General features: G+C 57.5%; 57 protein-coding genes and 1 tRNA gene (1 of these 58 only partly in view). 9 read left to right on the forward strand and 49 right to left on the reverse strand.

From position 1 onward, the window contains the following. Positions 1 to 88 precede the first annotated feature (88 nt). From gspK to LQT98_RS11460, 14 genes are all read right to left on the reverse strand, one after another. The gene (gene gspK, locus LQT98_RS11395) at positions 89 to 1,036 is read right to left on the reverse strand and encodes a type II secretion system minor pseudopilin GspK (RefSeq protein WP_231462433.1); all 948 of its coding nucleotides are present in this window, start codon (positions 1,034 to 1,036) and stop codon (positions 89 to 91) included. A 29-nt stretch (positions 1,037 to 1,065) separates the two neighbouring features. Beyond that, positions 1,066 to 1,638 (reverse strand): type II secretion system protein GspJ, encoded by a 573-nt coding sequence (locus LQT98_RS11400; protein ID WP_231462434.1) that lies wholly within the window; start codon positions 1,636 to 1,638, stop codon positions 1,066 to 1,068. Next, positions 1,638 to 2,018 (reverse strand): type II secretion system minor pseudopilin GspI, encoded by a 381-nt coding sequence (gene gspI / locus LQT98_RS11405; protein WP_231462435.1) that lies wholly within the window; start codon positions 2,016 to 2,018, stop codon positions 1,638 to 1,640. The genes LQT98_RS11400 and gspI overlap by 1 nt, the downstream gene beginning before the upstream one ends. Continuing rightward, positions 2,015 to 2,491 carry a type II secretion system protein gene (locus tag LQT98_RS11410; protein WP_231462436.1) on the reverse strand — a complete coding sequence of 159 codons (477 nt, stop codon included), beginning with the start codon at positions 2,489 to 2,491 and terminating at the stop codon, positions 2,015 to 2,017. Before LQT98_RS11410 ends, gspI begins: the two co-directional genes overlap by 4 nt. 13 nt (positions 2,492 to 2,504) lie before the next feature. Then, positions 2,505 to 2,948, reverse strand: a complete 444-nt coding sequence (gene gspG / locus LQT98_RS11415; protein WP_082150993.1) for a type II secretion system major pseudopilin GspG — start codon at positions 2,946 to 2,948, stop codon at positions 2,505 to 2,507. 28 nt (positions 2,949 to 2,976) lie between these two features. Next, entirely contained in the window at positions 2,977 to 3,237 is a 261-nt protein-coding gene (locus tag LQT98_RS11420) for a hypothetical protein (protein WP_048409557.1), read from the reverse strand. Positions 3,238 to 3,261: 24 nt separating this feature from the next. Next, on the reverse strand, positions 3,262 to 4,473 hold the full coding sequence (gene gspF / locus LQT98_RS11425) for a type II secretion system inner membrane protein GspF (protein ID WP_048409556.1): 1,212 nt from the start codon (positions 4,471 to 4,473) through the stop codon (positions 3,262 to 3,264). Continuing rightward, complete coding sequence (gene gspE, locus LQT98_RS11430; protein WP_231462437.1) at positions 4,473 to 5,933, reverse strand: type II secretion system ATPase GspE; 1,461 nt, start codon at positions 5,931 to 5,933, stop codon at positions 4,473 to 4,475. The genes gspF and gspE overlap by 1 nt, the downstream gene beginning before the upstream one ends. After that, the gene (gene gspD, locus LQT98_RS11435) at positions 5,930 to 8,077 is read right to left on the reverse strand and encodes a type II secretion system secretin GspD (RefSeq protein ID WP_231462438.1); all 2,148 of its coding nucleotides are present in this window, start codon (positions 8,075 to 8,077) and stop codon (positions 5,930 to 5,932) included. Before gspD ends, gspE begins: the two co-directional genes overlap by 4 nt. A gap of 13 nt (positions 8,078 to 8,090) precedes the next feature. Beyond that, a complete protein-coding gene (locus LQT98_RS11440; protein WP_231462439.1) occupies positions 8,091 to 8,720 on the reverse strand; it encodes a hypothetical protein in 630 nt (209 codons plus the stop codon). A 612-nt stretch (positions 8,721 to 9,332) separates the two neighbouring features. Then, positions 9,333 to 9,650: a hypothetical protein gene (locus tag LQT98_RS11445; RefSeq protein ID WP_231462440.1), complete on the reverse strand. Its 318-nt coding sequence runs from the start codon at positions 9,648 to 9,650 to the stop codon at positions 9,333 to 9,335. A 915-nt stretch (positions 9,651 to 10,565) separates the two neighbouring features. Further along, positions 10,566 to 12,347, reverse strand: a complete 1,782-nt coding sequence (locus LQT98_RS11450) for an acyl-CoA dehydrogenase C-terminal domain-containing protein (protein ID WP_231462441.1) — start codon at positions 12,345 to 12,347, stop codon at positions 10,566 to 10,568. Positions 12,348 to 12,568: 221 nt separating this feature from the next. Then, a complete protein-coding gene (locus LQT98_RS11455; protein WP_231462442.1) occupies positions 12,569 to 13,501 on the reverse strand; it encodes an electron transfer flavoprotein subunit alpha/FixB family protein in 933 nt (310 codons plus the stop codon). A 3-nt stretch (positions 13,502 to 13,504) separates the two neighbouring features. Next, the gene (locus LQT98_RS11460; RefSeq protein WP_231462443.1) at positions 13,505 to 14,254 is read right to left on the reverse strand and encodes an electron transfer flavoprotein subunit beta/FixA family protein; all 750 of its coding nucleotides are present in this window, start codon (positions 14,252 to 14,254) and stop codon (positions 13,505 to 13,507) included. Positions 14,255 to 14,574: 320 nt separating this feature from the next. Here LQT98_RS11460 and LQT98_RS11465 point away from each other — a divergent pair, with 320 nt between their 5' ends. After that, positions 14,575 to 14,991: a MaoC family dehydratase gene (locus tag LQT98_RS11465; RefSeq protein ID WP_231462445.1), complete on the forward strand. Its 417-nt coding sequence runs from the start codon at positions 14,575 to 14,577 to the stop codon at positions 14,989 to 14,991. Positions 14,992 to 14,994: 3 nt separating this feature from the next. Here LQT98_RS11465 and queG read toward each other — a convergent pair whose 3' ends face one another. Further along, the gene (queG, locus tag LQT98_RS11470; protein ID WP_331282544.1) at positions 14,995 to 16,077 is read right to left on the reverse strand and encodes a tRNA epoxyqueuosine(34) reductase QueG; all 1,083 of its coding nucleotides are present in this window, start codon (positions 16,075 to 16,077) and stop codon (positions 14,995 to 14,997) included. Here queG and tsaE point away from each other — a divergent pair. Together tsaE and LQT98_RS11480 are read left to right on the forward strand one after the other, a co-directional pair. Continuing rightward, positions 16,076 to 16,561, forward strand: coding sequence for a tRNA (adenosine(37)-N6)-threonylcarbamoyltransferase complex ATPase subunit type 1 TsaE (tsaE, locus tag LQT98_RS11475; RefSeq protein ID WP_369799204.1), 486 nt, complete (start codon positions 16,076 to 16,078; stop codon positions 16,559 to 16,561). The two genes, queG and tsaE, sit on opposite strands and share 2 nt — an antisense overlap. Continuing rightward, positions 16,522 to 17,763: an N-acetylmuramoyl-L-alanine amidase gene (locus LQT98_RS11480; RefSeq protein ID WP_048409545.1), complete on the forward strand. Its 1,242-nt coding sequence runs from the start codon at positions 16,522 to 16,524 to the stop codon at positions 17,761 to 17,763. Before tsaE ends, LQT98_RS11480 begins: the two co-directional genes overlap by 40 nt. A gap of 61 nt (positions 17,764 to 17,824) precedes the next feature. Here LQT98_RS11480 and yacG read toward each other — a convergent pair whose 3' ends face one another. The 7 genes from yacG to LQT98_RS11515 all read right to left on the reverse strand — a co-directional run bounded on the left by yacG (position 17,825) and on the right by LQT98_RS11515 (position 24,705). Beyond that, positions 17,825 to 18,013 carry a DNA gyrase inhibitor YacG gene (gene yacG / locus LQT98_RS11485; RefSeq protein ID WP_048409544.1) on the reverse strand — a complete coding sequence of 63 codons (189 nt, stop codon included), beginning with the start codon at positions 18,011 to 18,013 and terminating at the stop codon, positions 17,825 to 17,827. 38 nt (positions 18,014 to 18,051) lie between these two features. Next, positions 18,052 to 18,810 (reverse strand): cell division protein ZapD, encoded by a 759-nt coding sequence (gene zapD, locus LQT98_RS11490; protein ID WP_048409543.1) that lies wholly within the window; start codon positions 18,808 to 18,810, stop codon positions 18,052 to 18,054. Positions 18,811 to 18,848: 38 nt separating this feature from the next. After that, positions 18,849 to 19,460: a dephospho-CoA kinase gene (gene coaE / locus LQT98_RS11495; protein WP_231462446.1), complete on the reverse strand. Its 612-nt coding sequence runs from the start codon at positions 19,458 to 19,460 to the stop codon at positions 18,849 to 18,851. Further along, positions 19,450 to 20,319 carry a prepilin peptidase gene (locus LQT98_RS11500; protein ID WP_231462447.1) on the reverse strand — a complete coding sequence of 290 codons (870 nt, stop codon included), beginning with the start codon at positions 20,317 to 20,319 and terminating at the stop codon, positions 19,450 to 19,452. Before LQT98_RS11500 ends, coaE begins: the two co-directional genes overlap by 11 nt. Next, positions 20,316 to 21,539: a type II secretion system F family protein gene (locus LQT98_RS11505; RefSeq protein WP_048409540.1), complete on the reverse strand. Its 1,224-nt coding sequence runs from the start codon at positions 21,537 to 21,539 to the stop codon at positions 20,316 to 20,318. The genes LQT98_RS11500 and LQT98_RS11505 overlap by 4 nt, the downstream gene beginning before the upstream one ends. Positions 21,540 to 21,610: 71 nt before the next feature. Further along, positions 21,611 to 23,317 (reverse strand): type IV-A pilus assembly ATPase PilB, encoded by a 1,707-nt coding sequence (gene pilB / locus LQT98_RS11510; RefSeq protein ID WP_048409539.1) that lies wholly within the window; start codon positions 23,315 to 23,317, stop codon positions 21,611 to 21,613. A gap of 221 nt (positions 23,318 to 23,538) precedes the next feature. Then, the gene (locus LQT98_RS11515) at positions 23,539 to 24,705 is read right to left on the reverse strand and encodes a porin (protein ID WP_048409538.1); all 1,167 of its coding nucleotides are present in this window, start codon (positions 24,703 to 24,705) and stop codon (positions 23,539 to 23,541) included. 187 nt (positions 24,706 to 24,892) lie between these two features. Here LQT98_RS11515 and LQT98_RS11520 point away from each other — a divergent pair, with 187 nt between their 5' ends. Beyond that, positions 24,893 to 26,455 carry a cryptochrome/photolyase family protein gene (locus LQT98_RS11520; protein ID WP_331282545.1) on the forward strand — a complete coding sequence of 521 codons (1,563 nt, stop codon included), beginning with the start codon at positions 24,893 to 24,895 and terminating at the stop codon, positions 26,453 to 26,455. 53 nt (positions 26,456 to 26,508) lie between these two features. Here LQT98_RS11520 and LQT98_RS11525 read toward each other — a convergent pair whose 3' ends face one another. Further along, positions 26,509 to 26,886 carry a ComEA family DNA-binding protein gene (locus tag LQT98_RS11525; protein WP_048409536.1) on the reverse strand — a complete coding sequence of 126 codons (378 nt, stop codon included), beginning with the start codon at positions 26,884 to 26,886 and terminating at the stop codon, positions 26,509 to 26,511. 36 nt (positions 26,887 to 26,922) lie between these two features. Further along, positions 26,923 to 27,744: a cytochrome C assembly family protein gene (locus tag LQT98_RS11530; RefSeq protein ID WP_048409535.1), complete on the reverse strand. Its 822-nt coding sequence runs from the start codon at positions 27,742 to 27,744 to the stop codon at positions 26,923 to 26,925. Positions 27,745 to 27,851: 107 nt separating this feature from the next. Here LQT98_RS11530 and ffh point away from each other — a divergent pair, with 107 nt between their 5' ends. The 3 genes from ffh (at position 27,852) to purB (ending at position 31,587) form a co-directional block, all read left to right on the forward strand. Beyond that, positions 27,852 to 29,207, forward strand: coding sequence for a signal recognition particle protein (ffh, locus tag LQT98_RS11535; RefSeq protein WP_048409534.1), 1,356 nt, complete (start codon positions 27,852 to 27,854; stop codon positions 29,205 to 29,207). 49 nt (positions 29,208 to 29,256) lie between these two features. Continuing rightward, positions 29,257 to 30,153, forward strand: coding sequence for an ATP-grasp domain-containing protein (locus tag LQT98_RS11540; RefSeq protein WP_048409533.1), 897 nt, complete (start codon positions 29,257 to 29,259; stop codon positions 30,151 to 30,153). 63 nt (positions 30,154 to 30,216) lie between these two features. Then, positions 30,217 to 31,587, forward strand: a complete 1,371-nt coding sequence (purB, locus tag LQT98_RS11545) for an adenylosuccinate lyase (RefSeq protein WP_048409532.1) — start codon at positions 30,217 to 30,219, stop codon at positions 31,585 to 31,587. A gap of 143 nt (positions 31,588 to 31,730) precedes the next feature. On the opposite strand, the gene LQT98_RS11550 is transcribed toward purB, so the two are convergent. From LQT98_RS11550 to LQT98_RS11575, 6 genes are all read right to left on the reverse strand, one after another. Further along, positions 31,731 to 31,807: transfer RNA gene (locus LQT98_RS11550), tRNA-Met, on the reverse strand. Between the two features lie 64 nt (positions 31,808 to 31,871). After that, positions 31,872 to 32,693 carry an undecaprenyl-diphosphate phosphatase gene (locus LQT98_RS11555; RefSeq protein ID WP_048409676.1) on the reverse strand — a complete coding sequence of 274 codons (822 nt, stop codon included), beginning with the start codon at positions 32,691 to 32,693 and terminating at the stop codon, positions 31,872 to 31,874. 79 nt (positions 32,694 to 32,772) lie between these two features. Continuing rightward, positions 32,773 to 33,384: a thiol:disulfide interchange protein DsbA/DsbL gene (locus LQT98_RS11560; protein ID WP_231462448.1), complete on the reverse strand. Its 612-nt coding sequence runs from the start codon at positions 33,382 to 33,384 to the stop codon at positions 32,773 to 32,775. A gap of 27 nt (positions 33,385 to 33,411) precedes the next feature. Beyond that, complete coding sequence (locus tag LQT98_RS11565; RefSeq protein ID WP_231462449.1) at positions 33,412 to 34,053, reverse strand: SPOR domain-containing protein; 642 nt, start codon at positions 34,051 to 34,053, stop codon at positions 33,412 to 33,414. 148 nt (positions 34,054 to 34,201) lie between these two features. Then, a complete protein-coding gene (locus tag LQT98_RS11570; RefSeq protein WP_231462450.1) occupies positions 34,202 to 35,710 on the reverse strand; it encodes a YifB family Mg chelatase-like AAA ATPase in 1,509 nt (502 codons plus the stop codon). Between the two features lie 5 nt (positions 35,711 to 35,715). Then, positions 35,716 to 36,003, reverse strand: coding sequence for an accessory factor UbiK family protein (locus LQT98_RS11575; protein WP_048409528.1), 288 nt, complete (start codon positions 36,001 to 36,003; stop codon positions 35,716 to 35,718). 300 nt (positions 36,004 to 36,303) lie between these two features. On the opposite strand from LQT98_RS11575, the gene glnK reads away from it, so the two are divergent. Both glnK and LQT98_RS11585 read left to right on the forward strand, forming a co-directional pair. Continuing rightward, on the forward strand, positions 36,304 to 36,642 hold the full coding sequence (gene glnK / locus LQT98_RS11580; RefSeq protein ID WP_231462451.1) for a P-II family nitrogen regulator: 339 nt from the start codon (positions 36,304 to 36,306) through the stop codon (positions 36,640 to 36,642). A 27-nt stretch (positions 36,643 to 36,669) separates the two neighbouring features. Beyond that, positions 36,670 to 37,986 carry an ammonium transporter gene (locus tag LQT98_RS11585; RefSeq protein WP_378124046.1) on the forward strand — a complete coding sequence of 439 codons (1,317 nt, stop codon included), beginning with the start codon at positions 36,670 to 36,672 and terminating at the stop codon, positions 37,984 to 37,986. Positions 37,987 to 38,356: 370 nt separating this feature from the next. Here LQT98_RS11585 and LQT98_RS11590 read toward each other — a convergent pair whose 3' ends face one another. From LQT98_RS11590 to LQT98_RS11680, 19 genes are all read right to left on the reverse strand, one after another. Beyond that, positions 38,357 to 38,797, reverse strand: coding sequence for a ClpXP protease specificity-enhancing factor (locus LQT98_RS11590; protein WP_048409525.1), 441 nt, complete (start codon positions 38,795 to 38,797; stop codon positions 38,357 to 38,359). Between the two features lie 9 nt (positions 38,798 to 38,806). Further along, on the reverse strand, positions 38,807 to 39,409 hold the full coding sequence (locus LQT98_RS11595) for a glutathione S-transferase N-terminal domain-containing protein (protein WP_048409524.1): 603 nt from the start codon (positions 39,407 to 39,409) through the stop codon (positions 38,807 to 38,809). 150 nt (positions 39,410 to 39,559) lie between these two features. Continuing rightward, complete coding sequence (locus LQT98_RS11600) at positions 39,560 to 40,324, reverse strand: cytochrome c1 (RefSeq protein ID WP_048409523.1); 765 nt, start codon at positions 40,322 to 40,324, stop codon at positions 39,560 to 39,562. Positions 40,325 to 40,340: 16 nt separating this feature from the next. Next, the gene (locus tag LQT98_RS11605) at positions 40,341 to 41,678 is read right to left on the reverse strand and encodes a cytochrome b (protein WP_048409522.1); all 1,338 of its coding nucleotides are present in this window, start codon (positions 41,676 to 41,678) and stop codon (positions 40,341 to 40,343) included. A gap of 14 nt (positions 41,679 to 41,692) precedes the next feature. Beyond that, positions 41,693 to 42,277 (reverse strand): ubiquinol-cytochrome c reductase iron-sulfur subunit, encoded by a 585-nt coding sequence (petA, locus tag LQT98_RS11610; RefSeq protein WP_048409521.1) that lies wholly within the window; start codon positions 42,275 to 42,277, stop codon positions 41,693 to 41,695. Positions 42,278 to 42,391: 114 nt separating this feature from the next. Next, positions 42,392 to 43,138 carry a Nif3-like dinuclear metal center hexameric protein gene (locus tag LQT98_RS11615; protein ID WP_231462452.1) on the reverse strand — a complete coding sequence of 249 codons (747 nt, stop codon included), beginning with the start codon at positions 43,136 to 43,138 and terminating at the stop codon, positions 42,392 to 42,394. Positions 43,139 to 43,259: 121 nt separating this feature from the next. Next, the gene (gene groL, locus LQT98_RS11620) at positions 43,260 to 44,900 is read right to left on the reverse strand and encodes a chaperonin GroEL (RefSeq protein ID WP_048409519.1); all 1,641 of its coding nucleotides are present in this window, start codon (positions 44,898 to 44,900) and stop codon (positions 43,260 to 43,262) included. A 49-nt stretch (positions 44,901 to 44,949) separates the two neighbouring features. After that, positions 44,950 to 45,237 (reverse strand): co-chaperone GroES, encoded by a 288-nt coding sequence (groES, locus tag LQT98_RS11625; protein ID WP_048409518.1) that lies wholly within the window; start codon positions 45,235 to 45,237, stop codon positions 44,950 to 44,952. 153 nt (positions 45,238 to 45,390) lie between these two features. Next, positions 45,391 to 46,494, reverse strand: coding sequence for an MraY family glycosyltransferase (locus LQT98_RS11630; protein WP_231462453.1), 1,104 nt, complete (start codon positions 46,492 to 46,494; stop codon positions 45,391 to 45,393). A 275-nt stretch (positions 46,495 to 46,769) separates the two neighbouring features. Then, entirely contained in the window at positions 46,770 to 47,447 is a 678-nt protein-coding gene (locus LQT98_RS11635; protein ID WP_231462454.1) for a sugar transferase, read from the reverse strand. Between the two features lie 2 nt (positions 47,448 to 47,449). After that, positions 47,450 to 48,637, reverse strand: coding sequence for a UDP-N-acetylglucosamine 4,6-dehydratase (locus LQT98_RS11640; protein WP_231462456.1), 1,188 nt, complete (start codon positions 48,635 to 48,637; stop codon positions 47,450 to 47,452). Positions 48,638 to 48,662: 25 nt separating this feature from the next. Continuing rightward, positions 48,663 to 49,607, reverse strand: coding sequence for a UDP-glucose 4-epimerase family protein (locus LQT98_RS11645; protein ID WP_231462457.1), 945 nt, complete (start codon positions 49,605 to 49,607; stop codon positions 48,663 to 48,665). Beyond that, complete coding sequence (locus LQT98_RS11650) at positions 49,604 to 50,752, reverse strand: glycosyltransferase family 4 protein (RefSeq protein ID WP_231462458.1); 1,149 nt, start codon at positions 50,750 to 50,752, stop codon at positions 49,604 to 49,606. Before LQT98_RS11650 ends, LQT98_RS11645 begins: the two co-directional genes overlap by 4 nt. Beyond that, complete coding sequence (asnB, locus tag LQT98_RS11655) at positions 50,749 to 52,689, reverse strand: asparagine synthase (glutamine-hydrolyzing) (protein WP_231462459.1); 1,941 nt, start codon at positions 52,687 to 52,689, stop codon at positions 50,749 to 50,751. Before asnB ends, LQT98_RS11650 begins: the two co-directional genes overlap by 4 nt. Before the next feature lie 12 nt (positions 52,690 to 52,701). Next, complete coding sequence (locus LQT98_RS11660) at positions 52,702 to 53,445, reverse strand: glycosyltransferase family 2 protein (protein WP_231462460.1); 744 nt, start codon at positions 53,443 to 53,445, stop codon at positions 52,702 to 52,704. Next, a complete protein-coding gene (locus LQT98_RS11665; RefSeq protein ID WP_081555716.1) occupies positions 53,438 to 54,079 on the reverse strand; it encodes an HAD family hydrolase in 642 nt (213 codons plus the stop codon). The genes LQT98_RS11660 and LQT98_RS11665 overlap by 8 nt, the downstream gene beginning before the upstream one ends. Continuing rightward, the gene (locus LQT98_RS11670) at positions 54,063 to 54,698 is read right to left on the reverse strand and encodes a PI-PLC domain-containing protein (RefSeq protein ID WP_231462461.1); all 636 of its coding nucleotides are present in this window, start codon (positions 54,696 to 54,698) and stop codon (positions 54,063 to 54,065) included. The genes LQT98_RS11665 and LQT98_RS11670 overlap by 17 nt, the downstream gene beginning before the upstream one ends. After that, positions 54,658 to 55,854 carry an O-antigen ligase family protein gene (locus LQT98_RS11675; RefSeq protein WP_231462462.1) on the reverse strand — a complete coding sequence of 399 codons (1,197 nt, stop codon included), beginning with the start codon at positions 55,852 to 55,854 and terminating at the stop codon, positions 54,658 to 54,660. Before LQT98_RS11675 ends, LQT98_RS11670 begins: the two co-directional genes overlap by 41 nt. Continuing rightward, positions 55,851 to 56,658, reverse strand: the 3' portion of a protein-coding gene (locus tag LQT98_RS11680; protein ID WP_231462464.1) for a hypothetical protein. It continues 383 nt past the right edge of the window; 808 of the gene's 1,191 nt are visible here — the last part of the coding sequence; its start codon lies off the right edge, out of view; it ends in the stop codon at positions 55,851 to 55,853. Before LQT98_RS11680 ends, LQT98_RS11675 begins: the two co-directional genes overlap by 4 nt.

Genomic DNA, 56,658 nt, shown 5'->3' on the forward strand with positions numbered 1-56,658 from the left:
GCCCTGGGCGCTGACTTCGCCACGCGCGCCCAGCAAGGCCCAGGGCAGGCCCGGTTCGCTATCGGGCCAGCCAGCCCGCAAATACAATCTAAGCGTTGTCATTCTGGTTTCCATTTCCCCTGGCCGGCTGCGGCCGCCCGGCGCCGTCTTGCCGCCACAGCGCCTTCACCACGTTCATATTGCTGTAGATCAGCGCCCGCATGTCCAGGCGCGCGCGTTCCAGCCGCGCCGAGCTGTCCAGCATGAAATAATTCGAGGCCGCCGCGATATCGGTGTCGGCGATGATGCCGGGCGCCGGCAGCCGCGCCTTGAAATCATTGGCGTCCTTGTAGTAATTGACCTTGCGCTGGTTGAGCAGCACCAGCAGATTGCCGTCGCCGACCCCCGGCAACAGCGTTTTCATCACCGCCGGCGTGGCGGTGTTGATATTGATCTGACTGACCTCCGCCGGCAGCGCCGCAACATGCGGCAGCAGCTTGTCCAACACCTCCGGGGTATAGCCCGGCACCCAGCGCAGCATTTCCACTCGCAGCAGCGGATGGCCCGGCGCCGCCGCGCCCGGCTCCGGCAGCCGGCTTTCGCCTGCGGGCTGGCTGGCCTCGTCCTGGTCCTTGCCGCCGCGCAACTGCTTGACCAGCGGATCGGACAAACGGGTAGGCAGGCCCAGCGTGGTCAGCAGCCGCTTGTAGAACACCAGCTGCCGCGCATTGGGCTGGCCGTTCTGCACCAGCGAATTCAGATTGAAGCGCCCTTGCAGATCGCTCAACTGCCCGGCCACGGTCACGCCCTGGGCCTCGGTCTGCGGCAGCGGCTGCGCCCACAGCTGGGACAAGGCCACCACGCCGTTGCCGGCCGCGCCGTTGTTGAAGCGCAGGATTTCCATCGCCCAGCCCAGACCGGCGTCGGCCACCAGCCTCAGCTGGGCGCGATTGCGGTCGTTGTCGAGCTGATGCCACCACAGGCCTTGCTGCCACAACACCAGCGAGGCCGCGGTGGTGGCCAGCGCCACGATCAGCAAGGCCATGATCACCGCCATGCCTTGTTGCTTCCCGCGCGGCCCCGACTTCATGGCAATGCCCATATCCGTTTCGCCCATTCATTGCCCGGCATGCGGATGCGCATTTCCAGCGCGCGCGGGCTGCGCGAGGGACTAGCCTCGCGCGGCGGCCAGTTGTCCAGCCAATTGCCGTCGTCTAGCAGCACGCGCCAACGCACCGCGGCATCCTTGCCCAGCAGCGTGTACGCGGTCGGCGCCGCGCCCTGGGCGTCGCCGGCGGCCCAACTGAGCCCTTGCGCGCCGGCGCGGTAGCTGATGCGCTCCTCGCCGCCGGGATAGCGAGCGGAAAAATTCTGCAAGGTCAGCGTCTGGCCGTCGCCATCGCTTTGCAACAGCAGCTGGCTGGCGCCGAGGCTGGGCCCCTGGCCTTGCGTCGGCGCCGGCACCTGGCCGCTCAGATCGCCTTCCAGCCGCCGGAACGCGCGCGCCGCGTCCACCCATTGCTGGCTGGTCTGCATCAGGCGTTCGCGCGAAATCAGCAAGGAGCCGAAGGCCTTGTAGCCGAGCACCGACAGGATGGCGAGCAAGCTCATCGCCACCAGGATCTCGATCAAGGTCATCCCGTCCTGCCGGCCGCGCATCACGAGCCGCCTCCGGCGTTCATGCGCAGATAACCGGTCATCTCGGCCAGCACGTAACGGCTGTCGCTCTGGGCCAGCACCCGCACCACCACTTTGCGGAAATTGGGGTTCGGAGTCTGGCTGATCACACGCTGCCAACGCCAGCGCGCACCGTCGTCTTCCAGCTCTCCCGCCTGCTCGCCCACTTCCGGCCATTCCCGGCGCGCCTGCATCAGCGCGATCATGTTCTGCGCTTCCCAGGCCGCCTGCATCCGGCGCTTCATGCCTTCGCCATTGTCGGCGGCCAGGCCGGTGGCGCGCAGCAGCGCGCCCAAGGCCACGGCGATGATGGCCAGCGCCACCAGCACCTCAAACAGCGTAAACCCGCGCACGCATCTCATTGGCCTTCGTCCACCTGGCTGCGCCCCAGCGGCGACAGTGTCACCGCCAGCCGGCGGGTGTCGGTCTTGATTTCCAGCGCCAGCGCGTTGGCGCGGCCGTCCTGCCACAGCGGCAGCGGCCGACCCACCGGCCAGGGCTGGCCGTCCAGCAGCAGGGCCCCGCCATGGATGCCTTCCGGCCACAAGCGGTCGGCCAACAGTTCGTCGTTGGCGCCGCCCCAGTCGCCGTTGTCGCCGCGACGGCGAAAGCCGTAGCCCTTGGCGTCGGCCACCAACGCCAGCGGATCGCCCATTTCGGCGGCGTCCGCCGCCTGTTCCAGCACCCGTGCCAGCCGATAGGCCTCGTCCGAGGCCTGGCGATGGGTGTCCGGCCGCATGCTCAGCGTCACCGTGGTGGCCAGCACCCCGATGATCAGCATCACCACCATCACTTCTATCAGGGTGAAGCCGCGCGCCGGCACGGAGGAAGTCATCGGCGAGCCAACCTTACTTGACTACGTCCCAGTTGCCGATATCGGCGTCCACGCCCTCGCCGCCCGGCTCGCCGTCGGCGCCGAAGCTCCAGATGTCGATCTCGCCGTGGGTGCCCGGATTCGCGTACTGGTAGGGATTGCCCCACGGGTCCTTGGGCAGGCGCTCCAGATAACCGCCCGGTTTCCAGTTTTTCGGTTCCGGCGCCGAGCTCGGTTTCTGCACCAGCGCCTGCAGGCCCTGGTCGCTGCTGGGATAGCGGCCGTTGTCCAGGCGGTACAGCTTCAGGGCCTGGCTCAAGGCGCCCAAGTCCTGCTTGGCGGCGACGGCGCGCGCCTCGTCCGGGCGGCTCATCACCTTGGGCACCACCAGTGCCGCCAGCACGCCGAGGATCACGATCACGACCATGATTTCGATCAGGGTGAAGCCGCGTTGGGCCGCTTGGGAAAGGTGTCGCATATCTGCTCCTACTGCCATATGTTCAGGGTTAAAACAGCGAGGGGCCGTCGCCGGACAGCGCCCACACGCCGGACGGGCCGGCATTGGCCGGCTTCAATTGGCCGAGCTTTCTCAGCTCCGCCGCCGCCCAGCTCATATCGTACTGCCAGGTGTAAAACAATTCGGTGCCTTCCAGCTCGCGCTGATGCGCGTGCCAGATATGCTTGGCCACCGTCAGCCGCTCCGCCTTGCCGCCGTGCGCGGCCAACGCTTCCAACACCCATTGCTGCAAAACCGCCTTGTGAGACATTGCCGTGCTTCTTTCCGCAAAAAATCAATGCACCATCTGGTTCATGTCGATGATGGGCATCATGATGGCCAGCACGATCAACAAGACCATGCCGCCCATGAACAGGATCAGCAGCGGCTCCATCAGCGTGGTGAAGGTGGCGAGCTTGCGCTCGACTTCCTGCTCCTGCTGCTGGGCGGCGCGGTCCAGCATATGGGCCAGCGTGCCGCTGGATTCGCCGCTGCCGATCAGATGAATCAGCACCGGCGGGAATTGGCGGGTGGCGTGCAGCGCGCGCGACAACGCCACGCCTTCGCGCACCTTGGCCATCGCCTCGCTGACCGCGTCCTGCATCGGCAGCAGCGTCATCAGCCCGCGCGCCGTTTCCAGCGCGGTCAGCAGCGGCACGCCGCTGCCCACCAGGATGGACAGGGTACTGGCCATGCGCGCGGTGTTGAGCGCGCGCAGCAGCCGGCCGAACACCGGCAGTTTCAGCAGCCGGGCATGGAAGCGCCGCTTCAGCGCCGGCGCGCGCAGAGCACGCACGGTCAGGAACAGCGCGGCGACGATGCCGACCAGCAGCGCGACGCCCCACTGGCGCAGAAAATCGCTGGCGGCCACCAGCGCCCGGGTCAGGAAGGGCAAGGTCTGCTTGGTCTGGGCGAACACGCTGACCACCTGCGGCACCACATAGCTCATCAGGCCGGCCACCACCAGGATGGCCACCACGGTAACCACCGCCGGATAGGCCATCGCCAGCATCACTTTCTGCTGGGTGTTCTGGCGCTTGTCCAGGTATTCGGCCAAGCGCGCCATCACGGTGTCGAGATGGCCGGACTGTTCGCCAGCCTGGACCAGGGAACGATACAGCGGAAAAAACACGCCGGGCGCGGCGGCCAGCGCCTGGGCGAAGCTCTTGCCTTCCAGGATGTCGCTGCGCAAGGCAGCCAGCACGGTGCGGCTGCGCGGATGCTCGCACTGCTCGGTCACCGCGGTCAGCGCCTTTTCCAGCGGCAGGCCGGCGTTGAGCAAGGTGGACAGCTGTTCGGTGATCATCACCAGCTCCGCGCGCGGCAGGCCGCGGCGCAAGGCGATGCTGCCGGCGTCGCCGCTCTTGGCGTTGACGCTTTCCACCTCCACCGGCAGCAGGCCGCGCTCACGCAGCTGGCTGCGCGCGGCGCGCGCGGAATCGGCCTCGAGCAGGCCTTTCTGCTCCTTGCCGGCGGGATTGAGCGCGGTGAAACGGAAGGCGGCCATCAGTTTCTCGTCACCCGCATGATTTCTTCCAGCGAGGTCTCGCCGGCCTTGACCCAGCGCAGGCCGTCGTCGCGCAGCGAGCGCATGCCATGGCGGGCGGCGTGATCGCGCATTTTCTGTTCCGAGGCGCGGTCGTGGATCAGGCGCTGCAGCGCATCGTCGACCAGCAGCAGCTCATAGACGCCGTAGCGCCCCTTGTAGCCGGAATGGCCGCAGACCGGGCAGCCCACCGGCCGGTAATGCGGGGTATCCGCCGCGCCTTCCAACGGCACCGGATGCGGCGCCTTGCACTGCGGGCACAGCCGGCGCACCAGGCGCTGCGCCATCACCCCCAGCAGGCTGGACGCCAGCAGGAAGGGTTCGACGCCCATGTCCACCAAGCGCGTCACCGCCGAGGCGGCGTCGTTGGTGTGCAGCGTGGCCAGCACCAGGTGGCCGGTCAGCGAGGCCTGCACCGCGATCTGCGCGGTTTCCAGGTCGCGGATCTCGCCTATCATCACCACATCAGGATCCTGACGCAGAATCGCGCGCAGCGCCTTGGCGAAACTCATGTCGATGCGCGGATTGACCTGGGTCTGACCCACGCCGTCCAGGTGATACTCCACCGGGTCTTCCACCGTCATGATATTGGTGTGCTGGGCGTCCAGGCGGGACAGCGCCGCGTACAAGGTGGTGGTCTTGCCCGAGCCGGTGGGGCCGGTGACCAGCAGAATGCCGTGCGGCTGGCGGATCACCTTGTCCACCGCCTGCAGAGTGTCCGCCGCCATGCCCAGCGTGGCCAGGTCGAGACGGGCGTTTTCCTTGTCCAGCAGGCGCAGCACCACGCGCTCGCCGTGGCTGGTGGGCAGGGTGGACACCCGCACATCCACCGGGCGGCCGCCCAGGCGCAGCGAGATGCGGCCGTCCTGCGGAATGCGTTTTTCCGCGATGTCGAGATTGGCCATGATCTTGATCCGCGACACCATGGCCGCGTGCAAGGCGCGATGCGGGCTGACCACGTCGCGCAGCGAGCCGTCCAGGCGAAAGCGCACCACCGAGCGGTCTTCGAAGGCCTCGATGTGGATGTCGGAGGCGCCGTCGCGCAGCGCCTGGGTCAGCAAGGCGTTGATCATGCGGATGATGGGCGCGTCGCCCTCGCTTTCCAGCAAATCCTCCACCGTCGGCAAGGACTCCACCATCTGGGTCAGGTCCAGGTCCTGGCCGATATCGTCCACCACCTCGGCCGCCGCGCCGTCGCGGTTGGCGTAGTGCTCGGACAGGCGCTTGTCGAACAGCGCCGCTTCCAGCGTCTCGATGCCGGACAAGCCCTGGCCGTGCAGACGCAACACTTCGGCCCAGGCCTCGGGCCGGCAGTCCTCGCGCAGCAGCAGATGGCGGCCGCTCTCCCCGTCCAGCAGGATCACGCCGTTGGCGCGCGCGAACGGAAAGGCCAGCGTCGGCGACAGCTTGGGCTTGTTCATTTCGGCTGCGCCTTCAGGCTCTGCTCCAGCGTGGAGCGGATACCGCCCTCCGGCAGCGATTTCAGCGCCGAATCCAAGTTCATCTGCAGCTTTTCCTTCTCGACCTTTTGGCCCTCGCCGATGATGTAGTTGTAACGATCGGTGGCGATGGAACGCGCGCCCAGATCATCGCGAATGATGGTGGGCTTGATGAAGATCATCAGATTGGTCTTGTTGCGCTGCTTGTTGCTGTAGCGGAACAAAGCGCCCAGCCACGGGATGTCGCCCAGCAGCGGCACCTTGCTCTCATTGTCGCTCACCGTTTCCTGCAGCAGGCCGCCGATGGCGATGATGCCGCTGTCGTCGACATTGGCGATGGTCTCGATCAGGCGTTTGTTGGTAGTCGGCCCTTGCGGGTTCTTCTCGGTGCCCGGCACGATGGTGGACGCTTCCTGCAGAATCTTCATGCGGATGGAACCGCCTTCGGAAATCTGCGGCGTGATTTCCAGGTTGAAGCCTATGGTCTTGCGGTCATAGGTCTGGAAGGGATTGACCGCGCCGCCGCTGCTGCCGCCGGTATTGCTGTACTGGCCGGTCAGAATGGGCACTTCCTGGCCGATCTGGATCTTGGCCTTCTCATTGTCCATCGCCATCAAGGACGGGCTGGACACGATGTTGCCGCCCACCTCGGTTTCCATCGCCTTGGCCAGCGCACCCATGTTCAGCACGGTGCCGATGCCGGGAATATTGACCGTGCCCTTGACCCAGCCCACGTTCAGGCCGCCGGAGCCGGCCAGAGTGCCCAGCGGCGTGGCGGCGGTGCCGCCGGCCAGCGCGCCGCCGGACAAGCCGATGATGCCGGGGCCGCTGTTGCCGGGGAAGTTGGTGCCACCGAACACGCCGGCGCCGTTGCCATTGAGCGCGCCCAGCGCCTGCCATTGCACGCCCAGCTCCATCGCCCGCTGCGCGGCCACCTCCACCACCAACGCTTCCACCAGCACTTGGGCGCGGCGTTTGTCCAGCAGGTCGATGACATTGCGCAGATTCTGGTACATCGCGTCCGGCACGTTCAGGATTAGCGCGTTATTGGTGGGATCGGCCTGGATCATGGAGCCGCCGCCGCCGGCGCCGCTGCTGCTGCCGCTGGCCGCGCTGTCGCCGCCCACCGGGCTGGCCGCCTGCGCGGCGCTGGACGAAGACGCGGACGAAGCGCTGGAGCCACTGCTCGAGCTGCTTTGGTTCAACAAGCTGGAACTGGAGCCGCCATTGGTCGACACCGCGGTGCGCCCCTGCAGCGGGCCGGCGTCGCCGGTCATCAAGGCGCGCAGCGTCTGCGCCACCTTGCCGGCCTCGGCGTTTTTCAGATAGACCACGCGCACATTGGCGCCGGCCTGACTGGGCTGATCCAGCAGCTTGAGCAGGCTTTTGACCTTGCCTATCTTGCCGGGGGTATCGGCGCGCACCATCAGCACATTGGCGCGCGCGTCGGGAATAATGGTAGTTTTGCCGCCGTCGGCGCCAGCGCCGCTGTCCTGCAGCAGCTTGTTCAGGCTGCCGGCCAACTCCACCGCGGAGCCGAACAACACCGGTATCACCACGGTATCGCCAGCGGCGGCGCTTTCGATCGAATCAATGATGGACTCGATGCGCTGGATATTGTCGGCGTAGTCGGTAACGATCAGCGCATTGGACTGCGGATAGGCGGCAATGGTGTTGTTGGGCGACACGATGGGCCGGATCACCGGCACCAACTGATTGGCGTTGCCGTATTTGAGCGTGAACACCTTGGTGATCAGGCGGTCGCCGTCGCCGCGTGGAATGCCCTTGCTGGCCTTGGCGTGCAGCTTGGCGTCGGCCTCCGGCACGATCTTGACCACGCCGCCGCCCTCCACCGCGGAAAAGCCCTGCAAGCGCAGCGATGACAACAAGATCTGGTAGGACAGCGCGCGCGGCACCGGCTTGCTGGACACGATGTTGACCGTGCCTTTCACCCGCGGGTCGATGATGAAGTTCTTGCCGGTGATCTCGCCTATCGCCTTGACCACGGTTTCGATGTCGGCGTTGACGAAGTTGAGCATCACCGCGTCATTCTGCGGCGCGGCGGCCAGGACGGCATTGCAACTGTAGACCAGGGCCAGGATGGCGACGAGTTTGTGGACACGCATATATTCAGTCTTCTTATTGGCGAACCATGCTGGCGGAATCCAGCCCAGGTTGCTGCGGGGTTTCAGGATTCACAGGAACCACGGCGGGGGGAGAAACGGGAGCCTGGGACGGAGGAGCGACCGGGGACGGTATCGGCATGGACGGTGGAGCCACGCCGCCAGCGCCGCCGGAACCGGGGGCACGTTCGATCAGCGGCACGAACTGCTCGCTGCCGCCGGAGCGCATCACCACGCCGGAAGCGGTGATCCGGGCCAATTCCCAGCCGTCCGGCGTTGTCTTGCCCTGCAGCAAGGCCACCGAGCGGCCATTGTCATCGATCACGGCGAAGCCCGGCACGCCGGAAGCCTGCGGCGCGTACACGCCTATCAGCCGCACCGGCGGCAAGACAACCGCCTGCTGCGCCACCGGCTCGCCAAACCAATGCGCAATCGCCACCTTGGCGGCGGCGGATTGCGGCGCTGGCTCGCTTAAGCCTCGCCACTGCTTGGCGGCGGGGCCGAACCACGGCGCCACGGCCGTGCCCAGCCACACGGCGGCGCCTGCCAGCGCCAGCCAGGGCAAGGCGGCGACCAGACGCCCCAGCACCGCCGCCGACGGCAACAACCGTTTCCCCTTTTCACTCCAATGGACCACTTGCTTCATGCATTTGGGCTTCTGTTATATGAGATAAGCAAAGCTCCACAAGGGGAGCCGCACGACACACCAAGCATGCTTGCTCTTGTTAGAACTTGTTCAAAGTCTGCGACGCTTCGGCGCTAGGGCGTTGAAAACATCTTCAGAATGCTCACCTACCGTATGCTTCTTCAGCCGCAACGCCTTGTCTCGCGCTTGCTCGCGAGACTTTGAACGAGCTCTCAAAGAGTCGCCAAAAACCCCAGTGCAGCACCGATTGCCGTCGTCTGATGCGCTATCGGCCTCTGCGCGTCTCGTCTCAAGGTCTCCAAGCCAGCCCGCTCGGCGGACAAACGCGTACGACAGCCTGTTCACCAAAACAGCTTGTTTGAGGCTCTGTGCAGCAAATTATTCGCACGACAAATAGATACAGTCAACGCAAAAAATGACTATATCGCATATCGAATTCAACATCATTAAATTTGTCGCCATCAAGCAATGATTGAGCAATGACAGCCATATGGCATGCCCATGACGCAATTCCGTCCGCGCGCCTTAATCGGGACAGGATAATGGAAATCCTCGCCCTAATCCTGATGGCCTAGCCTGCGGACCCATCAATATTGCCACGAATCGTAGAGACTACTTACTCTTTATGTAATGAAAATAGAGCGCTACAGACAAGCCGATGCCAAGCAAAAGCAGCAGCAGGATCAGCCAGGGGGGTATTAGCCACCCCGATACTGGACTAACAAGAATAGTCGAAAAGGAAAAATACACGATCAATATTGCGACTCTTTTACCGCCCGCATACATGGAGCCCGCCGCGCCAAGCAAGGCAAGCAGGGCTCCGATAAGCGCGGGCGTAAAAATCAGGCTGGCGACAAAAGCCAATACCGACAAAAACAAGCCAAACCATCCCGCCCACAAGCCCAGCCTCATCCTCCATTTGGGCATCATTGCTTCCTTTCACTCTGGCTTTTGGCCCCTCTTGCAGCATCGCTGCTGATTCTTTCGGCAATCGCCATCGCCTCCTCCCGGTTTATATTCAAAGCGCTGATCGCCCACCCTCCCCTCATCTGCCCAACAAGCATTGATCATCTGCTTCCTACTTGAGCCATACAAGCACTCAAGCATTGCAGTCCTCACGATGACTCACGCCTATTATCCGCAACACTCGTGCGAGCACTGACTCAAATGACTGCACATCAGCGATACCTCTATATGGCCAACAACACCGTCTCTCCTATCCAAATCCAGATTTACCGGGCCTCCCAGTCCTAAGAACCTGTTCAAAGTCTCGCGAGCAAGGGCGAGACAAGGCGAAAACGAGCGAAAAAGCGGAATGTACACGTGGTATATGAGCATTTTGAGCTCGTACTCACCATGCAACGGCTCACGAAGCGCAGCAGACTTTGAACAGGTTCTAAGCGCACCAGCCAATCACACCTTATACAAGCCGTTCGACTTAGGGCCGCCAATAAAAATCAATTTCACGCCTGAGGCAAATTAGCGGAACGCAGCATTAGGAATTTCATTAGCCACTCTCAAGCATTATTGAAAGAAGAAACGGCCCCAGAAACAGGCAAGGTAAATATCGAAACTGTGATTAGCACAGCCTCTAAATGTGAAAAATACTCAACCATATAAGTTCAGGCAGACTCAAACTTTATTGGCCATTTACCTCTCGCCGAAAAGCTTGACTATTTAAAATCAAACAAACCACTCAGGTCAACGCAACGAGAGCCCCCATCAAAAACCGCATCATCCGTACCACACCAACATAAAGACAAATTATATTTTTCTCAAAAAATAAATGCATTTAATAAAAAAGCCGCACTTCACAGTGCGGCTTTTACTGACTAGCTATGCAAATCAGAACCAGGCTTCATCCATCTCCAGCACGCTGTCCGCGCCCGCGACGATGGCCGCGGCCAAGCCTCCCACCTGCGGCAGCAGGTGCTCGCCATAAAAACGCGCGGTGGCCAGCTTGGCCTGCAAGAAGTCCTGATCCACCTCGGCCTCACCCAGCCTGGCCTTGGCGATCAAGGCCGCGCGAGCCATCTGCCAGCCGCCCAGGGTGATGCCCATCAGCTTGAGGAAAGGCACCGAGCCGGCGGCCGCCCGCTGCGGCTGCTCGGCGAAGGTCGCCAGGATGAAATCGACGCAGCCGCGCGCCTGCTTGACCGCCTCATCCAGATTGTCCGCCAGACTGGCCAGCCCGGCCGCGCGCAATTTGGCCACGCAGCCCGTGGCCTCTTCCAGCAAGGCGCGCGCGGTGGCGCCACCATCGCTGGCGGTCTTGCGCCCGATCAGGTCCAGCGCCTGGATGCCGGTGGTGCCTTCGTAAATCGCGGTGATGCGCGCGTCGCGGTAATACTGGGCGACGCCGGTTTCCTCGATATAGCCCATGCCGCCATGCACTTGCAGCGCCAGGCTGGTGATTTCATTGGCCTGCTCGGTGTTCCAGCCCTTGACCACGGGAATCAGGAAATTGACCAGCGCCTGGTTGCGCGCCGCTTCGCTGGCCACCGGGTGGCGCGCGGCGCGATCCAGCGCCGCCGCCGCATACAAGGTCAGCGCCCGCTGCGCTTCCACTTGGGCGCGCATGGTCAGCAGCATGCGGCGCACGTCAGGATGGCGGATGATGGCCACGCCGCTGGGATCGGGCGAGCCCACTGCGCGGCTCTGCACCCGCTCGCGCGCGTATTCCACCGCTTTCTGGTAGGCGCGCTCCGACACCGCCATGCCTTCAATGCCCACGCCCAAGCGCGCGTGGTTCATCATGGTGAACATATAGTTCAAGCCTTTATTGGCTTCACCGACCAGATAGCCGATCGCGCCGTCCTGGTCGCCGAAGCTCATCACCGCGGTGGGACTGCCATGGATGCCCAGCTTGTGCTCCAGCGACACGCAACGCACATCGTTGCGCGCGCCCAGGCTGCCATCGGCGTTGACTAGGAATTTGGGCACGATGAATAGCGAAATCCCTTTCACCCCGGCCGGCGCGTCCGGCAGCCGTGCCAGCACCAAGTGGACGATGTTGTCCGCCATATCGTGCTCGCCCCAGGTGATGAAGATTTTCTGGCCGCTGATGCGGTAGCTGCCATCCGCCTGCGGCAGCGCCTTGCTGCGAACCTGAGCCAGGTCGGAGCCGGCCTGCGGCTCGGTCAAATTCATGGTGCCGGTCCATTCACCGCTGGACATGCGCGGCAGATAGATACTCTTGAGTGCGTCCGACGCGTGGTGATGGATGGCCTCGACCGCGCCCAGGGTCAGCAGCGGCGCCAGCGAAAACGCCAGATTGGCCGAGCACCACATCTCCTCGGCCGCGGCCGCCACCAAGGCCGGCATGCCCTGACCGCCATAGGCTTCCGGCGCGCGCAGCCCCACCCAGCCGGCCTCGACATACTGCTGCCAGGCATCCTTGAAACCGGGCGCGGCGCTGACTTCGCCATCGCGCCATGTCGCGCCCTGGTCGCCCTGCTTGTTGATCGGCGCCAGCACGCCTTCGGCGAACTTGGCGCCCTCTTCCAGAATGGCGTCCACCAGTTCCACCGAACATTCGCCATAGCCGGGCAAGCCGCAGATGGCCGGCAGTTCGGCCAGCTCGTTGAGCGCGAATTGAATGTCCTTGATCGGTGCTTGATAAATCATCGCCTTCTCCTCGTGTTTGGATGGCTTGGACCGCCGGTTCGGCCGGCAATCGGTTTCTATTTGCAGACATGGAAAAGCCGGCAAGCGCCGCGACGGGTCCGGACCGCATCGGGCCGATGACTGCGCGCGGGCGTTGCCGGCTGAATATTATTGTTCCGACGGCCGTGCGGCACGCCGAACCCTGTCCACGCCGTCGAGAAACTCGCGGCGCGGATCCGGGATTATTTGGACAACTCGGCCATCAACTCCGGCACCACGGTGAACAGGTCGCCGACGATGCCGTAATCCGCCACCTGGAAGATGGGCGCTTCCTCGTCCTTGTTGATGGCAACGATCACCTTGGAGTCCTTCATGCCGGCCAGGTGCTGGATCGCGCCGGAGATGCCGACCGCGAAGTACAGCTGCGGCGCCACTACTTTTCCGGTCTGACCCACCTGGTAGTCGTTCGGCGCATAGCCGGCGTCCACCGCGGCGCGGGAAGCGCCGACAGCGGCGGAGAGCTTGTCCGCCAGCGGATCAATCACCGCCTTGAACTGCTCTTCGGAGCCCAAGGCGCGGCCGCCGGAAACGATGACCTTGGCCGAGCCCAGTTCCGGACGATCGGACTTGGTCAGCTCCTGGCCGACAAAGCTGGACAGCTGCGCGTCGGCGGCCGCGGCCACGGTTTCCACCGCGGCGGAACCACCCTGGCCCGCCGCGTCGAAGGCAGTGGTGCGCACGGTGATGACCTTGATCGGGTCGACGGATTGCACGGTGGCCAACACATTGCCGGCGTAGATGGGCCGCACGAAGGTGTCGGCGGACTCGACGGCGACGATCTCGGAGATCTGCGCCACGTCCAGCAAGGCGGCCACGCGCGGCAGCAGGTTCTTGCCGAAGGAGGACGCCGGCGCCAGCACATGGCTGTAGCTCTTGGCCAGGCCGGACACCAGCGCGCCCAGGTTTTCAGCCAAGCCGTGCGCGTAGTGCGCGGCGTCGGCCAGCAGCACCTTGGCGACGCCGGCCACGCTCTTGGCGGCCTCGGCGGCGGCGGCGGCGTTGTGGCCGGCCACCAGCACATGCACTTCGCCCAACTTGGCGGCGGCGGTAATGGTGTTCAGGGTGCCTGCTTTCAGGCTCTGGTTGTCGTGTTCAGCGATAACGAGAATGGCCATGGCTTACAGCACCTTTGCTTCGGTTTTCAGTTTGGCGACCAGCTCGGCGGCATTGGCCACCTTGATGCCGGCGCTGCGCTTGGAGGGCTCGGCGACCTTCAGCGTCTTCAGCCGCGGAGCCGGGTCCACGCCCAACTCAGCCGTCGTGGTCTTGTCCAGCGGCTTTTTCTTGGCGGCCATGATATTGGGCAGCTTGATGAAGCGCGGCTCGTTCAGGCGCAGGTCGGAGGTGACCACCGCCGGCAGACGCAGCTTGACGGTTTCCAGGCCGCCGTCGATCTCACGGGTGACATCCACGGTTTCAGCGCTCAAATCCACCTTGGACGCGAACGTGCCCTGGCCCCAGCCCAGCAGCGCCGACACCATCTGGCCGGTCTGGTTGGCGTCGTCGTCGATCGCCTGCTTGCCGACGATCAAGAGCTGCGGCTGTTCCTTGTCCGCCACCGCTTTCAGCAGCTTGGCCACCGCCAGCGGCTGCAGCTCGGCATCAGTTTCCACCAGGATGGCACGATCCGCGCCCATCGCCAGCGCGGTGCGCAGCGTTTCCTCGCATTGCTTGACGCCCAGCGACACCGCGACGATTTCGCTGACCTTGCCGGCTTCCTTGAGGCGCACCGCCTCTTCCACCGCGATTTCATCAAACGGGTTCATCGACATCTTGACGTTGGCGATATCCACGTCAGTGCCGTCGGCCTTGACCCGAACCTTCACGTTGTAATCCACAACGCGTTTCACAGCGACTAGAACTTTCATATTCCTCCAACAAACCTCTGGACATCTCTTAAAGAAACCTGGGGCGGCCTAGCGCCGCCGCCGCGCCATCATTGGGCGGCCGTTTCAGAAATGCCGCCGTCTGGATTGATCGAACGCGGAAGCAGCAATTGCCGAAGCAAGCTTGATTATGCCTCAAGCACAAATTCAAACGAGCGTTTGGTTGGCATGTATTGCATGCGGCGTGGCAAAAACGCAACTTGCCGCCGATAGTACGTGATTTCTCGGCAATTTGCATTTCAGCCCAAAGCTGTCACAATGCAGTGCAGCATTTTCCCGTCATAATCAAGTCAGGAGCGGTCATGACTGTCTGGTTTGAAGATCTTCAGCTCGGCGATTACGCCGAATTCGGCAAGACCATTACCGAAGCCGATGTGCTGATGTTCGCAGCGGTGTCCGGCGACAACAACCCGGTGCACATCAATCAGGAATACGCGGAGCAAACACCGTTCGAGACTCGCATCGCGCACGGCATGCTGACGGCCAGCCTGATTTCCACGGTTGTTGGCACCCAGCTACCCGGCCACGGCACCATCTACCTGTCGCAATCCACCCGCTTCAAGGCCCCGGTGCGCATCGGCGACACCGTGATTGCCCGCGCCACCGTGATCGAGCTGAATCCGGACAAGCACTTCGTCAAACTGGCAACGCAGTGCACGGTCCGCGGCAAGGTGGTGCTGGAAGGCGAATCCCTGGTCAAGGCGCCCAGCAAAAACTGAGTGTCACCCCATGACGCCGTGCCGAGCCAGCGCCCAGCGCACCGGCTCGGCCACCATCTCGTCGGGAAAATCCAAGCGCGCGCGCAGCCCCGCCACCACTTCCGGCGTGGTGGGCGCGTTGCCCAGGCCCACCGCCAGATTGGACAGCCATTTGACGTAGCCGATGCGGTAAATCGGGCTGCCAGCCATCTTCTGCTTGAACTCGGCCTCGCTCCAAGCGAACAACTCTAGCAAGCTCACGTCGTCCAGACCATGACGCACCGCAAAATCGGCCTCGGCGCTGTCCACCGCGAAACGGTTCCAAGGACAGAACAGCTGGCAATCATCGCAGCCGTAAACGCGATTGCCGATCAAGGGCCGCATCTCCTCCGGAATCGCCCGCTTCAGTTCTATCGTCAGATAGGAAATGCAGCGGCGCGCGTCCACGGTATACGGCGCGACGATGGCCGCGGTGGGACAGACATCGATGCAGCGGGTGCAGCGGCCGCAATGGCCGTCTTCCGCCTCGTCCTCGGGCAAGGGCAGATCGGTGAACAACTCGCCCAGGAAGAACAGCGAGCCCTGATTCTTGGTCAACAGCAGGGTGTGCTTGCCGCGCCAGCCCAGGCCGGCCTGGGCCGCCAGCGCCACTTCGGCCACCGGCGCGCTATCGGTGAACACCCGGTAGCCGAAATCGCCGATCTCCCGCTTGATCCGGTCCGCCAGCGCCTGCAGCCGGTTGCGCAGCACCTTGTGATAGTCGCGCCCCAGCGCGTAGCGCGATAGATAGGCGCGTCCGCCATCGGCCAGCACCTCGGCGGGATCGCGGGCTTGCGGCCAGTAATGCATGCGCAGCGACACGATGGACAAGGTGCCGGGCACCAGATCGGCTGGTTTGACCCGCAGCGCGCCGTGGCGGGCCATATAGTCCATTTCGCCGTGATAGCCGGCGGCAAGCCAGGCATCCAGCTTCTGCTCGGCCTCCGGCGGCAGGCTGGCGCGACCGATTCGGGCATCGGCAAACCCCAATTCTCGCGCCCAGGCTTTGATTTGGCGCGCCAATTCGGGATAATCCGGTTTTTGTAAAGAGTTTTCGGTCATGGCCATGGATGATACCAGCGTTCGCTGCGGCTACCTGGAAGATGAAACCGCCACCCTGGCGCTGGGCAAAGCCTTCGCCGAGGCGGCGCAAGCCGGCCTCGTCGTTTACCTGCTTGGCGATCTGGGCGCCGGTAAAACCACCTTCACGCGCGGTCTGCTGACCGCGCTCGGCCATGCCGGCAAGGTGAAAAGCCCCACCTATACTTTGGTGGAAAGCTATCCGCTTTCTCACTATAGCGTGCACCATTTCGACCTGTACCGCTTCGCCGATCCGGAAGAATGGGAGGATGCGGGCTTTCGCGAACACTTCGGTCAGGACAGCCTGTGCTTGGTCGAATGGCCGGACAAGGCAGCGGATTTGCTGCCGCGCGCCGACATCGTGCTGGAACTAGCCGTGGCCGGAAACGGTCGCAATTATCGTTTACTTGCCCACTCTGAAACCGGACAGTCATGCCTGATTCGACTTTCGATCCCTTCCGCCGCCGTCTGATCGGCGCGGCCGCAGCCACCTTCATGCTGTCGGTGAGCCGCATCGGCTTTGCCGCCAGCAGCCAGATCGTCGCCCTGCGCATCTGGCCGGCGTCCACTTACACCCGCATCACGCTGGAAGCCAGCGAGGCAATCCAGTACAAGCAATTCACCATCGCCAACCCCAACCGGCTGGTGATAGACCTGCAAGGCGTGCAACTCAATAGCGTGCTCAAGGACATCGGCGGTCAGATTTCCGCCGCCGACCCCTATATCAAGACCGCTCGCGCCGGCCAGTTCGATCCGGAAACCGTGCGCCTGGTGCTGGAACTGAAAGCCGACGTCAAGCCGCAGGCTTTCACGCTGGCACCAGTGGCCGAGTACAAGCACCGACTGGTGGTGGACCTCTACCCAGCCGGGGGCCAGCAGGACGATCCCTTGCTGGCGCTGCTGCAGGACTACAACAAAGGCAAGCTGGAACAACCGGCGCCGCAGATCAAGCCCAAGAAAAAAGACAGCGGCCGCCCCATCATCGTGATGCTGGACCCTGGCCACGGCGGCGAAGACCCCGGCGCCGTCGGTCTGAATGGCACGCGTGAAAAGGACGTGGTGCTGCGCATCGGCAAGCAGTTGAAACGGCTGATCGATGCGGAAAGCAATATGAAAGCCTATATGACCCGCGAGGAAGACGTGTTCATCCCGCTGGGCGTGCGGGTGGCCAAGGCGCGCAAGCTGAACGCGGATCTATTCGTCTCCATTCACGCCGATGCCGCGCCCAACCGCGCCGCGCGCGGCTCTTCGGTGTTCGCCTTGTCTGAAAAAGGCGCCACCAGCGCTTTCGCCAAGGCGCTGGCGCAAAGCCAGAACGACGCCGACCTGATTGGCGGCGTCAAGATAGGCAGCAAGGACAAATACCTGGCCCACACCCTGCTGGACCTGACTCAAACCGCTACCATCAATGACAGCCTGAAGTTGGGCAAGACCGTGCTGGGCCATTTGGGCGGCCTCAACAAGCTACACAAGAGCGCGGTGGAGCAAGCCGGCTTCGCGGTGCTGAAGGCGCCGGACATTCCGTCCATCCTGGTGGAAACCGCCTTCATCTCCAATCCGGAGGAGGAGCAGCGCCTGCTCAGCAGCGATTTCCAGCAGCAAATGGCCAACGCCATTTTCACCGGCATGAAGGGCTATTTCTCGCAGGGCGCGGCGCTGGCCGCCCGAGCCTGAGTCCAAGCCAAAAACAAACAGGTCCCTGACGGGACCTGTTTTTTTATCGGCTCTCCGGTGCTCACTCGCCGCGGCTCGCCTCGCTCGGCGACTCTTCCTGCGCCGGCACCCGATAGCTTTCCGTCGCCCACTCGCCCAAATCGATCAGACGGCAGCGCTTGCTGCAGAACGGGCGGAACTGGCTTTGCGGTTCCCAGCGCACCGGGGCGCGGCAGGTGGGACAGGCGACAACGCGAACAGAATCAGACATGGCTTCTCAAAACTTGGCTACAGATCGGCAAAAGCCGGTCAGAACTTGCAATTGGTCAGGTGAAATTCGACATCCTGCTCGGTCTGACGCGGCCGGGACTCCCCGGTCACCGCGCTGACGAAGCGGATATTGAGCGCGTATTTGTTGGCGGACAGCTCGGGCAGCAACTCCAGGCCGCCATCATAGGCGACGCGGATCAGTTGCACCACCTTCCCGCCCGACATCTGCTGGAACACGCCGCGACGCGCCACATAGTGGTGAGTCTTGCCGCTGTCGCGCAGCAAGGTCAGCAGGATGCCCGCGGCCTCGGCGGTCGGCATCAGCGGCGTGGCCCAGCGTTTGATGTCCTGACGCCGCACCTCCGCCGTTTTTTGCTGCCATAGGTGGTAGGACGGTAGATCGAACTGGCAGGTGCCTCCGGGAATGCCCGCGCGCTGCTTGATCGCCATCAGCCATTCATTCTCGCGCAGGTGCTGGCCGAACTTTCCGGTCAAGGCCAACAACCGGCTGGACGCGTGCTCGATATCTTCCAGCACGCCTTCCAAAGTTTCCTCCGCTACCTGCGGATTCTCGCGCAGCGCTTCCAACATCTGCTTCTGCCGCTCCAGCTCCTGTAACAGATCCGCCTTCAAGTCGGCGCGCGAGGCGGTTTCCATCAGCTCGAACAACACCAGCAGCGCCGCATGATGGTCATAGGGATGATCCTTGCCAATGAAATGCCCCAGGCGTGCGTAGAGATGCTCCAGGCGGAGCAGGATGCGGGTTCGCTCGGTGACGGGAAACTCAAAACTGATCACGGCGCATCGGCCCTTCTGCTTGGCTCGCGAGAGCCCGGTTATGGTCTATCGGCTAGGCTGGCAAGATAATAATCGTGTTTGGCGTCGACTTGAAGCCTCAATGCAGCCAAGCTGTCATTATTACAAATTATATCGTCGGCTTGCGCGCGCCGCTGCGCGCGCGAGCATTGCGCCGCCATGATCGCGCGCACCGCGGCCTCATCCAGGCCATTACGCTGCATCACCCGCTCAATCTGGATGGCTTCATCGCAATCCACCAATAAAGTACGCGCCAACAAGGGCAGATAATGCCCGGACTCGAACAGCAAGGGCACCACCAGCACTCTATAGGCGCCGTGCGCCGCCGCGAGCCGCGCAATGCTTTCCTGGCGGATCATAGGATGCAGCACACCCTCCAGGCGCTGGCGGCTATCGGCATCGGCAAATACCCGCTCGCGCATCCAGGCGCGATCCAAAGCGCCGTCGGCGCGCATCGCGCCGGCACCGAACTCCGCCACCAAGGCCGGCATCGCCGCGCCTTGCGGCCCAGTCAGCTCATGCGCGATGCGGTCGGTATCGATCACGGGCACGCCCAGTTCGGCGAAACGGTCTGCCGCGGCGCTCTTGCCGGAACCGATGCCTCCGGTCAGTCCCACAACTTTAATAGCCATGCAAATACCAATTCACTATGCCCGGCCCCCAGATCAGCGCGACCCAGCCGGCGATGGCAAGATAGGGGCCAAACGGCAAGGGTTGGCCACGACCGTGCTTGGCCAGCAGGATCAAGCCTACGCCCACCAGCGCCCCCACCAACGACGACAGCAGGATCACCAATGGCAGCAAGGTCCATCCCAGCCATGCGCCCAGCGCCGCCAGCAGCTTGAAATCGCCGTAACCCATGCCCTCCTTGCCCGTGGCCAGCTTGAAGCCGTGAAACAACAGCCACAAACTCAAATAGCCCGCCATCGCGCCTATCACCGCTTCCGCCAGCGGAACGGTGCCGGTCAGCAGATTGAACAGCAAGCCGCCCCATAGCAGGGGCAGGGTCAGATTATCCGGCAACAGCTGCGTGTCCACGTCGATAAAGGCCAAGGCCAGCAACACCGCGCTCAGCGCCATATAGGCAGGCAATTGCGCGGACCAGCCGTAGCGCCAGGCCAGGAAGGCGAACGCCAAGCCGGTCAACAGCTCCACCGCCGGATAACGCCAGCTGATCTTGGCCTGGCAACCGCCACAGCGTCCGCGCAACAGCACGAAGCTCAACAAGGGGATGTTCTGCCACGGCCGCACTTCGGCCCGGCACTGCGGACAATGCGAAGCCGGCCTCAGTAAATTGTAAGCCTCGGCCTCCTCCGCCTCTCCCTGTTGCAAGCAATCGACGCAATTCCTGCGCCACTCGGCCTCCAACATCTTGGGCAAGCGATGAATGACTACGTTCAGAAAACTGCCCAGCAACAAACCCAACACCAGCACCACGCCGGCAAAAGCCAAGGGATACGCGCCGGCAATCCAGCGCCACTCATCTATCATCCAACCACCTGCCCCATCTTGAAAATCGGCATATACATCGCAATGATCAAGCCGCCGATCAACACCCCCAGAATCACCATGATGGCCGGTTCCAGCAAGCTGGACAGCGCGGCCACCGCATTGTCGACTTCTTCTTCGTAGAAATCCGCCACCTTGTCCAGCATCTGGTCCAGCGAGCCGGACTCCTCGCCGATCGAAGTCATTTGCAACACCATATTGGGGAACAGATCCGTGCGCTGCATCGAATAATTCAGGCTGGAGCCGGCGCTGACATCGCTTTGAATGCGCTTGGTGGCGTCAGCGTAAACCTGATTGCCGGAGGCGCCGCCCACAGAATCCAGCGCCTCCACCAAGGGCACGCCGGCGGCGAACAAGGTGGACAGGGTGCGCGCCCAGCGCGCGATGGTGGCCTTGCGGATAATGTCGCCGATCACCGGCAGCCGCAATAGCACGCGATCCAGCTTTTCCTGCAGCTTGGGCGTGCGCTTGAACGCATACAGAAAACCGAACAGGCCACCGAAAATCACCCCGAAAATCAACCACCAGTAATGGACGAAGCCATCCGATAGCCAGATCACGAATAGCGTCGGCGCCGGCAGATTGGCGCCAAAGCTGGAGAACAGATCCTTGAAGGCCGGAATCACGTAAATCATGATGACGGCGGTGATGATCAAGGCGGTGCCGACAATGGCCGACGGATAAATCAACGCCGACTTGATCTTGCCTTTGATCGCCATCACCTTTTCCTTATAGGTGGCCAGCTTTTCCAGCAAGGAGTCCAGCACCCCGCCGGTTTCACCGGCGGCGATGATGTTGCAGAACAGCTTGTCGAAGTACAGCGGACGCTTGCGGAAAGCCTCCGCCAACGACAAGCCGGTTTCCACATCCGCGCGCACCTCCAGCAACATCTTGGTCACCGCTGGATTGCTATGCCCCTTGGCGGCGATGTCAAATGCCTGCAGCAGCGGCACGCCGGCGCGCATCATGGTCGCCAGCTGCCGCGTGAACAAGGTGATGTCCTTCTCCGTGATGCGCTTGCCGAAACCGGCGCGCCGACGCTTGATCTTGACGACGTTGATGCCCTGACGCCGCAGCTGGGTCTTGGCCACCGCCTCGGACTCCGCCCGCAATTCCCCGCGTATCGCCTTGCCCGCCCTGTCCTTGCCTTCCCATTCCCAGACAAAGCCCGGCGTCGCTTTTTTCGCTACCGTGACTGCCATTCCATGGCCTCTTTCTTATTCCAAGCTTTCAGAGCCGCCGATCAAGCGCGGCTGGATCCCTAATCTCATGCTTATTCATTGGTTACCGCCTCGATCTCGGTCAGCGAGGTCAGCCCGGCCTTGACCTTGAGCAGGCCGGCGTGGCGCAGATCCACCATGCCCTCCTGCCGCGCCAAGTCGGCGATGTCGATGGCGGTGCCATTCTGCATGATCAGCCGCGTCATCGCATCGGTGATCGGCATCACTTCGTAGATGCCGGTACGGCCGCGATAACCGGTATTGCGGCACTCTTCGCAGCCCACCGGCGCATACGGCTTCCAGCTGCCATCCAGCTCTTCTTTCTTGAAGCCGGCGCGCAGCAGCGCTGCCTCGGGGATATCCGCCGGCTTCTTGCAATGCGCGCACAGGCGTCGCGCCAGGCGCTGCGCCATGATCAACAACACCGAGCTGGCGATATTGAACGGCGCCACCCCCATGTTCAACATCCGCGTCAGCGTGGCCGGCGCATTATTGGTGTGCAGGGTGGAGAACACCATGTGACCGGTCTGCGCCGCCTTGATCGCGATGTCGGCGGTTTCGAAATCCCGGATCTCCCCCACCATGATCACGTCCGGATCCTGACGTAGAAAGGCTTTCAAGGCCGAGGCGAAAGTCAGACCGGCCCTTTCATTGACGTTGACCTGGTTGATGCCCGGCAAGTTGATTTCCACCGGGTCCTCGGCGGTGGCGATATTGATATCCGGCTTGTTCAGCAGATTGAGGCAGGTGTACAAGGACACCGTTTTACCGCTGCCGGTTGGCCCGGTGACCAGCACCATGCCATAGGGGCGCGCAATCGCGTCCAGCAGCAAGCGCTTCTGTTCCGGTTCGAAGCCCAGTTGCTCGATGTCCAGGTTCGCCGCCGACGAATCCAGGATACGCATCACGATCTTCTCGCCATACAAGGTGGGCAAAGTGCTGACCCGGAAGTCGATCGCGCGTGCCTTGGAGATCACCAACTTCATCCGGCCATCCTGCGGCACCCGCTTTTCCGAGATGTCCAGCTTGGAAATGACCTTGATCCGCGAGGCGATCTTTTCCTTCAACACCAGGGGCGGCTGCGATACCTCTTTCAGCACGCCATCCACCCGATAGCGGATGCGATAGAACTTCTCGTACGGTTCGAAATGAATATCGGATGCGCCACCATTGATCGCGTCCAGCAATACCTTGTGGATGAACTTGACCACTGGCGCATCATCCACGTCCGGCTGCGCGCCACTCTCTGCCGGCGCGTCAGGATCGGCAAACTCGAGATCGCCGAAATCCTCGTTCTCCAATGCCTTGATCGCGGCGGTGGCGTCCTCGTTGTACTTGCCGAGCATCTTGCCCAGCTTGTCGTCCTCCACCACCACCACTTCCACCGTCATGCCGGTTTTGAAGGTGATCGCGTGATAGGCCGAGGTCTGGGTAGGGTCCGAGGTGCCGACGTAGAGCTTGTTGCCGCGCTTGAGCAAGGGCAACAACCGTCGGCTGGCGATCAATTCGTCATCTACCAAGCCCTTGGGCAGTTGCTCCAGATCGACGGCGGACATGTCCAGCAAGGGATAGCCGAAGGTCTTGGACGCGAACATCGCAATTTCCTGGGCATTCATCTTCTTGCTCTGGATCAGCTGCTCGACAAAGCTGATATGCGATGCCAGCGACTGCCGCAGAATCGCGTCGGCATCCTGCTGCAGCAACATATTGTTTTGCACCAGGGCTCGACCCAAACCGGAAATTCCCGCCGAAGCTTCCATACGCTTGCAACCTACCTAAAGGACAGAATTGACGATGCGGCGACCGAAACGGAGCCAGAACCCAGCCCCCTCAAGACAACAAAGCCGCCGTTACAACATTATATGCAAAATGTGGGGGGCACTTTGACTTAAATCCCGGAGCAGGACAATTCAAAGCTTCGTTGCGCCAAAATAAAAAAGGACTGCCGTAGCAGTCCTTTCAAGATCAAACTCAGGCTGACTTAGAAGCGATGCACCAAGCCCAGGCCGAAGCTGTTTTCCCTAGCCAGCGCGCCATCTTTCCACTTCACATTACCATAGGAAGTGTAGACGTCGGTCCGCTTGGACAAGGAGTAATCCAGCGCCAACACGAACTGATCATAGCCCGAGTTCGAGAAGTTATTACCGCCAACGCTGACGTCATAACCTTTGACATAGGAGAAATACGGGGTCAGAGAGCCAAAGGTATAGCCCACAGTCAAAGCGGCTTCCTTGGTTTTGATTCGCTGAGTCGTATCAAAAGAAGCTGCGGTTATTTGCGCATTGGCAGACTTAGCGTAAGCATTCAAAGCATTTACGTTGTAAACCACACCAGCATCATCCGTGAACGTCGTTACACCACCAGTTGTGGAGGTGGCCAGGTAGCCCTCAATCTGTTGATAGCCCAAAGCCACATACAGATTATTGGCGTTGTAACCAGCCTCCAAGCGATGCCAATTCTTAACTCCGCCACGCTTGTCTGCATCACCCCAGTTCTGGTAGTTGTACTTGCCGAAGAAGCCGGAGTTTTCGTAGCTCAGACCCAAGTTCCAGGTCTGATTGTTGGTGCGCGAACCGCTATTCGGGTCAATCTTGCGATTTTCATCTGCACCATACAGGAAGGCAAAGCTGAAGCCATACCAATTCGGACTGTCGTAACGGATCGAGTTGTTTTGACGACCATCCAACCGGGTGAACATACCCAGACCGCCGACACTCTCATCACTGTAGAAGCCAGGATCCACTTGTTCCATCATGTCGTTGGCGTAGTTGGACAAGCGACCCAAACGGACTTTACCCCAATTGTCGCCGGCCAAGCCGATGAAGCTATCGCGGGTGGCGAAGCTATCACTGGAGCTACCATTCTTGTTGCCGTTGGTGCCGTCGATATGCACGCGGTTTTCCACCTGCCAGATCGCCTTCAGGCCATTGCCCAGATCTTCATTGCCCTTGAAGCCGATGCGGGAAGTCCAGTCGTTGATTTGGGAGGTGCCTTGCGGCTTGCCATTGGCATCAACCCCAGCACTGGAATTGTAGGTCTTGTTGTACTCGTAACCGCCACGGATTTCACCATAGATGGTAACGTCGGCCATCGCGGCGGCGGCCGGCATCAGGGCGGCGATTGCAAGAGCGATATGCGTCTTGTTCATTGCAGTTCCTTTCAAGTCAGTTGATATTGTCCTGTTGATTTCGCTAGTTCTAAGGCCAGAGAATCCGGACATTTATGTGTCACCGATATGCTCCGGTGATTGCTAGCCTCAATATAAGACCAGCGTTGCGAAAAAACAAAAACAGCATGCACTTTCGACAAAAAACCAAGCAAAAAAACAACACACAGTGGCTAACACATTGTTTCACATAGCCTACAAAGCACAGCCGGACGGCTTGCAAGATGCAAATACACAACACAAGCCAAAGTTTATTGCAAAAAAACAACAGATCATCGCAAATAAAATGGACCATTCATTGTCAGACAATCACACCGCACCATCCACAACCATGAGCAAGTCCTCACTTTATTGGTTCCGACGCGATTTGCGGTTGGAAGACAACCATGCCCTGCAACAAGCCCTGGCCGCAGGCCATCCTGTGCAATGCGTTTTCATTTTCGACACCAATGTCCTGGTCTCCCTTCCCTCTTCGGACCGACGTCTAGGCTTCATCTGGCACTCCTTGCTAGAAATTCGCGACCTACTGCGCGCGGCAGGCGGTGATTTGTGGTGCGAGACCGGAGAACCGCAAGCCATCATTCCCAGGCTCGCCATACAGTTGGACGCCGATACGGTTTACGCCAATGAGGACTACGAGCCTTATGCGCGCCAGCGCGACCAGGGTATCGCGGCCATCCTGAGCGCTCAGGGCAAGGAGCTGCGCCAATGCAAAGACCAAGTCATCTTCGCCAAAGACGAATTGCTCACCGGCGGCGGCAAGCCTTTCACCGTGTTCACGCCCTATTGCAATGCCTGGCTGAAAAGGTTGACGCCCTACCATAGCCAGTCACGGGAGGTGCCGCCGCTGGCCGGGAGGCTGCGCGCACCGGCGGGCGTTCCAGCCATGCCCAACCTGATCGAACTGGGCTTTACCCAGGTCGAACCCTGCCTGTTGAGGCCAGGCATGTCCGGTGCGGCGGAGTTACTGGCCGATTTCTGCCAACAGCGCATTCAGCGCTACCATGAGCAAAGGGACTATCCCGCAGTAAAGGGAGTGTCCTATCTGTCCACTCACTTGCGCTTCGGAACGGTGTCGATACGCCAACTGGTTCAGTTCGCCTGCTTTGACGGCAGCGAAGGCGCGGCTTGCTGGCTGAAGGAATTGATCTGGCGGGAATTCTATCAACAACTGCTCTGGCACTTTCCCGAGGTCGCCGAACACAGTTTCAAGCCACAATATCGCGACCTGGCTTATCCCAATCGCCAAGATTGGCTGGAAAGCTGGCAGAAAGGACTAAGCGGCTATCCGCTGATTGATGCGGCGATGAGACAGTTGAATCAAACCGGCTATATGCACAACCGGCTGCGGATGGTCGCTGCCAGTTTCCTGGTCAAGGATTTGCTGATCGACTGGCGTCTGGGGGAACGCTATTTCGCGGAAAAGCTGCTGGATTTCGACCTGGCGTCGAACAATGGCGGCTGGCAATGGGCGGCCTCCACCGGCTGCGATGCCCAGCCCTACTTCCGGATTTTCAACCCGGTGGCCCAATCGCAAAAATTCGACCCCGCAGGCCGCTTCATCCGGCGCTATCTGCCTGAGCTGGCGCAACTGGATGATCAGGCGATCCACGCACCCTGGCTGGCGAAACAATTACCGGACGGCTTTGTGCTTGGGCGCGACTATCCTACACCCATCGTTGACCATGCCGTCCAACGGCAACAAGCGCTGGCCTTGTTTGGCAGGCAATGAAAAACGCCCGCAAGCGCGGGCGTTTTTCAGCAGGGACAGCCAGGATAAATGGCTCAGGACTTCTTCTTGGCCGCCGGCTTGGAGGCTTCTTTCTTTGCTGTGGCCGGCTTGGCCGCAGCCGGTTTGGCCGCAGGAGCCGCCGCGGGCTTGGCCGCCGCTTTCGGCGCCGCACTGGAAGCGCCGCTAATCGCGATCTCGCTGCGCAACTTTTCCAGGGTCTTATCGCCGATGCCGCTGACGTTCTTCAAATCATCGACGCTCTTGAACGGCCCATTCTTGGCGCGATAATCCACAATCGCCTTGGCTTTGACCGGACCTATGCCTTTCAGTGCTTCCAGTTCCTGCTGACTGGCGGTATTGATGTTGACCGCGGCGAAAGCGGTACTGCAAATCAACATCAGGGCGGCAAACAGGGCAAACAGTTTTTTCATCATCGATCTCCTTGTATGAGGCAAGACTCGGCAACCTCAACTGCGTTGCAGGATCAATTCTATGACGACCTTGCTACCGATGTAAGCCAGCGCCAAGGACAGGAAACCGGCCAAAGTCCAACGAATCGCCACTCGGCCGCGCCAGCCTTGCAGTTTGCGGCCGATCAGCAAGCCGCCGAACAGCAGCCAGGACACGACGGCAAAAACCGTTTTGTGCGTCAGCGCCGCCGCATGACCAAGCACTTCTTCGGAAAACACCACCCCCGTCAGCAGGGACACCGTCAGTAGCAGGAAGCCGACGCCAATGACCTGGAACATCATTTTTTCCAAGGACAGCAAGGGCGGCAGCTGCTTGACCAGCGGCGATGCCCGCTTATCGTGCAAGGCCTTTTCCAGAAACAACATCAGAATGGCGATCAAGGCGCCGATGGCGAACAGGCTGTAGGCGAACAAGGACACCAGAATATGCAGCACGAAGGCGGGGTTGCTCAGGTCTTGCACCACATGCTGACCAGGAAACAACAAGGCGAAGCCCAGCGCGGCCATGGCCAGCGGCATCATGAACAGCTGCAAGCCCTCAACTCGATAAAAGAAGCTGCAAGTCCAGTAGATCAACAACATGATCCACACCATCACCGATAGGGCGCGCCCCACTCCCAGAGAAAGCAACGGCCCCTGGGTCAGCGGCATCAGCACGGCGATAGCTTGCAGCAGCAGCAGCACGCCCAATAGGCTGTGCTCCAGCCGCGGCTTGCGCGGCCAGCAGGCCAGGCCACGCCAATTGGCGAAGTAGTGCCAGGTGAAAACCCCGTAAGAGAGGATCAGCGCAATAGAAAGTGCGAGCAGGAAGCTGGTCATGGCAGGTGTTTTATCAAAACCGGGTGCAGCCCGGCGGCTCGTGGTAAAATCAATGGTTTGAGAGTCTACACCAACCGGCAAGCCGTTGGCAGAAGTAAGGACGCACCATGCTAGACAACCTGACCAGCCGCCTGTCCGGCGTGATGAAAAATCTGCGCGGCAATGCGCGCTTGACCGAAGCCAATATCCAGGACGCGATGCGCGAAGTGCGCATGGCCTTGCTGGAGGCCGACGTCGCCCTGCCCGTGGTTCGCACCTTTATCGCACAGGTAAAGGAACGCGCGCTAGGCCAAGACGTGGTCGGCAGCCTGACCCCGGGCCAAGCCCTAGTGGGCGTGGTCAATGAAGAATTGACCAAATTGATGGGCGACAAGAACGACGCCCTGAACCTGGCTGCAGTGCCGCCAGCCATTGTGCTGATGGCCGGCCTGCAGGGCGCGGGTAAAACCACCACCGTGGGCAAGCTCGCCAAGCTGCTGAAAGAAACCCAGAAGAAAAAGGTGCTGGTCGTCTCCGCCGACGTCTACCGCCCCGCCGCGATCGAGCAGCTCAAATTGCTGGCCGAACAGGTCGGCGTCGAGTGGTTCCCGTCTTCCGGCGAACAGAATCCGATCGACATCGCCCGCGCGGCGGTGGATCACGCCAAGCGCCACTTCTTCGACGTGCTGATGGTGGACACCGCCGGCCGCCTGGCCATCGACGAAGCGATGATGGCCGAGATCAAGGCGCTGCACGCGGCGCTGAATCCGGTGGAAACCCTGTTCGTCGTTGACGCGATGCAGGGCCAGGACGCCGTCAATACCGCCCAGGCCTTCAATGAAGCCTTGCCGCTGACTGGTGTCATCCTGACCAAGATGGATGGCGATTCCCGCGGCGGCGCGGCGCTGTCGGTGCGCCACATCACTGGCAAGCCAATCAAATTCATCGGCGTCGGCGAAAAAGTGTCCGGCCTCGAACCCTTCCATCCGGACCGGATCGCCAGCCGCATCCTGGGCATGGGCGATGTGCTGTCGCTGATCGAGGAAGTGCAAAAAGGCATCGATCACGACGAGGCCGCCGCCATGGCCAAGAAGTTGAAGTCCGGCAAGGGCTTCGACCTCGAGGATTTCAAGGCGCAGATGCAGCAAATGAAGAAAATGGGCGGCATGAGCAATCTGCTGGAAAAAATGCCGGGCCAACTGGGCCAGATGGCCAAGGGCGTACAGGGCGCGGAGGCGGAGAAAGCCATGCGTCGCATCGAAGGCATCATCAACTCGATGACGCCGCAGGAGCGCCACAAGCCCGAGCTGCTCAAAGCCAGCCGCAAGCGCCGCATCGCCGCCGGCGCCGGGGTCACGGTGCAGGAAGTCAACAAGCTGCTGAACCAATTCGAGCAGACGCAGAAAATGATGAAGCAGTTCTCCTCCAAGGGAGGCATGATGAAGATGCTTCGCGGCATGAAGGGCATGATGCCCGGCATGTAAGCTAAAACGGGTGCCCAGCACCCGTTTTTCTTGATGTAAAAGGATTTCGATGTCGCTCGATGTTGCCGTTCTGACCGATTCGCGCCTGTTGCAGCCGGACGATGAAGACTGGTACCGCAAGCAGGTCCACCTGGAAGACGAAATGGTGTTGGCGGCACTGCAACGCCAGGGTCTGCGCGCGAGCCGCCTGGCCTGGGACGACCCGGACATGTCCTGGTCGGACACCCGCAGCGCGCTATTTCGCAGCACTTGGGATTACTTCGAGCGCTTGCCGGCGTTTTGTGCCTGGCTGGAGCGCGGAGCCGAGCAAACCCGGCTGTTCAACGATATTTCGCTGATACGCTGGAATTTGGACAAGCGTTACCTGTCCGAACTGCAACAAAACGCTGTCCATACCGTAGACACGCACTACATTGAGAAAGGCGCGCCGCAGACACTGCGCCGGCAACTCGATGCCCAGGGCTGGAATGACGCGATCCTGAAGCCGGCCGTTTCCGGTGCCGCGCGGCACACCTACCGCGTCGATCTTGCCGCGGCCGAATCGCTGGAGTGCGTGTACGCCGAGTTGATCCAACAAGAAGCCATGCTGCTGCAACCGATGCAGCGCAATGTGCTGACTCGCGGCGAGTTGTCGCTGATCGTCATCGATGGCCGCTTCAGTCACGCGATCCGCAAAACACCAAAGGCGGGCGATTTCCGCGTGCAGGACGACCATGGTGGCCAGGTTGCCGCGCATCAGGCCTGCGCTCAGGAAATCGCTTTCGCGGAAGCCGCGGTGCGCGCCGTGCCCTTTGATGTGCTCTATGCGCGCGTCGACGTGATTTACGACAACCATGAACGCCTGGCGATCATGGAACTGGAAATGATTGAACCGGAGCTGTTTTTCCGCTTTCGGCCGCAAGCGGCCGATGAATTGGCCGCGGCGCTCGCGCGCCGCTTGAGCTGAACTAGCCGATTTTGTACTGCAACCCGCCAGAACACCGGCAACCCACGTTTGGAACTACCCAGCATGAACCTGACCACGCTGACCGCCCTAAGCCCCCTGGATGGCCGCTATGCCGGCCAAGTCGAGGCCCTGCGCAATCTGTTTTCCGAATACGGCCTGATGAAGTTCCGCATCAAGGTGGAACTGGAATGGCTGAAAATGCTGGCTGCCGAACCAGGCATAGAAGAAGTACCCGCCTTCTCCGAAGCGACGATCCGCGAGATTGACGATGTGATCGCCAACTTCACAGTGCAGCACGGCGAGGAAGTCAAAGCCATCGAGGCGCGCACCAACCATGACGTCAAGGCCATCGAGTACTGGCTGAAAGAACGCCTGTCCGGCAACCCGGAAGTGATGGCCGCCAGCGAGTTCATCCACTTCGCCTGCACTTCCGAGGACATCAACAATCTGTCGCACGCGCTGATGCTGAAAACCGCGCGCAACACCGTGGCCCTGCCCGCCATCGATGAGGTCATCCACAAGCTGCAGAAACTGGCGCATGAGCTGGCCGACACCGCGATGATGTGCCGCACCCATGGCCAGCCGGCCACGCCATCCACCATGGGCAAGGAATTGGCCAATGCGGTATACCGCCTGAAGCGCCAACGCGAGCAACTGGTGCACCAGGAAATCCTCGGCAAAATCAACGGCGCGGTGGGCAATTACAATGCGCACCTGGTCGCCTATCCGTCCATAGACTGGGAAAGCCTCTGTGGCCGCTTCGTCACCGGCCTGGGCTTGACCTTCAATCCCTACACCATTCAGATCGAGCCGCACGACTACATGGCCGAGCTGTACCAGGTCCTGGGACGGGTCAACACCATCCTAATCGACCTGAACCGCGACATCTGGGGCTATATCTCGCTGGGTTATTTCAAGCAGAAAGTGAAAAAAGACGAAGTCGGCAGCTCCACCATGCCGCACAAGGTCAACCCCATCGATTTCGAGAACGCGGAAGGCAACTTTGGCATGGCCAACGCCATCCTAGGCCACCTGGCGGAGAAGCTGCCGGTATCGCGCTGGCAGCGCGACCTGACTGATTCCACGGTGCTGCGCAATATGGGCGTGGGCTTCGGCTATACCCTGCTGGGCCTGAAGGCCTGCCTGAAAGGCCTGAACAAGCTGGAAATCAATCAGCAAGCAATCGCCACCGAGTTGGACAACAGCTGGGAACTGCTGGCCGAACCGGTGCAGACCGTGATGCGCCGTCATGGCGTGCCCAATCCGTATGAGCAGTTGAAAGAACTGACTCGCGGCAAGGGCGGCATCACCCGCGAAACCCTGCATGCCTTCATCAAGAACCTGGAGCTGCCGGAAACGGAAAAAGCCCGTCTGCTGGAGTTAACTCCCTCAGCTTATATCGGCAAGGCCGCGGAGCTGGCCAAACGTATTTGAGCACCTTGGCTCGAGCATAAAAAAACCGCCGTCACCCGGCGGTTTTTTTTATTTGCTATCCACAATCAACCTTTGCTCGAACAGCTAGCAAAACTGCGACAACAAAAAACCCAGCTTTCAAAAGAAAGCTGGGTTCTTGAATTTGGTTGCGGGGGCAGGATTTGAACCTACGACCTTCGGGTTATGAGCCCGACGAGCTACCAGACTGCTCCACCCCGCGTCAGAGAGGTTGCATATTAAACGTAGGCCGCCCTGCTGTCAAGATATTTTTATATCAAGCCAGTTCATGCACTCCAATTCACCAAACCCAGCTGCCAGGTGGCCAGGATCACCAAGCCAAAGACAATGCGATACCAGGCGAATACATTGAAATTATGGCTGGACACATAGCGGATCAAACCGCGCACCGCGAAGAAAGCGCTGATGAAAGCGGCGATGAAGCCTACGCCTATCACCGGTACATCGGTGGCGGTGAATTGGTGCCAGTGCTTGTACACGTCGTAGAAAGTCGCCGCGAACATGGTCGGCACAGCCAGGAAAAAGGAAAACTCGGTGGCCACCTTGCGATCCAGGCCAAACAGCATGCCGCCGATAATGGTGGAGCCCGAGCGCGAAGTACCCGGCACCATGGCAAACACCTGGGCGATGCCGACCTTCAGCGCGTCCTGCCAGCTCATATCGTCAACGCTGATCACCCGCGGCACTCGTTGCCGACGCTCAACCAGCAGGATGATCACGCCGCCAACCACCAAGGCCAGCGCCACCGTCACCGGGTTGAACAAGTAATGCTTGATCGCCTTGATCGCGAAGAAGCCTATGACCGCTGCCGGCAAAAAAGCCACCAGCAGATTGCTGATGAAGCGCAGCGATTGCGCATCTCGCTGCAAAGCGCCTTGCGCCACACCGAGAAAGCGCTGGCGATATTCCCAAACCACGGCCAGGATCGCCCCCAGCTGAATCACAACTTCAAATACATCGGCATTGTTCTGGAAATCGATCAGATCCCCCACCACGATCAAATGACCGGTGCTGGAAATCGGGAAAAACTCCGTCAGCCCCTCGACGATGCCCAACAATAAGGCCTTGGCCAGCAACATCACATCCATATCCATCCCCCATCAAGAATTAAGACGCACAAAAGGCAGCCACGGGGCTGCCTTCTTCACAAACCATTATGGTCGATTATTATTTTTTCTCGGCTCGGGCCTTGGCCACCAGCTCATTGATCACCTGTACCATGCGCTCCGGCGCCACCGGCTTCACCACATACTTGCCGTTGACGATGACGGTGGGCGTGCCCTGAATCGCATAGTCCCGGGTCATCTTGGTGGCCCTGGCCACCTGCGCATTCACGCCGAAGGACTTGTAAGCCTGCATCACATTGGCGGCATTAACGCCCGGCTGCTGTTTCAGCCAACCATTGAACACCGCTTCATCCGACAGATTGACGCGCGACTTCACCACAGCTTCAAAAGCGGGCCGGTGCAGTTTGTCATAGGTGCCGGAGCTCTTGAAGGCGGCAAACATGCGCACAAAGCCTTCCATCGACTTCTGCCATACGATCTGCTCCTTAGTGAAACTCACATCGGCCGGCTTGCTCTTCTCCCAGGCGCTCATCGCCGGCTCAAGGTCCAGGCAATGGATGCAGTGATAGGAGAAAAACTCGATCACTTCCACTTTCTTGGGATCGGCCACCGGCTGCGGTGTCGCCAGCATGGTGTAATCCTTGCCCAGTTCAATCGCAGCGTTCGCCAGGCCGCTGAACAGCATCAAAGAAAGCAATAACCACTTTTTCATTCTCGATTTTCCTAATAGAGGAAGAGTTTATTCCGCCTTGACGACTGTTGCGCCAATACCGTCCTGCTTCAACTGGGCCTTCACCCTATCGACCTCGTCCTGACGGCTGTATGGCCCCACCCGAACCCGGTGCACCAAGCCCTTCTCCGGCACGGTTACCGACTGGATCTTGGCCTCCACGCCCAGCAAGGCCAGTTTCGCCTTGAGGTTATCGGCCTCGTCCTGGTTCTGGAAGGAGCCCAGTTGCAAGTAAACCTTTTTGGCAGCCGGCGGGTTGGAAGGTTCCGTCGCCTTGCCATTCTTGCCCGGCACCGCATCCACCTGCCCTGGCAGTATCTTGTAGAAGTCGAAACGCTGCTCATCCTTGCCCGCATCCTTGGCTGCTGGCGCGGCCGGCTTGACCGGCACCTCGGCCGGCATCGGCGGCGGAGCCGTCGGCTCCTGGGCCGGCTTGACCGCCGGAGCCGGCGTGACCGCGGTTTCCGAGGCGGCATCGGCAATGCGCGTGCCGGGCGCCAGCAACTCGGTAGGCGGCGCGGAAGCGCCTGCGGTCTTGCGGTCCAGTTTTTCCAGGTTGCTGAATGGGGTGGAGGATTTATTCAGATACATGGCGAGGCCAACCGCGACGGCGACGCCGACAATCAGCCCGATGACGATGCCAGCCACCATGCCGCCGCCTCCGCTTTTGGCGCCGGATGACCGGCTGCGGGAACTACGGGAGGAATTTTTTAAATCTCGATTTGCCATGCACCACTTACGCTTTTAGCTAATCAAATAGTTGGTAAAACTATCTGGATTGATCAATTCTTTATTTATTCTAGCCATTGGGCATTGCCGCGCGCCGCAATTGGATCGCTTGCAATACATGCTCCCGCATGACCATAGCCTGACCTTGCAGATCGGCAATGGTTCTGGAAACCCGAAGTATCCGATGATAAGCGCGCGCCGACAAGCCGATCTTGTCCAAAGCTTCGCGCAATAATGCCAATGCGTCGGCCTGAAAGTCTCCGTAGCTCTCCAATTCCACGCCGCTGAGTTCGGCATTCGCCTTGCCTTGCCGCGCCAATTGCCGCCGATACGCGCATTCCACCCGCTCCCGGACGCGTTCGCTACTCTCGCCGGCGCTCCCCGCCACCAATTCATCAGCCGGCAAGGGCGGCACCTCGATATGCAAATCAATGCGATCCAGCAAAGGACCCGAGATTTTACCCCGATAGCGTCCGACCTGCTCGGGAGTGCAGCGGCATTTTCCGCTGAAATGCCCAAGATAGCCACATGGGCAGGGGTTCATCGCCGCAATCAATTGAAACCGCGCCGGGAAGCTGGCCTGGCGCGCCGCGCGTGAAATATGGATGACACCGGCCTCCAGCGGTTCGCGCAAAACCTCCAGCACTTTGCGATCGAATTCGGGCAACTCGTCCAGAAACAATACCCCATGATGCGCCAAGCTGATTTCCCCTGGCCTCGGATCGCTGCCGCCGCCCACCAGGGCCACGGCGGAAGCGGTGTGGTGCGGAGAGCGAAAGGGCCGAACGCCCCAGCTGTCCAAGGTAAAGCCTCCCGTGGTCAGGGAGCGTACCGCCGCGCTCTCCAAAGCTTCATCATCCGGCATCTCTGGCAAGATACCGGGCAAACGCGCGGCCAACATCGACTTGCCGGTACCGGGCGGCCCCATCAGCAATAGGCTGTGGCGCCCTGCCGCCGCCACTTCCAAGGCATGGCGCGCCAATGGCTGCCCCTTGATGTCACGCAGATCTGGATAACTTGGCCTAGCCTCGGCATCGCCCGGCCCAGGGCGGCATGGCGGCAAGGACTGCAAACCATTGAGAAAGGCGCAGGCCTCAAGCAGAGTGTCCACGCCATACAAGGACATGCCCTCCAGCACCGCGGCTTCCTTGGCGCTGGCCTGCGGCAAGATAAAGGCGCGGCCGGCGGCCCGCGTCTTGCAAGCCATGGCCAAGGCGCCGCGCACCGGTCGCAATGCGCCGGTCAATGCCAGTTCGCCGGCTATTTCGTATTCGGACAGCGTGGCGCAACGCACCTGACCGCTCGCCACCAGAATGCCGATGGCGATGGGCAGGTCGAAGCGGCCTGAATCCTTGGGCAGATCGGCAGGCGCCAGATTGACAGTGATGCGCCGAGCGGGAAACTCGAAACCAGAGGTCAGGATTGCCGCGCGCACTCGCTCACGGCTTTCCTTGACCTCCAAATCCGGCAGGCCGACGATGGTGAATGCGGGCAAGCCGTTGGCCAGGTGCACTTCCACGGCCACTTCGGGCGCGTCCAGGCCGGACAAGGCCCGGCTTGCCACCACGGCCAGCGCCATGAGACTCAGGAGTGGCCTAGCTCGGATTGGGCCTCGGTCTTGGCCGCGGCTTCATCCGGAAAGACCTGCGCTTCCAGACGCGCCAATTGACGTTCCAGCTGCGCCAGTTTCTCGCGGGTGCGCGCCAACACCTCCTGTTGCACGTCAAACTCCTCCCGCGTCACCAGATCCATCTTGGAAAAAGTGGAAGCCATCATCGCCTTGACGTTCTTCTCGATGTCCTTGGCCGGACTGGCGGCGATGGTCTCGCTGATCTTGTTGCCGATTTCTTCGAACAGTTTCTGGCTCAGCATGCTGCGGCTCCTTGATGTGGATAAGTGATAACAGCGCAGAGTGTAGCAAAAAGCCCAAGCCGCCACCTGCTGGAACGCGCGGCGCGCTTGCCTTCGCCACTGTAGCACCAAATCAGTGCGCCACCGCCTCACCGCGTGCACAGTAAAAGTGCCAAAACGGCCAGTACAGGCCGTTTTTGCATTGCAACATGATTCCAGGGTTTTCTTTTGCGCCAAGCAGGCCTGGCACGATTCATGCGTATTGGTGGTTCAGCAGCGCTCAACCCAAGACACCGGATCATCCGACCCTAAGGAGCAGTCATGAAACTCGTTTCTGCCATCATCAAACCCTTCAAGCTCGATGAAGTCCGCGAGGCCCTGTCCGCCATCGGCGTACAAGGGGTCACCGTCACCGAGGTCAAAGGCTTCGGTCGCCAGAAAGGACACACCGAACTCTACCGCGGCGCGGAATACGTGGTGGACTTCCTGCCCAAGGTCAAACTGGAGATCGCCATCGACGACTCCTTGCTCGACCAGGTGGTGGAGGCCATAGAGAAATCCGCCCGCACCGGCAAGATCGGCGACGGCAAGATCTTCGTCTACGAACTGGAGCAGGTCGTGCGCATCCGCACCGGCGAAACCGGCGCGGACGCGGTCTGAACCAATCATTAGCAGACAGGGGAAACGATAATGAAAAAACTGCTCGCAATCACTCTGCTCGCCGGCGGTTGCCTGGCGGCTCCGTTGGCGTTCGCCGCCGCTCCGGCCGGTCCGGCCATCGCCGACGCCAAAAGCATCAATGCCGGCGACACCGCCTGGATGCTGATCTCCACCGCGCTGGTGCTGTTCATGACCATTCCCGGCCTCGCCCTGTTCTATGGCGGCATGGTGCGCAAGAAGAACGTGCTGGCCACCTTGATGCAAAGCTTCGCCATCACCGCACTGATCACGGTGTTGTGGGTCGTCATCGGCTACAGTCTGGCCTTCACCGTTGGCTCCCCCTATCTGGGCGACCTGAGCCGCGTGATGCTGGACGGCATGGTCTATCTCAAGGATGCCGGCAAACTGGCGGTGCATCCGCTGGCCGCCACCATCCCGGAATCGGTGTTCATGACCTTCCAGATGACCTTCGCCATCATCACGCCGGCGCTGATCACCGGCGCTTTCGCCGAGCGGATGAAGTTTTCCGCCATGCTGGCCTTCATGGCGCTGTGGTCATTGCTGGTTTATGTGCCGGTGGCGCACTGGGTCTGGGCGCCAGGAGGCTGGATGGCGGATAAAGGCGTGCTCGATTTCGCAGGCGGCACCGTGGTTCACATCAACGCCGGTATCGCCGGCCTGGTGACCGCCTTGGTGCTGGGCAAGCGCGTCGGCTTCGGCAAGGAAGCGATGCCACCGCACAACCTGGTCTTGACCCTGGTGGGCGCATCCATGCTGTGGGTGGGCTGGTTCGGCTTCAATGCAGGCTCCGCCGGCGCCGCGGATGGCCGCGCCGGCATGGCGATGGTCACCACCCAGCTTGCCACCGCCGCCGCCGCGCTGGCCTGGATGTTCGCCGAGTGGATCACCAAGAAAAAACCCTCGGTGCTCGGCATCGCCTCTGGCGCGGTAGCCGGCCTGGTTGCCATCACTCCGGCGGCCGGCTTCGTCGACGTCAAAGGCGCGCTGATCATTGGCATTGCCGCGGGTGTTGTCTGCTTCTGGGGCGCTACCGGCCTCAAGCATATGCTGGGCTATGACGATTCGCTGGACGCCTTTGGCGTGCACGGCATCGGCGGCATCTTGGGTGCCTTGCTGACCGGTGTGCTGGCGGTAAAAGAAATTGGCGGCGCCGATGGCAGCCTGGCCGCCCAGGCCTTGGGCGTAGGCGTTACCGCGGTGTACTGCGCCATCGTCACCTTCATCCTGTTGAAGCTGATCAATGCGGTGATAGGGCTGCGCGTGGCTGAAGACGAGGAGCGCGAAGGCCTGGACCTTATCCTCCATGGCGAGCGCGTCGAATAAATCAGGCTTTCTTGTTGTGCTAAGGGACTTGGGGCGCCGCTGGCGCCCTTTTTTTCGAGCGGTTAACAAAGCCCTGATGCTGCATTGCGCCGACTTGCCGTACTCGAGTACAAGTTGCGTCGGCGCGCCTTGCCTCAGCCGTGAAACTGATAATATTAGCTGCTCCAAGAACCTGTTTACGATCTGCTGCGCGTCGTCGAGCGTTACACGGTGAATACGTCTTCGAAATACTCATGTACCGTATGTACACTCCGCTTTCTCAGCCGTTTTCGCCTTGTCTCGCCCTAGCTCGCGAAATCGTAAACAGATTCTTAGCACCATATAAAAAAAGCCGACCTGGGTAGGCCGGCTTTCGATGCTTGGATAGGCGTTATTTGACGATGCGCAGGCTGGGACGACCGCTGGGCTTGGCCGGCGCTTCCGCGGCCGGCGTCTCGTCCTGCTTGGCTTCTTCATCGGCGGCAACCGGCTTCAGCGCCGGTGCGGCGGCCTCCTCGGCCCCCAGTTCCACTTCGAAGCCCATGCCTTCGCCGGTCTCCCGGGCGAAAATAGACATTACATTGCCGATAGGCACCCAGATATCGCGGGACACACCACCAAAACGAGCGGAAAACGACAGCCACTCGTTATCGATGCGCAGATTCTTGGTGGCCGACAAGCCGATGTTCAGCACGATCTCGTTGTTCTTCACGTACTCGCGCGGCACATCGGCGCGCTCATTGACCCATACCACCACATAGGGCGTGAAGCCGTTGTCGCCACACCATTCATGCAGCGCGCGGATCATGTAGGGCTTGGTGCTGGAGCTCATTGGCAGTCCTTATTTGCGCATGGCCTTTTCGGACGGCGTCAGCGAATCGATGAAGGACTGACGCTGGAAGATACGCTCGGCGTACTTCAGGATAGGCGCCGAATTCTTGCCCAGATCGATATTGTAATGCTCAAGACGCCACATCAGCGGCGCGATCGCCACGTCAATCATAGAGAAATCATCGCCCAGCATGAACTTCTGCTTGGAGAAAATCGGCGCTATCGTGGTCAGACCGTCGCGGATCGCTTCACGCGCCTTGCTGGCTTCCTTGCCGGTGGCTCCAGCCTCCAGCGCCTTGACGTGAATGAACAGCTCGTTCTCGAAGCGGTACAGGAACAAACGGGCGCGCGCGCGCATCACCGGATCCGCCGGCATCAGCTGCGGGTGCGGGAAGCGCTCGTCGATGTACTCGTTGATGATATTGGATTCGTGCAGGATCAAATCACGCTCGACCAATACCGGCACCTCATTGTAGGGATTCATCACCGCCAGATCTTCCGGCTTGTTATGGATATCCACATCAATGATTTCGAAATCCATTCCCTTTTCAAAAAGCACGATGCGACAACGCTGGCTGAACGGGCAGGTAATTCCGGAGTAAAGAGTCATCATGGCAGGAGGAAATCCTTAACTAACAATGGGTTGATTCAGCTGAGCATTCTAGCACTTTCCGCCTGCCAATTTCCAGCACAGTTACATAAGGCCATGATTAAAAAGAAAAAAGGCGGAATTCTCCGCCTTTTTCACAAACCCGAATCGGGCTTAATGCACGTCGCGCCAGTACTCTTTCTTCAAGAAATACGCCAACGGCAACAGCAGCAGCGACAAGAACATCAACACGACATAACCGATCTGCTGGCGCTTCACCTGAGCCGGCTCGCCGATATAGACCAGGAAGTTGGTCAGGTCCGCCATGCGCTTGTCGAACTCCACGGTGTTGGCCTTGCCGTTCTCAAGCTTGGTCAAGGAGCCGGCCTTGATCAGCTCCAGCTTGTGCTCCTCATGGCCTTCCGCGTTCTTCTCGGTCTTCAGCACCTGCTCGCCCTGCCATTCCCAGAAGATGTGCGGCATGCCCACCTTGTCGAACACGGCGTTATTCCAACCGGTCGGACGGCTGGGATCGCGGTAGAAGCCGCGCAGATAGCCGTACAGATAATCGGCGCCGCGCGAACGAGCGATCAGCGACAGATCCGGCGGCGTAGCGCCGAACCAGGCCTGGGCATCCTTCTTGTTCATCGCCACATTCATCTGCTCGCCGATCTTGGTGCCTTCCGGCAATAGATTGGCCTTGATCTGCTCTTCAGTCAGACCGATATCGGTCAGGCGGTTATAACGCATCGCACTGGCCGAGTGGCAGGACAGACAATAGTTGGTGAAGATCTGTGCGCCGCGCTGCAGGCTTTCCGTATCCTGGATATCGATCGGCGCCTTGGGCAACTTGGGCCCTTCACCGGCGGCAAGAGCCGTGCCGGCAAACGGCAGAGCCAGCACCATGGCCGCGATCAGGTGGCGGATTTTGCTTTTCATGAGTCCTTTCCCCTTCTTACACGTTCATGGCGAATACGGTTGCGGCCACCACAGTCACCGCCACCAGCACGGCGAACTGGATCTTGCGCTTGGTATTGGTCTCGGTCACCCGCGTCGGCACCGGGATACTGCCCACATCGTTCTTGGTGTAGAACGGCATGCCCAGGAAGAAGGCGAAGTAGACGAACGAGAGCACCTGTGCGATCACGGTGCGGGCATTGGTGGACGGCAAGGCGCCCAAAATGCCCAGGCCGATGAAGGCCACGATGAACAGGACCAGCATGAACTTGAACTTGGGACCGCGATAACGGATGGATTTCACCGGCGAGCGATCCAGCCACGGCAGGAAGGCGATCAGCACCACCGCCGCGCCCATTGCCAAGACGCCCCATACCTGGGTACCCAGGAAGGACGGGATGGCGCGCAAGATGGCGTAGAACGGGGTGAAGTACCATACCGGCGCGATATGCGGCGGTGTCTTCAGCGGATCAGCCTGGTCAAAGTTCGGATGCTCCAGGAAGTAACCGCCCATCTCCGGCATGAAGAAGACGATGGCGGAGAACACGATCAGGAACACCACCACGCCCAGGATATCCTTGACGGTGTAGTAAGGATGGAACGGAATGCCGTCCAGCGGAATGCCCTTCTCATCCTTCAACTTCTTGATTTCGACGCCGTCCGGGTTATTGGAACCGACTTCATGCAGCGCGATCAGGTGGGCAACCACCAATGCCAGCAGCACCAGCGGCACCGCGATCACATGCAGCGCGAAGAAGCGGTTCAGCGTGGCGTCAGACACCACGTAGTCGCCACGGATCCACACCGACAGGTCCGGACCGATCACCGGGATGGAGCCGAACAGATTGACGATCACCTGCGCGCCCCAGAACGACATCTGTCCCCATGGCAGCAGATAGCCCATGAAGGCCTCGGCCATCAGACACAGGAAGATCAGCGTGCCGAACACCCACACCAGTTCACGCGGCTGCTTGTAGGAGCCGTAGATCAGGCCGCGGAACATGTGCAGATACACCACCACGAAGAACATCGACGCGCCGGTGGAGTGCATGTAGCGGATGATCCAGCCGCCGGCCACATCGCGCATGATGTATTCGACCGAGGCGAAGGCAACCGGGATGCCGGCACCATTCAAGGTGCCGTCCGGCTTGTAGTTCATGGTCAGGAAAATACCGGTGACGATCTGAATCACCAGCACCAGCATGGCCAGCGAACCGAAGAAATACCAGAAGTTGAAGTTCTTCGGCGCGTAATACTCGGTGACGTGCTCCTTGAGCATCGACGACAGCGGGAAGCGTTCGTCCACCCAATTGAGCAGTTTTTGTCCTTTAGTCATGTAGCCCCCTCAGCTTATTTGTCTTCGCCAATCAGCAGGCGGGTGTCGGACAGATATTTGTGCGGCGGAATTTCCAGGTTCTTAGGTGCCGGCACGCCTTTGTAGACGCGCGCGGCCAGGTCGAACTTGGAACCATGACACGGGCAATAGAAGCCACCCAGCCAGTCCGGGCCCAAATCAGCGGGCGCGATATCCGGACGGTGGGTCGGCGAACAGCCCAAGTGGGTGCAAATACCGACAGCCACCAGCAACTCGGGTTTGATCGAGCGATGCTCGTTCTGGCAGTAAGCCGGCTGCTGCTCCATCTCGGACTTGGGATCGACCAGCTTGTCATCCAGCTTGGGTAGATTTTTCAACTGCTCCGGCGTGCGGTTCAACACCCACACCGGCTTGCCGCGCCACTCAACGTTGATTTTCTGGCCCGGCTCGATCTTGCCGATATCCACTTCGACGGGAGCGCCAGCGGCCTTTGCCCTCTCGGACGGGAAGAAACTCATCAGAAACGGCGTCGCCACTCCGGCCACCGCCACACCACCAACAGCGCTGGTTGCAACCGTCAGAAAGCGACGGCGCCCCGTATCGACTTGTTGTTCACTCATTACAGTCATCCTCAAACGTGGAAACCGAGCCCAAAACTGCCTGATTTTACCCGATTCCGAGTAGGGACTTGAAGCATCTATGCAAATAAATTGCCCGCAGCCCCATCCTGCCCCCTAAACCGGGTTGGAAATATCGACAAATTCGACACTTATGCCATGGAGCTGGGCCAGATGTTCGCCCAAAGCCTTGACGCCAAACCGCTCGGTGGCGTGGTGACCCGCCGCGATAAACGCAACATCACACTCCATTGCCATATGATGATTTTGCTCCGAGGCCTCGCCGGAGATGAAAGCATCCACCCCCAACGCAATCGCCTCGGCAAAGAAACCCTGCGCGCCGCCGGTGCACCAGGCCACACGCGAAACCTTCTTATCACCACGTCCCAGCAACAAGGCATCCCGGCCCAGGCGCGCGGAGACATGAGTGGCAAAGTCCGCTGCGCTGCCGGCGGCCGGCCACTCCCCATGCCACAACAAACCCTGCTCGCCGTCCTGACCTCGGGCCTCCAGCTCCAGCACCTTGCCCAACATCGCGTTATTGCCAAACTCCAGGTGGCCATCCAGCGGCAAGTGGTAGGCCAGCAGACTCAAATCCTGCTGCAGCAAGGTTTTCACACGCTGGCGTTTCATGCCGCAGATACGCGCGTCCTCGCCTTTCCAGAAATAACCATGATGCACCAACAGCGCATCGGCACCGCGCGCCACCGCGGCATCGATCAAGGCTTGCGAGGCGGTGACGCCCGTCACCACTCGCTTCACCTCCCGCCGCCCCTCCACCTGCAGGCCGTTGGGTGCGTAGTCCTTGTAGCGCCACGGCTCCAGAATCGCATCCAGGCTACTCTGCAATGCCAGCAAATCCATTGCGTACTCCTTAATTTAATATATGCCCCAGCCTTATTTTGCCAGAAGCCGACACCTAAACCGCGCATATAAAGAAAAACCCCGCTTGCGCGGGGTTTCTCAATGCGGACTTGGCGTCAGCTTACATCATGCCGCCCATGCCACCCATGCCGCCCATATCCGGCATGCCGGCCGCCGGCTTGTCTTCCGGCAGTTCAGCGATCATGCAGTCGGTGGTCAGCATCAGGCCAGCTACCGAAGCAGCGTGCTGCAGAGCAGAGCGGGTCACCTTGGCCGGATCCAGCACGCCCATTTCCAGCATATCGCCGTACTCGCCGCTGGCGGCGTTGTAACCGAAGTTGCCCTTGCCTTCCAGCACCTTGTTCACCACGACCGACGGCTCTTCACCGGCGTTCTTGACGATCTGGCGCAGCGGGGCTTCAATCGCCTTCAGCACGATCTTGAGACCAGCGTCCTGATCCGCATTGTCGGTTTTCAGGGTGTCCAGGGTGGAGCGTGCACGCAGCAGCGCTACGCCGCCGCCGGCCACAACGCCTTCTTCCACAGCCGCGCGAGTAGCGTGCAGCGCGTCTTCAACGCGAGCCTTCTTCTCTTTCATTTCCACTTCAGTGGCTGCGCCAACCTTGATCACAGCAACACCGCCGGCCAGCTTGGCCACGCGCTCTTGCAGCTTCTCACGGTCGTAATCGGAAGTGGCTTCTTCCATCTGCTTGCGGATCTCGCCCACGCGGGACTGGATCTCAGCGGCTTGACCGGCGCCATCGATGATGGTGGTGTTTTCCTTGCCCACTTCAACGCGCTTGGCTTGGCCCAGCATTTCCAGCGAGGCTTTTTCCAGAGTCAGGCCCACTTCTTCGGCAATCACGGTGCCGCCGGTCAGGATGGCGATATCCTGCAGCATGGCCTTGCGACGATCGCCAAAGCCCGGGGCTTTAACGGCAACCACTTTCAGAATGCCGCGGATGGTGTTGACCACCAGAGTCGCCAACGCTTCGCCTTCAACGTCTTCGGCGATGATCAGCAGCGGACGGCCGGACTTGGCCACTTGCTCCAGAACCGGCAGCAGGTCGCGGATGTTGGAGATTTTCTTGTCGAACAGCAGGATGAAGGGATTGTCCAGAGCGGCAATCTGCTTGTCCTGGTTGTTGATGAAGTACGGGGACAGGTAGCCGCGGTCGAACTGCATGCCTTCAACCACGTCCAGCTCGTTGTTCAGGCTCTTGCCGTCTTCAACGGTGATCACGCCTTCCTTGCCCACTTTTTCCATCGCATTGGCGATGATGTCGCCGATGTCGGAATCGGAGTTGGCGGAAATGGAGCCAACCTGAGCGATTTCCTTGGTGGTGGCGCACGGCTTGGCGATCTTGGCGATCTCACCCACCAGCGAGGCAACGGCCTTGTCGATGCCACGCTTCAGATCCATCGGGTTCATGCCGGCGGCAACGTACTTCATGCCTTCCAGTACGATGGCTTGAGCCAGCACGGTGGCGGTGGTGGTGCCGTCGCCGGCCACGTCGGAAGTCTTAGAAGCAACTTCTTTCACCATTTGCGCGCCCATGTTCTCGAACTTGTCTTTCAGTTCGATTTCCTTGGCGACGGATACGCCATCCTTGGTGATGGTCGGCGCGCCGAAGGAGCGATCCAGCACGACATTGCGGCCTTTCGGGCCCAGAGTCACTTTAACGGCATCAGCCAGGATGTTGACGCCGGTTACCATCTTGGCGCGAGCGGAATCACCGAATTTTACGTCTTTAGCAGCCATTCTTTAAATCTCCAGAATTCTGTGTAGGGAAGTTCAGATGCGGGTCGGATTACTCAACGATGCCCATTACATCTTCCTCGCGCATCACGAGGACTTCATCGCCATCAACCTTGACGGTCTGGCCGGAGTACTTGCCGAAGATGACCTTGTCGCCAACCTTCAGCTCCAGCGCACGACGCTCGCCGTTTTCCAAGATCTTGCCGTTGCCTACGGCCAACACCTGGCCCATGTCCGGCTTCTCAGCGGCTGCGCCCGGCAGAACGATGCCGGAAGCGGTTTTTTCTTCAGCCTCGAGGCGCTTGATAACAACACGGTCGTGCAAAGGACGAATTGCCATGGATCTCTCCTGTTACAGTGGCTGTTGAGAGTTGAAACCTGTTTGAGTTGAGGCGAGTGTTAGCACTCACCCGCTACGAGTGCTAATGATAGGGACGAGCGGGAGGGTTTTCAAGAGCTTGCCGTAGCAATTTTCGACAGGCCCAAGCACGCGTCAGGGTCGAGCGGACTTGCGCAACAACATCCAGTGCGGGGTACGGAAACGAACAATCATACGGTATAGATAGATGTAACTGGCGATGAAAACTAATACAAAACCGATGAGCACAGGCGTGTTGTTCCAAAACAGCATAGCCGGCACTACGGAGAAGGAGGACAAAGCCCACAGATAGGGGGACGTCAAACTATTACGCTGGGTCAGATGCGCAGCATCCTTGGAACCAACCATCCACAGCACAACACGCTTATAAATGACCTGATGCAGGTGCAAAGCATCTGGGTAACCAATAGCTCGCCGCTGTAGAAACTTTCTACGGTACATAGAAAAGACTGTCTCAAATACAGGGTAAATCACGCACAGTAGTGGAAACCAAGGTGACACTTCAGCATGGCGCTGCACCAACAGGACGGAAATTTCTCCAATCATGAACCCAACGAGATAAGCGCCACCATCTCCGGCAAAAATCAAACCTCTTGGAAAGTTCCAGAATAGAAAGCCCGCAACGGCCCCAATCATTGCAAAGCAAAGCCCCATTAACTCAACATCTTGCACTTTAAATGCTACGTAGGCCATAGCAAGAAAAATAAATACTGCAACCACCCCAGACAATCCATTGTAACCGTCAATGATATTCACTGCATGTGCAACCCCTCCAACAGCGACAACGGTTAACAATAGTGAAATCGGCCACCATTGTTGCAACAGCAGGTCCACCCCTGGGATATCCACTCTAGAAAGGCCTGCTTTGATCAAGAAAAACGCAATCACTCCCGCCACAAAAGTAGCTAAAAGCCTAGGCCATGGTCCTACCTTCTTAGTAATATCTTCAATCAGACCAGCACCAAAAGCCGGAACTGACGATAGTAGCAACAAAACCGGAAGCAAAGAGCCCGTCAAATACTTCAAGAGAAAACACCCTGCACAGAGGCCTGCCATAACAGGAACTCCTCCGACTCTTGGAACGGGCTTGGCATGAAATTTTTGTACACCAGTCAAATCATGATCGGCAGAGAACTGCTCATGCAGGTGAGAGTAGTGTATTAAAAGAGCCCCTAAAAACAAAGCAACAACTGTCGAAAATAACAATATTAATAGCATACAAATGCCCAAAAATTTTAGGAGAAATCCAAAACTAAGCCACGCCCGCAGATGACAAACACATTTTCATGCAAGCCTGACAGCCCTATGAGCCAAAATCATTCACGACCCTCCCTTGGAACATCGAAACATCCCCATAGCAATCACTCACGAAGACAGAAGCATGCTTTGACCACAATTTACTTGTACTACACGCCATACTTTAGTTGCACGTACAAATGTCTAATCCAAAAACTGGACGGTAATTGATGTACCTTCAACACGTCAGCCAACATTCAAACAGGATAATTCAGAACAGTTCTAAGCTCATTGGGAGGAGATGGCAAACCACGAAATGCTCGCCATATAATCGAGGAGTTGGGTGAAAGAACAGCCCAAACTGTTATAAAAATAGCCATGAAATATGTAACAAGATTTTGATTATTTACATACCACTCCTCCAGCGCCCCTTTATAAGGGGCAACTATATCCCTATAAAAAGCAATAGACCCGGCCTCACCAGCCAAAATCTCTTCTTCCTGCCGAAAAACGATAGAACCAATTCCTGACAAACCAGGACGCACCTTAACAACACTCGCCTGAATTTGAACCGAGTACGCACCAAACGTCTGAGAGGTGAGTGGCCTTGGACCAATAACGCTCATGTCACCAAAAAAGATATTTAACAACTGAGGTAGCTCATTAATTTTAGTTTTTCTCAAAAAATGCCCCATCGGCAATATACGGGGATCATTTTTCATAGTAATCGTACCCGTACCTAAGCTTGGGCTATTCTTCAACATTGTAGCAAACTTATACAACATGAACGGCTTACCTCCCCGCCCGATTCTCTCTTGCAAATAAAAAACCTCTCCTTCACCGGTAAGCCGTAAAGCGATCACAATCGGCAATAGAAATGGAGAAAAAATCAGTAGCGCCAATCCAGAAAAAAATATATCAAAAGCTCTCTGCACAATTACATCCTCTGATCAAGATATTTTCCAGTTTCTTTATGGGAGAAGTCTGGCAATATACTAAAGAATAGGTCAACAATTTCAGCCTTACTCCAAGAACCACGCTTACGCATTTTCGAAACCATCGCTTCGAAATTGTCGAGTAATGCGCCATCAAAAGAAGCATCATTTTTAATGACACCTAGGCTCTCGAAACGAGACATGTCGACGTCTTCACTTTCAGTGAAGAATTCTTCAAAGTCTTTCTCACCCGTGGTATCACTTTCGAAGAAATAGCACGGCCATTTTTTTAATGAAATCAATCTTCCCACTTCGAGACGAGCTTCTTCCTCACTACTACAGAGATAAGGTTCAAAGCCATATTGCTCCAAATAGCGAACAGCAATCTCCGAAAAGGTGATCAAATGCAACTTCTCACTTAATTTAGGAAAAAAGATATCCCGATTTTCACCCAACAAACAAGACATTAAACAAAGTTCACCAGACTCTTGTGGAGTCACAAAATACCTCTTGATATCACTAGGAGCTGAAAACGGTTGTCTTTTAGCAAAGCGCTGATTAAAACCATGCAACAGCGAGCCGTCAGAAAAAGCAACATTAGCAAATCGTGCAGTAGAGATCACTTGGTTCTGACTCTCACGCATCAAAAACAACTCCATGATGCGCTTGCTCGCACCCATCATATTAACAGGATTCGCTGCTTTATCTGTAGAGACACAAAAATACTTCTTGGCACCACCTTGATGGGCCAGCCGCAGCGTCTTGACTGTATTAAAGATATTGACATCAATCATGCGAAGCAGAGTAAACGGATCTTTCTCACTACGCACGTGCTTCAATGCGGACAGATTGAGGACATAGTCGTAAGGGCCTTCGCTGCTCATCAATGATTCAAACTCTTGCGAGCCACAATCGAGAGCAAAAGTTCGAAAATCTCCTTCGATATAACCAGCCGTGCTACGTAAGTCACGAACCAGTTCGACCATATTATTCTCACTGATATCCACGACATGCAGCACTCTAGGATTACGTTTGAATATTTCTCTGACTACTGCTTGCCCAATAGAGCCCGCCCCACCAATAACTAAGAACTTAGCACCACGAACCAACTCCCTCAGATGTAAATCTCTCTGTACAATATCAACATCAAAAAGTGGTGATTTTCTTCCAATTAGAGATAGATAATCCACGCTCACTCCTTTATTCTCAATTTCCCTATGCCTTGCGGCAAGCAATTATTAAACCTTGATCTACACTAAGCACGGGGTTCCATCCCAAAACTTCCCGCGTCTTTTGATCGTCTACTCGAAGACTCTCCAACAAGCGTTGTGCGATATTCTTACGTCCAAGCATAGCAGCACCACACTTCAGGATTATCGCTGGAACATACATCAATCTTACGGGTCTCTCCATCGCTCGTCCAAGCCGCAACAACAACTCAGCGGTTGATAAGTCTTCACCATCACAGACTAGAAATATCTGATTCACCGCCTTAGGATGATCAATACACTTAATCAGCAGAGAAACCAAATTTTCAAGAGACACCATGCTACGTCGATTTCCCTGGATAGCTCCCAAGGGTAAAGGAACCCCTCTGCGCACCACCTCAATCAACGATGCAAAGTTTCCCTTAACGCCCGCTCCATAAACAAGCGGCGGCCTGACTATGGCGACTTCTAAGCCTGTCTGCTTGGCGATTTCGAGTAAGCCACGTTCAGCCTCAAGTTTAGATAATCCATATGCGTCAATCGGCAATGGAGGGTCATCAGCTCGAAAAGGGCAATCAAAAGGGGTCGCCTCTCCATTGACCTTTATCGAACTAACGAATATAAAACGCTTAACCCCAAGAGCGGCGGCCTGTCTAGCAAGATTCAGCGTGCCTCTTACGTTCACCTCGCGGAAGGCCTCCAGCGGATCGCTAGCAGTATCTCTCATCACATGGACCCGAGCAGCAGTATGCACCACCACACTGACCCCACTCAATGCACGGCTCCAGTCGGTATCCGCCCCTATATTACCAATAGAGCAATAGCGAAAATCCGCAGATCTATCCGGATGTAGATCTCGCACGCACGCACGAGCTATTCGCCCTTGCTTTTCCAACATGTCGACCACGCGTGCGCCAATAAAGCCATTGGCCCCGGTAACCGCAACAATCATTGCGCTCCCTTTCCCGCCAACTCATGATATATCCGCATATGTTCCTTAACTACCGAGCGGACGTCAAAGACCTGTTCGGCTAAACGCCGTCCAGCAGCTCCCATCTCTGCACAAAGAGATGGACGGTCTAGAAGGTACTGAATCGCCTTGGCAAGTGGTTCCACCTTTCTAGCAGGAACCAAGATACCTGTCACATCAGGCTCAATCGCATCACGGCAACCGGGTACATCAGACGTAACGATAGCTCTTCCACAAGCCGCAGCCTCTATAAGCACCTTAGGCAGTCCCTCCCTATAGGATGGAAGAACAACTACTGTTGCCGAAGCCAAGACGTCAACCATATCGCTCCGCCCTCCCCAGATCTCAACGGCACCTTCCTCTCTCCAGAGTTCCAATGTCTCCAGCGTAACCGAGCTAGGATTTTCAGGGTCAGGCTCTCCAACCAAGACGCACCGTACACCATGTTTTGGTGCATACTCAGATCGGCTCAGCAGCCGAGCTGCCTCAACAAACTCTTGTACCCCTTTATCTTTCAACAATCTAGCTGCCAGAACAACAATAGGCGCACCGCCAGGCAGCTCTTTAACTCGGTACAGTTCAAGATCTACACCAGAACCACGAATCAGTTCAATACTATCCGAACCTAAACCAGACATCCGACATACATTAGTCTGATCGTCTTTGTTCTGAAAAATCGCCTTTAAGTTTTTATGACCCAATGCAATTGCATAAAATCTACCAACAATCAGACGTCTAAGGTCTGCTTTAATACCTGCATCCAAAAAAACAAAACCCATCCCCGAAATGGCCGCAACTACGGCAGGCACTTTCGCCAAACGAGCAGCTAAGCCCCCCAAAAGCACAGGTTTAATTGTAACCAAATGAACTAAATCAGGTTTCACCGCCTTCATTACACGATAGATTTGAAGAACTGAACGCACCATCCCTATGACATGCGTACTACCTCTTTGCATATCAAGGGGGTGAATAATAAAGCCATAACTCTCTAGCGTTTCTAATTTATCCGTCAGCCCTATTGCCACATGAACTTCATAATCCTGCTTTTGAGCCTCCAGAGCAATTGGTAGCCTATGCGAGAGAAAAAACCAATCTACATTTACCACTAAGAGCAGCTTTTTTTTCATGAATGGTGTGACTCCAGCCACGATTGAAAAACCAAAATACTCCACAGGTGGTGCTGCCAATTTCTTGCCCCAGAAAGATGCTCCACCCATTTCGCTCTAATCGAATGGCAATGGAAATATCCACCCTGTCTCAGCTTTCTTTCAGACAATAGTTCCTCCGCCCATTCTCTCAATGGGCCACGCAACCATTCTCCCAGTGGTACACCAAACCCCATCTTCGGCCGCTCAATCAGATCTCTCGGAACATGCCGATACAGTATTTGACGGAGAGGCCATTTAGTAATCCCATTACGAAGTTTATATTGCAAGGGTAAAGTCCATGCAAACTCAACAACACGGTGATCAAGAAAAGGGACCCTTGTCTCTAAGCTAACCCCCATGGCAGCACGATCAACTTTAGTCAGAATATCATCAGGCAAATAGCCCAACAAATCAAACAACATCATCAACTCAACCGGCCCAAGGCTTTCCATTCTCTGTTCTAAATGAGAATGCAAGCCATGATATTCTGCCCCACCAATCACAACAGAACTAGGGTCCGTCCAATGGGATGCCAAACCTTGGTATAAATCACCAGCAGTGCGGCTCGTCATCACTGACGCACCTTTATAAATCTTATCGCCGATATGCGCATGCGGCATAAACCCAGCAAATCGCTCCCATGTTTTTGGCGAAAATCTTGTAATCATTTGAGCCAAAGACCTTCGCCAGCGCAATGGGATCTTTTTGAGCTTATTCCATCCTTGCTCAGTAATCTGATAGCGATTATAACCACAAAACAATTCATCCCCCGCATCACCAGAAAGCGAAACAGTCACATGCTCACGCGCTAATTCACTGACAAGGAAAGTCGGGATCTGAGATGAGTCCGCAAACGGTTCACTATAGAGTTTCGATAACTTTGGGATTACCGTCATCGCCTGTTCAGGTGTGACATATAGCTCAGTATGGTCAGTCCCAAGGTGCTTTGCTACAGCTTTGGCAAACTCAGCTTCGTTATACCTTTTTTCAGCAAAGCCAATAGAAAAGGTTTTCACTGCGCGCGATGATTGCGCTTGCATCAACGAAACTATAACAGATGAATCAACCCCACCAGAGAGGAAGGCACCCAAAGGCACATCAGCCGCCATCTGCTGCTTTACCGCATCACACAATAGTCCATTTAGTTCTTCAACTGCCTCTTCTGGGCTACCACTAAATGGGTTATTCAAGCCTTGCAAAACGATTTCTTGCGCAGACCAGTATGATGTCACTACCGGCGTAGGCTCTCGAAGAGAAAGACTCAATAAACATCCTGGGGCAAGCTTAGAAATATTTTGATAAATGGAATGGGTACCACCAACACAATTGTGGCGAAGGTACAAACAAAGTGCATCCCGATCAATTTCGCCGGAAAAAGCAGGATGGGCGCGTAGCGCCCCCAATTCTGAACCGAAAAGAAATGTTGGCTTAGTAATACCTTGCCAACCATAGTAGAGTGGTTTCTCACCCAAACGGTCACGAGCTAGTGTCAGTTCTTGACGCTCGCGATCCCAGATCGCCAACGCAAACATTCCATGCACTTGCTTCAGAGTTTGTGCAATTCCCCATGCACTAAATCCAGCAAGAAGCGTCTCAGTATCCGAATGCCCGCGCCAAACAGGTGCCTTTTGCTGCGCAGCTAAAATGTCGCGGAGTTGCTGGTGATTATAAATTTCACCATTGAATGCGACAACCCAACGCCCATCAACAGACGACATAGGCTGAGCGCCTGCCGAAGATAAATCTAGAATGGCTAGGCGCCGATGGCCAAGACCGACACGATTAGAAGGGTCAACCCAAAACCCCTCTGCATCGGGGCCTCTATGCATGATAGCATCACACATTTTTCCCAAGATGTGACGCCCTGAATCAACACTAAATTGATCGGCCCCCAGATAACCTGCAAAACCGCACATACCTTAACCTCTTTAGTGCAAATCACCGCGTAAGCGATGCTCGTAGTCGTGCACTCGTTGTGCAGTAAATAGAGAATGGTAGTCCTCTGTACGCAGTTGCACCGGCAAGACACTGAGTCCGGCAAGAATATACTCATTCAACACTGCTGATGTGTAAAATTTTTCCTCAGTGTGGCGACCATTAAGAATAGCTTGCATAGCAAGCTCAGCAAACTGTTGGCCAGAGCGAAAGTAATACATCCCTGCAACAGCATGTCGACTAATAGGGTTTTTTTCTATTGCCTCAACAATATAGCCATCCGAAATACGCACGTATGACCAGCGAGGGTGAACTGACTCAAAAATTGGACAGGCCGCATCAGGCCCCGTCTCACGAACATTGGTTACAAAGGCCAATAGTGCCTTGTTGTCAAAAATTTGGTCTGCATTTGCAATCACGACTGGTTCTGCAGTGGCGACCCCCTCCACGGCCAACAATACAGAGCACAACGCCCCTGCTGTCCCTTGCTTCAATTGAATGATTTTTGCCTGATGATCAGTCAGTAATTGTATTGTACTATCGAGATGAAAGCGTCGACAATCATCCTCCCTAAGGATCACCGTAAAGGCTACTTGTGTATCCAGCGATTGAAGGTTTTCTATTACATGCTGGATTAATGGTTTTCCATGAATTTCCACTAAAGGTGAAGGATAAGGATACTCAAGCTCATTTGATAGTGTAGAAAATCCAGCCATAGGAATCACTACATTAAGCATATTTCCCCCCTTCGCAACGCTCAATAGCTGCCCGAATATTAAGCCAATTCACCTCCTCCACCGTAGCAACTTCCAATAAATGAGCACCTGCAGCGCGCGCTGCTGCAATCCCATTTGGGTTATCCTCGACTACCAAGCACTCGTGAGGGTGGAGACCTAAGCGTTTGATTGCCTTGCTATACATTTCTGGGTCTGGCTTCCCATTGACAACATCTTGGTTAGACAAAAAGAAATCTAAATACTGCAAAAGCCCGGCTTTTTGCATCATCAACTCAATGGTACCCCGAATTGAGTTGGAGCAAACCGCGACCTTATAGCCACTTTGCCGTAATCGTGACAAGGCATACTGATGATGAAACGTTGGCCGGCAGCGGATTGTTGTAATTTCCATCGTATACATTTGCTTTAAGTCATTTAGAAATGGGTGCAGCAACACGGGTAACCCACGTTCCCGAGAAAGCATTTCCAATTTTTTTCGAGTAGGCAATCCATCATAAGTTACCAAATGATCATAGCGACTGATCTCCATCCCGAATAAGCCCAAAGCACGATTCAAGGCTTCATAGTGCCAATCTTGAGCATCAATCAGCACACCATCCATATCAAAAATGACTGCTTTAATATTTGTTTGCATCAAAAAACTCCGTGGCTTGGGCAACTAAATCAGTACACAGATACAAACCAGGGTGGTCATGAAGGGACTTGAGGCTTTGCCATAACGCCAGGTGCGGCCTTCGATGAAGTTCAGGTGAAACTACTGCTACCTTTTTCCCCTGGTCCAACCAGTGCTGTATAATTGCTGGGTCATACCACTCATTTAGAAAAGCATCCAGCCAAATCCAGCCTGCAGTCTTCGTCAGAACATTACTGGGCTCATACTCACTAATTCTTGCGGCAAAAGGCATCGACAAATGTTGATACCCAAGCGTATCCGGCACAGACATATCGAATACAAAATAATTATCAATACCATATTTTTCCAACATTTCCAACAACTGCGCTTGCAAACCATCTGCCTTTATATTCAATGCAAGCATTGGCCGTGTTGGACGCTTAATATAAGCCTGCAATAGAGCCTCTAGGGAAAATACTTTATCAGCTAGTGGCGCATCATGAGAAATAACTAGTGCCCCGTTACAATCCCTGACATCTGTCTCAATACCAATCCCCAGGTCGAACGAAGCACTGAGCGCTTGTAGAGAATTTTTTTCTTTAGATTGCGTCCAAAGGCCGCGATGAGCAAGTAGTTGCATTTTTAATAGTCCGTTGATTTTTTGATATTTCGACAGATTTTATAAATTCGGCGACAAGCAGCATCACAAAAGGATATAGAGCGCCTCGTGATAAATACATAGAGGTAGTCATTCCTGCGAAAATAAGACATGCCGCGAGAAAAATTGCCACCTTTGGTTGAGATCTAAAAATAGCTCCCACGATCAGAAAAAAGAGAGAACACAATCCAATCACACCCAGGTGCGATAGCACTAAGAAATAGGCATTATGAGGAATAATTGCTTGATATGGAAAATCATCTAGCGAGTAGTTTACACCCACACCGAATAAAATCTTAGGCCAGCTCGTAAGCTGAGTTAGCACTGCAAGTGGCACGCCCACCAAGCGTTGAATATCACTAGACTCCTCAGAACCACCAATATAGCTCTGCTTAAAATTAACAAGTGCTTGTAGTCTTTCGTCAATTAACCCAATATTGGAGTACAAGAATAGAATAGCCCCAATGTATGCAAGAACTATGAGGCCAGTTCTTTTTGCACCAGAATTAAATAGCAACAACAAAAATGATGAGAACACTATCAAAAAGAAAGCCCCTTTACTGCCTGAGGCTAACAATGCAAAAAAAGCAAACACCATGTTTACTTTCGACACTCTTACAACTGTACCACACTGATTAACAAGTAGTGCAAAACACAAGTAGGTAGCAGACCAAATACCTAGCTGATTTGGGTTCACGACAAAATCACGCACACCAGAAAGATAAGTCAGAGAATCGATAGAAAACAATAACAAAACCAAGCAAATAATCATATCTGAGAACAAGACAGATAGTTTGGCTGAATTAAGAACAACAATCATTGACTCATCTCGCCTTGAGTAGAGTAAGGCAACGAGCACACTCAGAGTAAAAATGAAATAGACAGGCTTAAGTGGATTCTCACTGAACGATCCATTCAGCACCAATACAATAAAAAAAATAATCAAGGTAGATAAAACAAAAACATAGCGCCTTAGTACCGCCTTTGAAATCAATTGATAACCAACAATAGCAGCAAAAGTCGTGCTGAAGACAGGCGAGCTATCAAATATTAAAAAATCCATAGCCTCCAGCAAAAAAGCGCATGCGAAAATTACATTTATTTTCGCCACACCTACCTTATAATTTTTCAAGCTCATTGTCGCCTATTTATTATATTATCGAGCAGAGACAGCCTTTCCATCCAAGTATTAAAAACCGCCTCAGATGAGAAGGTTTGCCTTACATAATGAGCCCCTTTGGATGAGATCTCAGCCGAAGTTCCGACATCTTGAGCACCGATCAAAGTCGGAATCTCTTCTACATTTCCATCAAATTCAATAAAGTGCAGCCCAGGTACCAGCCCCAGCCCCTCATAATACTGAGGTTGCGCTAATAACACGCAACCACTCGCCATCGCTTCAAACGCCCCAAGAGCCGGGAAGCCAGAAAGCTCTTCCCCTACGATGGCATAGCGGTGTTGATTGTACAAATCAACGATATTAATCGAAAAATACTTCTTCTGGCCGACACTAAAATGAGCAAGTAGACGACTAAACTTATTTTTCCCATATTCTCGGTATGGGCTTACCTTGCAATGCACCCAATCAGCAAGGATGTCGCTTGCTTGATAAATAGCTAAACGAGTCGGATGATAAGTCGTCAAGCCCGTTGTGGATATAAAATCAGTATACTTATGAGCTGGACGCTCACTTTTCAGGTCGTGAAAGCTACCGGTGGCTACAGCCTTAGTATCTCTCATTTTCCAAGGCTGTTGATTTTTAAAGCGGTCCGCTACTGCAAACGGTAGAACTAGAAATGGTTTATTGTACCATCCAAAATACTGTCGAAAATAACCATTGCAGGTAATATCAGAATCCCCGGCCAAGTACGCATTGGAAAGACAGCGAATGTGCCTCGCCTTTTCTGTCGTAGCCAGGAAATAATGACTTAGATGAAAGATA

Origin of the sequence: Chromobacterium aquaticum (genome assembly GCF_021129195.1) — a bacterium.
GTDB lineage: Bacteria > Pseudomonadota > Gammaproteobacteria > Burkholderiales > Chromobacteriaceae > Chromobacterium > Chromobacterium aquaticum.

Coding starts and splice junctions, on each gene's coding strand:
- gspK (WP_231462433.1), bottom strand. CDS start 1,036: ATGGCGGTGATCATGGCCTTGCTGATCGTGGCGCTGGCCACCACCGCG.
- LQT98_RS11400 (WP_231462434.1), bottom strand. CDS start 1,638: ATGCGCGGCCGGCAGGACGGGATGACCTTGATCGAGATCCTGGTGGCG.
- gspI (WP_231462435.1), bottom strand. CDS start 2,018: ATGAGATGCGTGCGCGGGTTTACGCTGTTTGAGGTGCTGGTGGCGCTG.
- LQT98_RS11410 (WP_231462436.1), bottom strand. CDS start 2,491: ATGACTTCCTCCGTGCCGGCGCGCGGCTTCACCCTGATAGAAGTGATG.
- gspG (WP_082150993.1), bottom strand. CDS start 2,948: ATGCGACACCTTTCCCAAGCGGCCCAACGCGGCTTCACCCTGATCGAA.
- LQT98_RS11420 (WP_048409557.1), bottom strand. CDS start 3,237: ATGTCTCACAAGGCGGTTTTGCAGCAATGGGTGTTGGAAGCGTTGGCC.
- gspF (WP_048409556.1), bottom strand. CDS start 4,473: ATGGCCGCCTTCCGTTTCACCGCGCTCAATCCCGCCGGCAAGGAGCAG.
- gspE (WP_231462437.1), bottom strand. CDS start 5,933: ATGAACAAGCCCAAGCTGTCGCCGACGCTGGCCTTTCCGTTCGCGCGC.
- gspD (WP_231462438.1), bottom strand. CDS start 8,077: ATGCGTGTCCACAAACTCGTCGCCATCCTGGCCCTGGTCTACAGTTGC.
- LQT98_RS11440 (WP_231462439.1), bottom strand. CDS start 8,720: ATGAAGCAAGTGGTCCATTGGAGTGAAAAGGGGAAACGGTTGTTGCCG.
- LQT98_RS11445 (WP_231462440.1), bottom strand. CDS start 9,650: ATGATGCCCAAATGGAGGATGAGGCTGGGCTTGTGGGCGGGATGGTTT.
- LQT98_RS11450 (WP_231462441.1), bottom strand. CDS start 12,347: ATGATTTATCAAGCACCGATCAAGGACATTCAATTCGCGCTCAACGAG.
- LQT98_RS11455 (WP_231462442.1), bottom strand. CDS start 13,501: ATGGCCATTCTCGTTATCGCTGAACACGACAACCAGAGCCTGAAAGCA.
- LQT98_RS11460 (WP_231462443.1), bottom strand. CDS start 14,254: ATGAAAGTTCTAGTCGCTGTGAAACGCGTTGTGGATTACAACGTGAAG.
- LQT98_RS11465 (WP_231462445.1), top strand. CDS start 14,575: ATGACTGTCTGGTTTGAAGATCTTCAGCTCGGCGATTACGCCGAATTC.
- tsaE (WP_369799204.1), top strand. CDS start 16,076: ATGGATGATACCAGCGTTCGCTGCGGCTACCTGGAAGATGAAACCGCC.
- queG (WP_331282544.1), bottom strand. CDS start 16,077: ATGGCCATGACCGAAAACTCTTTACAAAAACCGGATTATCCCGAATTG.
- LQT98_RS11480 (WP_048409545.1), top strand. CDS start 16,522: ATGCCTGATTCGACTTTCGATCCCTTCCGCCGCCGTCTGATCGGCGCG.
- yacG (WP_048409544.1), bottom strand. CDS start 18,013: ATGTCTGATTCTGTTCGCGTTGTCGCCTGTCCCACCTGCCGCGCCCCG.
- coaE (WP_231462446.1), bottom strand. CDS start 19,460: ATGGCTATTAAAGTTGTGGGACTGACCGGAGGCATCGGTTCCGGCAAG.
- LQT98_RS11500 (WP_231462447.1), bottom strand. CDS start 20,319: ATGATAGATGAGTGGCGCTGGATTGCCGGCGCGTATCCCTTGGCTTTT.
- LQT98_RS11505 (WP_048409540.1), bottom strand. CDS start 21,539: ATGGCAGTCACGGTAGCGAAAAAAGCGACGCCGGGCTTTGTCTGGGAA.
- pilB (WP_048409539.1), bottom strand. CDS start 23,317: ATGGAAGCTTCGGCGGGAATTTCCGGTTTGGGTCGAGCCCTGGTGCAA.
- LQT98_RS11515 (WP_048409538.1), bottom strand. CDS start 24,705: ATGAACAAGACGCATATCGCTCTTGCAATCGCCGCCCTGATGCCGGCC.
- LQT98_RS11525 (WP_048409536.1), bottom strand. CDS start 26,886: ATGAAAAAACTGTTTGCCCTGTTTGCCGCCCTGATGTTGATTTGCAGT.
- LQT98_RS11530 (WP_048409535.1), bottom strand. CDS start 27,744: ATGACCAGCTTCCTGCTCGCACTTTCTATTGCGCTGATCCTCTCTTAC.
- ffh (WP_048409534.1), top strand. CDS start 27,852: ATGCTAGACAACCTGACCAGCCGCCTGTCCGGCGTGATGAAAAATCTG.
- LQT98_RS11540 (WP_048409533.1), top strand. CDS start 29,257: ATGTCGCTCGATGTTGCCGTTCTGACCGATTCGCGCCTGTTGCAGCCG.
- purB (WP_048409532.1), top strand. CDS start 30,217: ATGAACCTGACCACGCTGACCGCCCTAAGCCCCCTGGATGGCCGCTAT.
- LQT98_RS11555 (WP_048409676.1), bottom strand. CDS start 32,693: ATGGATGTGATGTTGCTGGCCAAGGCCTTATTGTTGGGCATCGTCGAG.
- LQT98_RS11560 (WP_231462448.1), bottom strand. CDS start 33,384: ATGAAAAAGTGGTTATTGCTTTCTTTGATGCTGTTCAGCGGCCTGGCG.
- LQT98_RS11565 (WP_231462449.1), bottom strand. CDS start 34,053: ATGGTGGCTGGCATCGTCATCGGGCTGATTGTCGGCGTCGCCGTCGCG.
- LQT98_RS11570 (WP_231462450.1), bottom strand. CDS start 35,710: ATGGCGCTGGCCGTGGTGGCAAGCCGGGCCTTGTCCGGCCTGGACGCG.
- LQT98_RS11575 (WP_048409528.1), bottom strand. CDS start 36,003: ATGCTGAGCCAGAAACTGTTCGAAGAAATCGGCAACAAGATCAGCGAG.
- glnK (WP_231462451.1), top strand. CDS start 36,304: ATGAAACTCGTTTCTGCCATCATCAAACCCTTCAAGCTCGATGAAGTC.
- LQT98_RS11590 (WP_048409525.1), bottom strand. CDS start 38,797: ATGAGCTCCAGCACCAAGCCCTACATGATCCGCGCGCTGCATGAATGG.
- LQT98_RS11595 (WP_048409524.1), bottom strand. CDS start 39,409: ATGATGACTCTTTACTCCGGAATTACCTGCCCGTTCAGCCAGCGTTGT.
- LQT98_RS11600 (WP_048409523.1), bottom strand. CDS start 40,324: ATGAAAAGCAAAATCCGCCACCTGATCGCGGCCATGGTGCTGGCTCTG.
- LQT98_RS11605 (WP_048409522.1), bottom strand. CDS start 41,678: ATGACTAAAGGACAAAAACTGCTCAATTGGGTGGACGAACGCTTCCCG.
- petA (WP_048409521.1), bottom strand. CDS start 42,277: ATGAGTGAACAACAAGTCGATACGGGGCGCCGTCGCTTTCTGACGGTT.
- LQT98_RS11615 (WP_231462452.1), bottom strand. CDS start 43,138: ATGGATTTGCTGGCATTGCAGAGTAGCCTGGATGCGATTCTGGAGCCG.
- groL (WP_048409519.1), bottom strand. CDS start 44,900: ATGGCTGCTAAAGACGTAAAATTCGGTGATTCCGCTCGCGCCAAGATG.
- groES (WP_048409518.1), bottom strand. CDS start 45,237: ATGGCAATTCGTCCTTTGCACGACCGTGTTGTTATCAAGCGCCTCGAG.
- LQT98_RS11630 (WP_231462453.1), bottom strand. CDS start 46,494: ATGCTATTAATATTGTTATTTTCGACAGTTGTTGCTTTGTTTTTAGGG.
- LQT98_RS11645 (WP_231462457.1), bottom strand. CDS start 49,607: ATGATTGTTGCGGTTACCGGGGCCAATGGCTTTATTGGCGCACGCGTG.
- LQT98_RS11650 (WP_231462458.1), bottom strand. CDS start 50,752: ATGAAAAAAAAGCTGCTCTTAGTGGTAAATGTAGATTGGTTTTTTCTC.
- asnB (WP_231462459.1), bottom strand. CDS start 52,689: ATGTGCGGTTTTGCAGGTTATCTGGGGGCCGATCAATTTAGTGTTGAT.
- LQT98_RS11660 (WP_231462460.1), bottom strand. CDS start 53,445: ATGCTTAATGTAGTGATTCCTATGGCTGGATTTTCTACACTATCAAAT.
- LQT98_RS11665 (WP_081555716.1), bottom strand. CDS start 54,079: ATGCAAACAAATATTAAAGCAGTCATTTTTGATATGGATGGTGTGCTG.
- LQT98_RS11670 (WP_231462461.1), bottom strand. CDS start 54,698: ATGCAACTACTTGCTCATCGCGGCCTTTGGACGCAATCTAAAGAAAAA.
- LQT98_RS11675 (WP_231462462.1), bottom strand. CDS start 55,854: ATGAGCTTGAAAAATTATAAGGTAGGTGTGGCGAAAATAAATGTAATT.